This window comes from Nocardia sp. NPDC006044 (assembly GCF_042871115.1).
Classification (GTDB): domain Bacteria; phylum Actinomycetota; class Actinomycetes; order Mycobacteriales; family Mycobacteriaceae; genus Nocardia.
Window position 1 is genome coordinate 1449748 of sequence record NZ_JBIAID010000002.1, and the last position, 56996, is coordinate 1506743.

The 56996-nt window shown below is 67.3% G+C and carries 54 protein-coding genes (2 of these 54 only partly in view); 28 read left to right on the top strand and 26 right to left on the bottom strand.

The genetic code is table 11. The features are described 5' to 3' along the window. Positions 1-396 carry the 3' end of a DNA-3-methyladenine glycosylase family protein gene (locus ACFYO1_RS24235; RefSeq protein ID WP_387234994.1) on the top strand. Its footprint begins 552 nt before the window's first position, so 396 of the gene's 948 nt are visible here — the last part of the coding sequence; the start codon falls outside the window, past its left edge; its stop codon occupies positions 394-396. 4 nt (positions 397-400) lie between these two features. On the opposite strand, the gene ACFYO1_RS24240 is transcribed toward ACFYO1_RS24235, so the two are convergent. From ACFYO1_RS24240 to ACFYO1_RS24250, 3 genes are all read right to left on the bottom strand, one after another. Next, positions 401-1120: a TetR/AcrR family transcriptional regulator C-terminal domain-containing protein gene (locus ACFYO1_RS24240; RefSeq protein ID WP_387234997.1), complete on the bottom strand. Its 720-nt coding sequence runs from the start codon at positions 1118-1120 to the stop codon at positions 401-403. Positions 1121-1261: 141 nt separating this feature from the next. Then, positions 1262-2257: an oxidoreductase gene (locus tag ACFYO1_RS24245; RefSeq protein ID WP_387235000.1), complete on the bottom strand. Its 996-nt coding sequence runs from the start codon at positions 2255-2257 to the stop codon at positions 1262-1264. 50 nt (positions 2258-2307) lie between these two features. Then, positions 2308-3378 (bottom strand): DNA polymerase IV, encoded by a 1071-nt coding sequence (locus tag ACFYO1_RS24250; protein ID WP_387235003.1) that lies wholly within the window; start codon positions 3376-3378, stop codon positions 2308-2310. Positions 3379-3455: 77 nt separating this feature from the next. Here ACFYO1_RS24250 and ACFYO1_RS24255 point away from each other — a divergent pair, with 77 nt between their 5' ends. Both ACFYO1_RS24255 and ACFYO1_RS24260 read left to right on the top strand, forming a co-directional pair. Next, on the top strand, positions 3456-4013 hold the full coding sequence (locus tag ACFYO1_RS24255) for a TetR/AcrR family transcriptional regulator (RefSeq protein ID WP_387235005.1): 558 nt from the start codon (positions 3456-3458) through the stop codon (positions 4011-4013). Then, complete coding sequence (locus ACFYO1_RS24260) at positions 4010-4441, top strand: PaaI family thioesterase (protein WP_387235007.1); 432 nt, start codon at positions 4010-4012, stop codon at positions 4439-4441. Before ACFYO1_RS24255 ends, ACFYO1_RS24260 begins: the two co-directional genes overlap by 4 nt. A gap of 57 nt (positions 4442-4498) precedes the next feature. On the opposite strand, the gene ACFYO1_RS24265 is transcribed toward ACFYO1_RS24260, so the two are convergent. The 3 genes from ACFYO1_RS24265 to ACFYO1_RS24275 all read right to left on the bottom strand — a co-directional run bounded on the left by ACFYO1_RS24265 (position 4499) and on the right by ACFYO1_RS24275 (position 11314). Then, positions 4499-6121 (bottom strand): FAD-dependent oxidoreductase, encoded by a 1623-nt coding sequence (locus ACFYO1_RS24265; protein ID WP_387235010.1) that lies wholly within the window; start codon positions 6119-6121, stop codon positions 4499-4501. Positions 6122-6217: 96 nt separating this feature from the next. After that, positions 6218-8578 carry an endopeptidase La gene (lon, locus tag ACFYO1_RS24270; protein WP_387235356.1) on the bottom strand — a complete coding sequence of 787 codons (2361 nt, stop codon included), beginning with the start codon at positions 8576-8578 and terminating at the stop codon, positions 6218-6220. 192 nt (positions 8579-8770) lie between these two features. Next, complete coding sequence (locus tag ACFYO1_RS24275) at positions 8771-11314, bottom strand: DUF6777 domain-containing protein (RefSeq protein WP_387235013.1); 2544 nt, start codon at positions 11312-11314, stop codon at positions 8771-8773. Positions 11315-11419: 105 nt separating this feature from the next. Between ACFYO1_RS24275 and ACFYO1_RS24280 the strand changes: the two genes are divergently transcribed. The 9 genes from ACFYO1_RS24280 (at position 11420) to ACFYO1_RS24320 (ending at position 19708) form a co-directional block, all read left to right on the top strand. Beyond that, positions 11420-11911, top strand: coding sequence for a hypothetical protein (locus ACFYO1_RS24280; protein WP_387235016.1), 492 nt, complete (start codon positions 11420-11422; stop codon positions 11909-11911). A 248-nt stretch (positions 11912-12159) separates the two neighbouring features. Continuing rightward, complete coding sequence (locus tag ACFYO1_RS24285; protein ID WP_387235019.1) at positions 12160-12699, top strand: hypothetical protein; 540 nt, start codon at positions 12160-12162, stop codon at positions 12697-12699. After that, entirely contained in the window at positions 12696-13742 is a 1047-nt protein-coding gene (locus ACFYO1_RS24290; protein WP_387235022.1) for a PrsW family intramembrane metalloprotease, read from the top strand. Before ACFYO1_RS24285 ends, ACFYO1_RS24290 begins: the two co-directional genes overlap by 4 nt. Positions 13743-13873: 131 nt before the next feature. Beyond that, positions 13874-15229, top strand: a complete 1356-nt coding sequence (locus ACFYO1_RS24295) for a hypothetical protein (RefSeq protein WP_150400417.1) — start codon at positions 13874-13876, stop codon at positions 15227-15229. 123 nt (positions 15230-15352) lie between these two features. After that, complete coding sequence (locus ACFYO1_RS24300; protein WP_387235025.1) at positions 15353-16144, top strand: TIGR03084 family metal-binding protein; 792 nt, start codon at positions 15353-15355, stop codon at positions 16142-16144. A 374-nt stretch (positions 16145-16518) separates the two neighbouring features. Continuing rightward, complete coding sequence (locus ACFYO1_RS24305) at positions 16519-17196, top strand: hypothetical protein (protein WP_387235028.1); 678 nt, start codon at positions 16519-16521, stop codon at positions 17194-17196. A gap of 21 nt (positions 17197-17217) precedes the next feature. Next, entirely contained in the window at positions 17218-18408 is a 1191-nt protein-coding gene (gene lhgO / locus ACFYO1_RS24310) for an L-2-hydroxyglutarate oxidase (protein ID WP_387235031.1), read from the top strand. Positions 18409-18654: 246 nt separating this feature from the next. Continuing rightward, positions 18655-19125 (top strand): SRPBCC family protein, encoded by a 471-nt coding sequence (locus ACFYO1_RS24315; protein WP_387235033.1) that lies wholly within the window; start codon positions 18655-18657, stop codon positions 19123-19125. 10 nt (positions 19126-19135) lie between these two features. Then, a complete protein-coding gene (locus tag ACFYO1_RS24320) occupies positions 19136-19708 on the top strand; it encodes a ribonuclease H (protein ID WP_387235035.1) in 573 nt (190 codons plus the stop codon). A gap of 79 nt (positions 19709-19787) precedes the next feature. Here ACFYO1_RS24320 and ACFYO1_RS24325 read toward each other — a convergent pair whose 3' ends face one another. From ACFYO1_RS24325 to ACFYO1_RS24365, 9 genes are all read right to left on the bottom strand, one after another. After that, positions 19788-20609: a hypothetical protein gene (locus ACFYO1_RS24325; protein WP_387235038.1), complete on the bottom strand. Its 822-nt coding sequence runs from the start codon at positions 20607-20609 to the stop codon at positions 19788-19790. A gap of 132 nt (positions 20610-20741) precedes the next feature. Continuing rightward, the gene (locus tag ACFYO1_RS24330) at positions 20742-21914 is read right to left on the bottom strand and encodes an MlaD family protein (protein ID WP_387235041.1); all 1173 of its coding nucleotides are present in this window, start codon (positions 21912-21914) and stop codon (positions 20742-20744) included. Next, positions 21911-23002, bottom strand: coding sequence for an MCE family protein (locus tag ACFYO1_RS24335; protein WP_387235045.1), 1092 nt, complete (start codon positions 23000-23002; stop codon positions 21911-21913). The genes ACFYO1_RS24330 and ACFYO1_RS24335 overlap by 4 nt, the downstream gene beginning before the upstream one ends. Positions 23003-23010: 8 nt before the next feature. Continuing rightward, on the bottom strand, positions 23011-24120 hold the full coding sequence (locus tag ACFYO1_RS24340) for an MCE family protein (RefSeq protein ID WP_387235048.1): 1110 nt from the start codon (positions 24118-24120) through the stop codon (positions 23011-23013). Further along, entirely contained in the window at positions 24117-25115 is a 999-nt protein-coding gene (locus ACFYO1_RS24345; protein ID WP_387235358.1) for an MCE family protein, read from the bottom strand. The genes ACFYO1_RS24340 and ACFYO1_RS24345 overlap by 4 nt, the downstream gene beginning before the upstream one ends. Continuing rightward, a complete protein-coding gene (locus ACFYO1_RS24350) occupies positions 25115-26158 on the bottom strand; it encodes an MCE family protein (protein ID WP_387235051.1) in 1044 nt (347 codons plus the stop codon). The genes ACFYO1_RS24345 and ACFYO1_RS24350 overlap by 1 nt, the downstream gene beginning before the upstream one ends. After that, complete coding sequence (locus tag ACFYO1_RS24355; RefSeq protein ID WP_387235053.1) at positions 26155-27645, bottom strand: MCE family protein; 1491 nt, start codon at positions 27643-27645, stop codon at positions 26155-26157. Before ACFYO1_RS24355 ends, ACFYO1_RS24350 begins: the two co-directional genes overlap by 4 nt. 6 nt (positions 27646-27651) lie before the next feature. Beyond that, the gene (locus ACFYO1_RS24360) at positions 27652-28515 is read right to left on the bottom strand and encodes an ABC transporter permease (protein WP_387235056.1); all 864 of its coding nucleotides are present in this window, start codon (positions 28513-28515) and stop codon (positions 27652-27654) included. Then, positions 28516-29334 (bottom strand): MlaE family ABC transporter permease, encoded by an 819-nt coding sequence (locus ACFYO1_RS24365; RefSeq protein WP_378722349.1) that lies wholly within the window; start codon positions 29332-29334, stop codon positions 28516-28518. A 562-nt stretch (positions 29335-29896) separates the two neighbouring features. Here ACFYO1_RS24365 and ACFYO1_RS24370 point away from each other — a divergent pair. Next, the gene (locus ACFYO1_RS24370) at positions 29897-30571 is read left to right on the top strand and encodes a S1 family peptidase (protein WP_387235059.1); all 675 of its coding nucleotides are present in this window, start codon (positions 29897-29899) and stop codon (positions 30569-30571) included. Positions 30572-30641: 70 nt separating this feature from the next. Here the strand turns inward: ACFYO1_RS24370 and ACFYO1_RS24375 are convergent, their stop codons facing one another. Next, positions 30642-32102 (bottom strand): MFS transporter, encoded by a 1461-nt coding sequence (locus ACFYO1_RS24375; protein WP_387235062.1) that lies wholly within the window; start codon positions 32100-32102, stop codon positions 30642-30644. A gap of 81 nt (positions 32103-32183) precedes the next feature. After that, positions 32184-32804: a hypothetical protein gene (locus tag ACFYO1_RS24380; protein WP_387235065.1), complete on the bottom strand. Its 621-nt coding sequence runs from the start codon at positions 32802-32804 to the stop codon at positions 32184-32186. 232 nt (positions 32805-33036) lie between these two features. Here ACFYO1_RS24380 and ACFYO1_RS24385 point away from each other — a divergent pair, with 232 nt between their 5' ends. The 8 genes from ACFYO1_RS24385 (at position 33037) to ACFYO1_RS24420 (ending at position 42131) form a co-directional block, all read left to right on the top strand. Further along, positions 33037-33576 (top strand): DUF6764 family protein, encoded by a 540-nt coding sequence (locus tag ACFYO1_RS24385; RefSeq protein ID WP_387235067.1) that lies wholly within the window; start codon positions 33037-33039, stop codon positions 33574-33576. Between the two features lie 48 nt (positions 33577-33624). Continuing rightward, entirely contained in the window at positions 33625-34899 is a 1275-nt protein-coding gene (locus ACFYO1_RS24390) for a serine hydrolase domain-containing protein (protein ID WP_387235360.1), read from the top strand. A 48-nt stretch (positions 34900-34947) separates the two neighbouring features. Next, positions 34948-36333 (top strand): cytochrome P450, encoded by a 1386-nt coding sequence (locus ACFYO1_RS24395; RefSeq protein WP_387235070.1) that lies wholly within the window; start codon positions 34948-34950, stop codon positions 36331-36333. A gap of 303 nt (positions 36334-36636) precedes the next feature. Further along, entirely contained in the window at positions 36637-37536 is a 900-nt protein-coding gene (locus tag ACFYO1_RS24400; protein ID WP_387235073.1) for a L,D-transpeptidase, read from the top strand. A 309-nt stretch (positions 37537-37845) separates the two neighbouring features. After that, positions 37846-38775 (top strand): carbohydrate ABC transporter permease, encoded by a 930-nt coding sequence (locus ACFYO1_RS24405; protein WP_387235075.1) that lies wholly within the window; start codon positions 37846-37848, stop codon positions 38773-38775. Between the two features lie 71 nt (positions 38776-38846). After that, on the top strand, positions 38847-39638 hold the full coding sequence (locus ACFYO1_RS24410) for a carbohydrate ABC transporter permease (RefSeq protein ID WP_387235363.1): 792 nt from the start codon (positions 38847-38849) through the stop codon (positions 39636-39638). A gap of 16 nt (positions 39639-39654) precedes the next feature. Further along, positions 39655-40983 (top strand): ABC transporter substrate-binding protein, encoded by a 1329-nt coding sequence (locus ACFYO1_RS24415; RefSeq protein WP_387235078.1) that lies wholly within the window; start codon positions 39655-39657, stop codon positions 40981-40983. A gap of 68 nt (positions 40984-41051) precedes the next feature. Further along, complete coding sequence (locus tag ACFYO1_RS24420) at positions 41052-42131, top strand: ABC transporter ATP-binding protein (RefSeq protein WP_387235081.1); 1080 nt, start codon at positions 41052-41054, stop codon at positions 42129-42131. Positions 42132-42152: 21 nt separating this feature from the next. On the opposite strand, the gene ACFYO1_RS24425 is transcribed toward ACFYO1_RS24420, so the two are convergent. The 3 genes from ACFYO1_RS24425 to ACFYO1_RS24435 all read right to left on the bottom strand — a co-directional run bounded on the left by ACFYO1_RS24425 (position 42153) and on the right by ACFYO1_RS24435 (position 45500). Next, positions 42153-44171, bottom strand: coding sequence for a M13 family metallopeptidase (locus ACFYO1_RS24425; protein ID WP_387235084.1), 2019 nt, complete (start codon positions 44169-44171; stop codon positions 42153-42155). A gap of 86 nt (positions 44172-44257) precedes the next feature. Further along, positions 44258-44638, bottom strand: coding sequence for a DUF397 domain-containing protein (locus ACFYO1_RS24430; RefSeq protein WP_387235087.1), 381 nt, complete (start codon positions 44636-44638; stop codon positions 44258-44260). A 10-nt stretch (positions 44639-44648) separates the two neighbouring features. Further along, on the bottom strand, positions 44649-45500 hold the full coding sequence (locus tag ACFYO1_RS24435) for a helix-turn-helix domain-containing protein (RefSeq protein ID WP_387235090.1): 852 nt from the start codon (positions 45498-45500) through the stop codon (positions 44649-44651). A 136-nt stretch (positions 45501-45636) separates the two neighbouring features. Between ACFYO1_RS24435 and ACFYO1_RS24440 the strand changes: the two genes are divergently transcribed. Then, on the top strand, positions 45637-46146 hold the full coding sequence (locus tag ACFYO1_RS24440) for a hypothetical protein (protein ID WP_387235094.1): 510 nt from the start codon (positions 45637-45639) through the stop codon (positions 46144-46146). Here the strand turns inward: ACFYO1_RS24440 and ACFYO1_RS24445 are convergent. Beyond that, positions 46133-46618: a DUF4190 domain-containing protein gene (locus ACFYO1_RS24445; RefSeq protein ID WP_387235096.1), complete on the bottom strand. Its 486-nt coding sequence runs from the start codon at positions 46616-46618 to the stop codon at positions 46133-46135. The two genes, ACFYO1_RS24440 and ACFYO1_RS24445, sit on opposite strands and share 14 nt — an antisense overlap. A gap of 186 nt (positions 46619-46804) precedes the next feature. Then, a complete protein-coding gene (locus ACFYO1_RS24450; protein WP_387235098.1) occupies positions 46805-47578 on the bottom strand; it encodes a pirin family protein in 774 nt (257 codons plus the stop codon). 236 nt (positions 47579-47814) lie between these two features. On the opposite strand from ACFYO1_RS24450, the gene ACFYO1_RS24455 reads away from it, so the two are divergent. Continuing rightward, positions 47815-48279 carry an NUDIX hydrolase gene (locus tag ACFYO1_RS24455; protein WP_387235101.1) on the top strand — a complete coding sequence of 155 codons (465 nt, stop codon included), beginning with the start codon at positions 47815-47817 and terminating at the stop codon, positions 48277-48279. A 37-nt stretch (positions 48280-48316) separates the two neighbouring features. Continuing rightward, positions 48317-49666 (top strand): MFS transporter, encoded by a 1350-nt coding sequence (locus ACFYO1_RS24460; RefSeq protein WP_387235104.1) that lies wholly within the window; start codon positions 48317-48319, stop codon positions 49664-49666. 20 nt (positions 49667-49686) lie between these two features. Here ACFYO1_RS24460 and ACFYO1_RS24465 read toward each other — a convergent pair whose 3' ends face one another. Then, the gene (locus ACFYO1_RS24465) at positions 49687-50220 is read right to left on the bottom strand and encodes a hypothetical protein (protein WP_387235107.1); all 534 of its coding nucleotides are present in this window, start codon (positions 50218-50220) and stop codon (positions 49687-49689) included. A 136-nt stretch (positions 50221-50356) separates the two neighbouring features. Here ACFYO1_RS24465 and ACFYO1_RS24470 point away from each other — a divergent pair, with 136 nt between their 5' ends. After that, positions 50357-51928 carry a DUF4185 domain-containing protein gene (locus ACFYO1_RS24470; RefSeq protein ID WP_387235110.1) on the top strand — a complete coding sequence of 524 codons (1572 nt, stop codon included), beginning with the start codon at positions 50357-50359 and terminating at the stop codon, positions 51926-51928. Position 51929: 1 nt separating this feature from the next. Here the strand turns inward: ACFYO1_RS24470 and ACFYO1_RS24475 are convergent, their stop codons facing one another. Both ACFYO1_RS24475 and ACFYO1_RS24480 read right to left on the bottom strand, forming a co-directional pair. Beyond that, positions 51930-52622, bottom strand: coding sequence for an allophanate hydrolase subunit 1 (locus ACFYO1_RS24475; RefSeq protein ID WP_387235112.1), 693 nt, complete (start codon positions 52620-52622; stop codon positions 51930-51932). 2 nt (positions 52623-52624) lie between these two features. Further along, complete coding sequence (locus tag ACFYO1_RS24480) at positions 52625-53380, bottom strand: LamB/YcsF family protein (RefSeq protein ID WP_387235365.1); 756 nt, start codon at positions 53378-53380, stop codon at positions 52625-52627. 166 nt (positions 53381-53546) lie between these two features. Between ACFYO1_RS24480 and ACFYO1_RS24485 the strand changes: the two genes are divergently transcribed. Beyond that, positions 53547-54362, top strand: coding sequence for a hypothetical protein (locus tag ACFYO1_RS24485; protein WP_387235115.1), 816 nt, complete (start codon positions 53547-53549; stop codon positions 54360-54362). Here ACFYO1_RS24485 and ACFYO1_RS24490 read toward each other — a convergent pair. Then, entirely contained in the window at positions 54359-55819 is a 1461-nt protein-coding gene (locus ACFYO1_RS24490; RefSeq protein WP_387235118.1) for a CCA tRNA nucleotidyltransferase, read from the bottom strand. The genes ACFYO1_RS24485 and ACFYO1_RS24490 overlap by 4 nt on opposite strands. A gap of 99 nt (positions 55820-55918) precedes the next feature. Between ACFYO1_RS24490 and ACFYO1_RS24495 the strand changes: the two genes are divergently transcribed. Together ACFYO1_RS24495 and ACFYO1_RS24500 are read left to right on the top strand one after the other, a co-directional pair. Continuing rightward, complete coding sequence (locus tag ACFYO1_RS24495; RefSeq protein ID WP_150400452.1) at positions 55919-56455, top strand: NUDIX hydrolase; 537 nt, start codon at positions 55919-55921, stop codon at positions 56453-56455. Continuing rightward, positions 56452-56996, top strand: the beginning of a protein-coding gene (locus ACFYO1_RS24500; protein ID WP_387235121.1) for a DUF6049 family protein. Its footprint extends 2071 nt past the window's final position; only the first 545 of its 2616 coding nucleotides appear in the window; its start codon is at positions 56452-56454; its stop codon lies off the right edge, out of view. Before ACFYO1_RS24495 ends, ACFYO1_RS24500 begins: the two co-directional genes overlap by 4 nt.

Genomic DNA, 56996 nt, shown 5'->3' on the forward strand with positions numbered 1-56996 from the left:
GCCTTCCATCGAGCCAATGTGACCCCGCAGCGGGCGCAGACGATCGTGCGGGCGGCCAGGGTGGCGAGCTCACTGGAGCGCACGGCCGGCGTCGACCCCGCCGAGGCCGCGCGCAGGCTCCGGTCGATCCCGGGGATCAGCGTGTGGACCGCCGCCGAGACGGCGCAGCGCGCGTTCGGCGACGCGGACGCGCTGTCGATCGGCGACTACAACCTCGCGCCGATGATCGGCTGGACGCTGCTCGGCCATCCGATCGACGACGACACCATGGTCGAATACCTGGAACCCCTTCGGCCGCACCGCTATCGGGCGGTGCGACTGCTGGAGGTCAGCGGGCAGGCGTTCAAGCCGAAGTTCGGGCCGCGCACTCCGATCACCGACCACACCTGGCACTGACGCCTCAGCCCAAGCGAGCGCCGAGCCCGTCCAGCACGCGGTCCAGACCGTAACGGAACTTCCGGTCGCGCCGCTCGGCCGGATCGGCATCCAAGTCCGCGTCCTGTTGGAATCGTGGGTAGTCCTTGGCGGCCTGCTCGACGGCGGGCCACAGCTGCGCGACGAACTCCGGCTCGGTCTGCCCGGAGCGGGCGAGGGTCGCCAGCCAGGCGGCTTCGGAGATGCCCATCCCGACGACGTAACTCATGACGGCACTGATCGCGTCGCCCGTCTCCGCCGCCGGAAAGCCGCCGGCCTCGAACAGTCCCACCAGGCCGTCGTTGAGCCGCATGACGTTCGGGCCCAGGTAGGACAATCCGACCTGGCCGAGGGTCGAGGCCATCCACGGGTGCCGCAGGATCATCGCGCGCAGGCTGTCCGCGGAGTCCGCGGTGGCCGTGCGCCAGGCCGCCGGGTCGGTGATCGCCGGCACCCGGATCTCGCCGTAGACCTCGTCGACCACCAGCTCGATCAGCTCGTCGCGGTTGGCCACGTGCCGGTAGAGGGACGTCGCGCCGGCATTGAGCCGGGCGCCGAGCTGGCGCATGGTGAGCGCCTCCATACCTTCCGCGTCCAGCAGGGCGACCGCTTCGGCGACGATCTGCTCCCTGGTCAGCGCGGGCTGTTCCCTGCCTTTGCGCGGACGCGTCCACACCGATCCGACCTGCTGCTTTTCGACGGCCACGCCGACTCCCTTCAATTGCCACCACAGTAGCGCACGATGTTCGCATGTGCGTACAGACACTAATTATGCGTACGTCGTTCGCGACGAACATCGGGAGAAGAGCGTTATCACCTTCCAGTGTGTGAAATTAGTTCTGCGCGTTCAGAATTCGCCGAGGACACGGAAGACGGTGCGCCCGGTGTGGGTGCCGGCCTGGATGGAATGCAGCACCTGCTCCGCATCGGTGATCGGCGCGAACTGGGTGAGCGCCGAAAGGTGTTGCGGCCGAAGCTCGTTCGCCAGGCGGGTCCACAACTCACGGCGCTTCTCGATCGGCACGAACACCGAATCGATGCCGAGCAGGTCCACGCCGCGCAGGATGAACGGCAACACGGTGGTCGGCAGGCCGGAACCGCCGGTCAGGCCGCTCACCGCGACCGCGCCGCCGTAGCCGATGGCGCTGAGGATGTAGGCGAGCGACTTGCCGCCGACGCTGTCGATCGCGGCGGCCCAGCGAGCCTTGTTCAGCGGCCGCGGCTTGGCGTCGGGGTCTTCCGGCAGCCGGCCGATGATCTCGTTCGCGCCGAGTTCGCCGAGCAGATCGCTCGCGTCGGTCTTGCCGGTGGAGGCGACGATCTCGAAACCGAGGCCGGACAGGATGTCGATGCTCACGCTGCCGACGCCGCCGGTCGCGCCGGTGACCAGCACCGCGCCCGTTTCCGGCGTGATGCCGCGGTCGAGCAGCGACTGCACGCTCAGGCCGGCGGTGAAGCCCGCGGTGCCGAGCGCGGCCGCGTCCCTGGGGCTCAGGCCGTCCAGCTTCACCACCCAGTCGGCGGGCACCCTGGCGTACTCGGCGAACCCGCCGTTGTGCGAGACGCCGATGTCGTAGCCGTGCGCGACCACCAGGTCACCGGGGGTGAAGTCGTCGTCCTCGGAGGCGACCACCTCGCCGGTGATGTCGATGCCGGGCACGATCGGGTACTTCCGCACCACCCCGCCACCGGGGGTGATTGCCAGTCCGTCCTTGTAGTTCGCGCTGGAGAAGTGCACCTTGATGGTCACCTCGCCAGGCCCGAGGAAATCGTCTCCGACCTCCTGCTTGGTCAGAACGATCCCGCTGTCCGATTCATGCGCCACCATCGCCCAGAACTCCATGCGACGAGCATACGAGCGTCTGTCCCAGACCGCGCAGCTCCCGGGCCGGTCTACTCCGGGACCAGCTCGAGGCGGACGCCGAGCAGGCGAATCGGCCGATCGAGGGTGAAGCGGTCGATGATGCGCAGCGCGGCCTCGGTGATCTCGGCCGGATCGATGCTCGGCACCGGCAGTTTTTCCTGTTTGCTGCGGGTGTAGAAGGTGTTGGTCCGGACGGTGACCGACACCCGGGTGCCGACGCGGCCCGCCTCGGCCATTTCCTCGGTCACCTCGGTGGCCAGCCGGGCCACCTGGGCGCGGATCTCGGCGGGGTCGGTGAGGTCGTGCGGGAAGGTCTCGGATTTGCTGCGGCCCAGCGGGACTCGCGGCTCCGTGGTGACGTCGGTGTCGCCCTTGCCGTGGCCGAGGACCCAGAGGTAGGGGCCGGTGTTCGGGCCGAATTCGGCGGCGAGGCGCTGCCGGTCCGCGGCCATCAGGTCGGCGACGGTGCTGATGCCGAGGTCGGCGAGCCGGGTGGCGATCCGGCTGCCGATGCCCCACAGGGCATTTGTCGGACGGTGCGCCATCACCTCGGTCCAGTTCGCGGCGGTGAGGCGGAAGACGCCGGTGGCCGCGCCCGCGTCGTCCGCTGGTCCGGCACCGGACTTGCCGGTCGATTTGGCCAGGCCGGTGGCGAGTTTGGCGGTGAGCTTGTTGTCGCCGATGCCGATCGAGCAGGACAGTTCCAATTGCGCTATCGCGGAGCGGATTTCGCCCGCGAGAGCTTCCGGATCGTCGGTGTCGGCGGCGAGGAACGCCTCATCCCAGCCCCACACCTCGACCCGGCCGGGGAAGGTGCGCAGCAGCGACATGACCTCGTCCGAGGCCTCCTCGTAACTGACCATGTCCAGGGGCAGGAAAACCCCTTCCGGGCATTTGCGCTGAGCACTGCGCAGCGCCATCCCCGCCCGCACACCGAACGCGCGAGCCGGATAGGACGCGCAGGTGACCACCTTGCGCGGCTCGGCCGGGTCGCCGTTGCCGCCGACGATGACCGGCAAGCCGCGCAGCTCCGGGTGACGGCGGAACTCCACCGCCGCCTGGAACTGATCGAGATCGACATGCAACAGCCATCTGGCCATATCACCGTCTTACCCCACCGGTGTGACAGGAGCCGGGAACTATTGCGCCGTCAGCAGAACAGAACTAAATTCTGTTTGTGAAGATTCGAGATCGGTTGCTGTTGGCGGCTGAGCGGCAGTTCGCGGAGCGGGGGGCGTTGGATGCGACGCTGGCGCAGATCCGTGAGGCCGCCGGGGCCAGCGTGGGCGCGCTCTATCACCACTTTCCGGACAAGGCGGATCTGTACCGGCAGGTGTGGGCGAATGCGCTGGTCGACTACCAGCGGCACTTCTGGTCGGCGGTCGGCGACAGTTCCGATGCTCGGGAAGGGGTTGCGGCGGGGGTGCGCGAACACCTGCGCTGGGTTGCCGACAATCAGTACCGGGCAAAGGTTCTGCTGTCCGCGCGGCCGCCGGGGGTGCGGGAGAGCGACAGCAATCGCGAGTTCCTGCGCAATGTCGCCCGCTGGTGGCGTACGCACGCCGGATACGGTGCGGTGCGCGACCTTTCGCTCGATCTGGTCTACGCGCTGTGGCTGGGGCCGGCGCAGGAATACGCGCGGCATTGGCTGAGCGGCGACCTGGTCGCCGCGCCCACCGACATCGCGGACGAACTCGCCGACGCGGCGTGGCTGACCCTGGGGACCAACGGATGATCATCGATATCGACCTCGCCAAGCAGGTCCTCGCCGCGCAACCGTTCGCCGAGTTGGTCGGCACGGAGATCGCCGAATTCGGCGACGGCACAGTCACTCTGGTGATCCCCATCCGCCCCGAACTAGGCCAGCAATTCGGCTTCGTACACGGCGGGGTGCTGTCCTACGCGGCCGATAACGCGCTCACCTTCGCCGCGGGCACCGCGCTGGGCGCGAATGTATTGACCGGTGGCTTCACTATCACCTATCTGCGCCCCGCCAAAGGGATTCGGCTGCGAGCCGTGGCCACCGTCACCGGCGCCACCCGGCGTCAGGCCGTGGTGTACTGCGAGATCTATACCGAGGAGGCCGACGGCCAGACGGTGCTGTGCGCGGTGGCGCAGGGGACGGCGCGCAGTGTCGAGCGGGAGCTGTCGGGCCACGCGTGATCGCCTGTCCGCGTTACCGTCCCGGGTCGGGAATGGAGGGGTGTCTGCCCGGTTCGCCTACCAGACGGCGGCCGTCGATTCTTCGAGAACGTTTGCGCCACAGGACGGGTCGCCGACGAGGTGACGCAACGCTGCGGTGAGCGTGCCCGGCGAGAGGTCCGCGTCGGAGCGGCCCGCGACGATTCCGTCCGGGCGGACCAGCAGTGCGCTGCCCTCGGGCAGGCCGGTGCGCGTTGCCCATTCGGCCATCGGCAGCGCGTGCACGACGATGTCGATCCCGGTCTCCCACTGCGCTTCGGCGACGGCGTCGCGCCACGCTGCCGAGGTGCCCGTGACCAGCAGGGCGAAACCGGGTCCGTTCAAGTCCAGGGTCGAGATCTGCTGTGACCGGTCGATCCACACGTGCGGGACCCGAGTACCGATCTGGCCGGTCAGCTCGTCGACATGCGGCGTACCCGTGCTCTCGCCGAGGAGTGCGGTGGAGGTGTACCGGTAGCGGGTCATGACCGTGTCATTGGTCAGTTGCCGAGCGAGATTCGTTGCGTTGTCCGGTGTTTCGATACGGTAGCGGGTGTTGACATCGGTGCCGAGCCGGGCCTGTTCGGCGGCGACGATCGCCCGGGGCCTGCGTTCGGACTGGTAGCTGTCGAGCAGCGCAGGCCCGGCCGTGCCGGACAGCACCGAGGCCAGTTTCCAGATCAGGTTGTGCGCGTCCGCGATTCCGGTGTTGGCGCCGTAACCACCCGACGGCGCGTGCCGGTGCGCGGCGTCACCGACCAGGAAGATCCGGCCGCGGCGGTACTCGTCGGCGACGAAAACGCCGGTGTCCCAAGAGGACTTCGCCAGCACCTCGACCTCGATGCCGGGCACGCCGACGGCGGCGCGGACCAGCTCGACGCAACGGTCCACGGGGTAATCGGCGAGACCCTCCCGCGCTGCATCGTATTCGAAGTGGAACGACCACTCGTCGGTGTTGTTCTTCGCCAGCACCAGGCCGCGCATCTGGTTGTTGACGATCTCGCACTGACTGAAAGTGCGACCGTCGAGCACCTCGGTGAGGTCGGTGCGCACGAAGACATTGATGTTGTGGTGCGTCGGCGGCAGCTCCCAGCCGGTGATCCCGAGCTCTCGCCGGATCGGGCTGTTCGCGCCGTCGGCCGCGATCAGGTAATCGGCCCGGATGATCGAGACCTCACCCGCCTGATCCCGCACGGTCGCGGTGACCCCGTACCCGTCCGGCACGAACTCGGTCAGCTCTGTCCCGAACCGCAGGTCACCGCCGCGCTCGCGGGCCAGATCGGCCAGCAACGGCTCGAGCTGCGCCTGCGGCAGGAAACAGAAACCCGACGGGCTCGGCTCGCGATCGGCCAGGCTCTGCACCACGTTGCCGGGATCGAGTTGCTCGGCCGTGATCAACGTGGCACCGCGGCGCGCGCCGCCGAACCGGCCCCCTTTCCACTCGGCCGCAGCCACCCGCTGCACCCGCTTGTCGATGCCGATCTGGCGGAACAGCTCGACGGTCCGAATGTGCAGGCCGCGCGACCGTGGCAGCACCGACGCGCCCGTCCGCTTCTCCACGAGCACGAACGGCACCCCGTGATACTCGAGGAACAGGGCAGCGGACAGACCGACCAGACCGCCGCCGACGATAAGCACGGGCACTTGCTGCGTCGAAGTCATGCTCAGATGGTGTGCCCGGCCGCTTGCACCGCCCTTGCATGCCGATTACACGCGAACGGGCCGGGCACCCTGCGGTGCCCGGCCCGTTCACCCGCGTCAGGCGGTGGCCGCGAAGGTCCGACCGTCGAGGGCCGGTTCGGCGACCGGCTCGATGGCGTAGGCCAGGATGTCGGCCACGTCACCGACGGGGCGGACATCCAGTGCGGCAAGCACTTCGGCGGGGACGTCGTCCAGGTCCGGCTCGTTGCGGGCCGGGATGAACACCGTCTTCAGTCCGGCCCGCTGGGCGGCGAGCAGCTTCTGCTTGACGCCGCCGATCGGCAGCACCCGTCCGTTCAGCGTGACCTCACCGGTCATGCCCACGTCCGCGCGCACCTGCCTGCCCAATGCCAGCGACACCAGCGCGGTGACCATGGTGACGCCCGCCGACGGTCCGTCCTTCGGGACCGCGCCCGCCGGGAAGTGCACGTGGATGTTGCGATCCAGCACCGACGGTTCGATGCCGATCTCCTCCAGGTGCGAGCGCACGTAGGTCAGCGCGATCTGCGCGGACTCCTTCATCACGTCGCCGAGCTGACCGGTCAGGGTCAGCGAGCGCTCGCCCTCCGCGACGTTGGCCTCGATGTAGAGAACGTCGCCGCCGAGGCCGGTGACCGCCAGTCCGGTCGCCACACCCGGGACCGCGGTGCGTTCCACCGAGTCGGGGGTGAAGCGCGGACGGCCCAGGTAGTCCTTCAGCTCACCCAGGTCGATGATCAGCGACTGCTGTTCACCGGCTGCGGATTTCGCCAGCGCGTCGTAACCCAGCTCGGCGTCGTAGCCGAGATCGTTGGCCGCCGGACCGATTCCGTTCTCGGACAGTCGAGTCGCGGCCTTGCGCAACGCCTTCGCGATCAGGCGCTCCATCTGCCGCACGCCGGCTTCCCGGGTGTAGTTGGCGGCGATCTCGCGCAGGGCCGCGTCGGTGATGGTCACCTCGTCGGTGGTCAGCGCGTTGCGCTCCAGCTGCCGGGGCACCAGGAAGTCGCGGGCGATGCCAACCTTGTCGTCCTCGGTGTAGCCGTCGACGGTGATCAGCTCCATCCGATCCAGCAGCGGGCCGGGGATGGTGTCCATGACATTGGCGGTCGCGATGAACAGCACGTCGGACAGGTCCAGATCCAGATCCAGGTAGTGATCGCGGAACGTGTGGTTCTGCGCCGGATCCAGCACCTCGAGCAGCGCGGCCGCCGGGTCGCCCCGGAAGTCCGAGCCGACCTTGTCGATCTCGTCGAGCAGGACAACGGGATTCAGCGAACCCGCCTCCTTGATCGCGCGGACGATGCGGCCGGGCAGCGCGCCGACGTAGGTGCGCCGGTGCCCGCGGATCTCCGCCTCGTCGCGCACGCCGCCGAGGGCGACCCGGACGAACTTGCGGCCCATGGCGCGAGCCACGGATTCACCCAGCGAGGTCTTGCCGACACCGGGCGGACCGACCAGCGCGAGCACCGCGCCCGAACCACGTCCGCCGACCACCTCGAGCCCACGCGAGGCCCGCCGGGAACGCACCGCCAGGTATTCGACCATCCGGTCCTTGACCTCGTCCAGGCCGTGGTGGTCGGCGTCCAGCACCGCGCGGGCGGCCGAGACGTCGGTGCTGTCCGTGGTTTTCACCGTCCACGGCAGCTCGAGCACGGTGTCCAGCCAGGTCCGGATCCAGCCCGATTCCGGGCTCTGATCGCTGGCTCGCTCCAGCCTGCCGACCTCGCGCAGCGCCTCGGCGCGCACATTGTCGGGCAGGTCGGCCTGTTCGACCCGGGTGCGGTAGTCGTCCGCACCGTCCGGCTCGTCCTCGCCGAGCTCCTTGCGAATCGCGTTGAGCTGCTGGCGGAGCAGGAACTCGCGCTGGCTCTTTTCCAGGCCCTCGCGGACGTCGTCACTGATCTTCTCGGTGACCTCGGCCTCGGCGATGTGGTCCTTGGTCCACTCGATCAGCCGGTTCAGCCGCTGGACGACGTCGGGGGTCTCCAGCAGTTCGCGCTTCTGCTCGTCGGTCAGGTAGGGCGCGTAGCCCGCGGTGTCGGCGATGGCCGACGGATCGGTCAGCTGGTTGACCGCGTCGATGATCTGCCAGGCCTCGCGGCGCTGCAACACCGAGACGACCAGCTTCTTGTATTCGGCGGCCAGCTCCTTCGTCCGGCCGTCCGGCGTCGGGATCTCGACCGGCTCGGCCTCGACCCACAGCGCGGCCCCGGGCCCGGTCACCCCGTGCCCGATCTTGGCGCGCCGCTCGGCCTTCAGCACCGCCGCCGGCGCGCCGCCGCGCATCCGGCCGACCTGTTCGATGGTGGCGACCACGCCGTAGGAGGCGTAGCCCTCGGTCAGCCGCGGCGCCAGCAGCACCGCGTCAGTCTTGGCCGCGCGCGCGGCGTCGATGGCAGCCTGCGCCGATTCGTCCAGTTCGATGGGCACGACCATGCCCGGCAGCACGATCGGATCGGTCAGGAACAGCACCGGCAGGTTCTGTGGTGTAGTCACGTGTTCGACCCTTCCAAAAGTTGAGCGATACCAACTCAACCCCACCCCTCCCCCCTTTGTTCCGGATACCTCCCCACGTTCGCTGTGGGCGAAGAAGGACACTCTTCGCCCAGGAACGTCGTGCAATCGAGGTCACTCGGGCCCGAAGCTCACCCTCTCCTGAACGCCGGACTCGGGACGGGGAGCGCCTGTGAACCGGAATTTGCCGCCGCGCTCGTCCCAGTGCATCACCCCGTCGAAGGCCAAATCAGCCCGGTAGGACCCGCCCGGCGTGGTGGAACTGCTGACGCAACGCAGAGTGGACGTCTCTCCAGGGACCACGACCAACTGGCACTCGAAGCTGCGTTGGCCGCCGTCGTCACGGAAGTCGTAACTGACGAACTGGAATCCGCCTTCGGCCCGCGTGATTGCGCCAACCCATTCATGGGTCGTCGTTCTCACGATCCAATTTCCCGATAGATCCTGATCACCGCCGGACTGTGCCGATGGCCGACCGGAATCGCGCTCGCCGTTCGTGCCGACCGGACGGTCGATTACCCGGTCGGGATCGTCCAGGTCACGAAGCCGCAGCAACGGCAGCGTCGAACCGGACGGGCGGACGGTGACGGCGGTATGGGCGTCGAAGGATGGCCAACCTGAACCTGAGTAGGTCACTTGGTCCGCGTCGAACTGCTCCGGAATCGTCAGCGGTGTGCCACTGCGCATCCGAAACCGTGGAACCCCACGGATATCTACTAGGACCGCCGTGCCCGCCTGCAAGATGGACAGGTCACTCTCGATACGGCCATCCTTATAGCGGTGATACATGACTTCTGTATCGACCGTCAGGACGACAGGTGTCATTGTGCGGATGAAGTCGTCCAAGTTGGTGGCGGTGAGTTGCACATTCCGCGCCAATTGCACTGTGGCGTCCGAGGAGAACGCCTCGACTGCCGCCGACGCTGCCTGCGCGTCAGACTGGAAGTAAGTAATGACGTCGCTTCCGCCGACAGACTGATGCGGAATTCCGCCATACAACGCAGGCGCGTCCCCGGTAAGCCGAGGACACCACTGCACACCCGTCGGCCGCACAGACGCGAGTCCCACAGAAGCAGCCCGCCCAGGCAGGAAGGGACCTTGCCCTGTCTCTTCAGCGCTTATCGTGAACACGGTGTTGGCATGCAGCATGCCCGTGCGTGCTCCAGTCATACCAGTATCTGCGACACAGGCATGCGCAGCGTCTTGCTGGCGCAGGCCGAGCTTGGCCACTGTCACACCGACAACAATGACGACGAGGAGCAACCCGAAGATCACCAATGGCACGCGGTACTTCTTTCCGAACCGCGCTGTGGGTTGCGCCACATCAATCCGTGACGGGGCGGCGTCTGCGATCGTTGATTCGCGTTGGAATATGAGGGCGTCACCAGGTTTCGGAGGCACCGATCCAGGCACAATAGTTGCGTCGACTTGATTCCGCTTGGGCCGGTAAGGATCGACGGCACGGATAGCATCCAAGTATTTTTCGGTTGCCGTCGCAGCCAACTCTAGACACCAACGCCGATCGGCATCTGGGTCTCTGGTCGGAAGGTCGCGCCCCACGTGCATCAGCGCGGCAGCGATCAGTGCCAGCAGATTCTGTGTCGACCAGAGATCTCCGAGACCGGCCGCAGCAGCGTACTCGCGCGATGCCGAATGGATCGCCGCACTGATTCGACCGAATTCCCTTGCCGCAGAATATTTTACACTCACCTGCGGGTCGACGATGACCTCAACGAGTTCGCATCGCGCGGCGATTGGCAGATCTCTTTCCGACAACAGGTCGATGGCCAGAGCTACCAGCAGATGCATCGGGTCGCGTAACAAGGGCTCCTGAGTATCGAAACGATCTGTATCGATCAACAGATAGTCCGCCGCCCGCACTGGACGCACCGGTACCGCGATATTGCGCCCGTTCAGATCTCCATGCGCGTTGCCGACCAGAACGAATTCCACGGCGGTGGCTCCCAATTGCTCGTCCGTAAGCAGAAGAAGAGGATTGGGGCGGGCTCGCGTTGCGTAACTCGATTGCATCCACCGGTCTTCTTCAGTTACGCCCAGCTCCTGAGCACGGGTATAAATGGGGCCCTGCGGCGCGATTCGAGAACCCATGATCCGCTCGAGAAATGTTTTGACCGTAAGCGATTCTGGCCGCTCGGCTCGGCCTTCATTCCAGTCTCGGAGGATCGATCCAACGACTGTCTCGCAATATTGTGGGAAATCTGCGTCCTTATCCATGAGCTCAGTAAGTGGACGGAATGTCAGCAGGTCACCGCCGGCCACCTGCTGGAGAATAAGCCACCACTCGCCGAGTCGGACTGCGTCGTGAGCCATCTCTACCAAATGCCGCTGGCGAAACACCTTCGGCGACCGGGTGTATGCCTTGCGATAAGCGCGCGCCTTGGTCACCCCGTCTCGGTCACAGAACTTCAGAACCAGCTGTCGAATATCGACATCTTTCTCATAGCACAGGACAAGGCCAACTGGAGCCCCCGTGCGTCCTGCGGTGAACCAACCCCGATGCGTCAGCTCGAACAAGGTGCCGTCGAGCCAGGCATCTAACGCCCTCAACACTTCGGCGGGCAGCCGGTCCCACTCTTCGACCTCGTCCCGATGTCGCATGGGCTCCTCCAGCAACCGGATATGAAGGAAATCAACCACTGCGCCGGTCCACCCGGCGTGATCGCCCTCTAGGGTAGAAGCACCACGCGGCCGGATAGGGGAAACCGGGACCATCTCTGTATCTGGTATCCGACGGGAGAAACCGTGGCTGATGACATGTCAGATAAGGCCAAGGCGCAGAAAGACCTGCTCTGGTCCTTGTATGCGGACATACGCGTGCACGCGCGCCACGCAGAAGCGCTGCGATCGAACGCCGTCAACTATGTGCTGGTCATCGCGTCCGCGCTGACAGCCGTCGTACTCGCGGACCGGAGGGTAGAGCGGGCCGAACTTCCCCTATGCCTTGCGGTTGTCCTCATCGGACTGTTCGGCCTTGCGTTTGTGGCGTCGTATACCGAGCTCTACCAACGCAATCGAAGACGAGCCGAACGAATACGCAAGTTGCTCGACAATCGATACTTCACCGGCGGCGATGTGTCGTTGTCCAAAATCCTGCACGAAGCCGACCAGGTTCATGAGACCACCCGCCTCTATCGGTGGAGTCGGCGAACCACCGGCAGTTCGCATCGATTCTGGTTGTTACTACCGGTCGTGGTAGTCGTCGTCGGCGCCTCGCTCGCGGCGGCAGCCATTTGAACAGGCCGACCACATTACAGACCGACAACGGCGTGCCAGCTCCGGCAGAGTGCCGTCCCTCAAGCTGTCACGGGCAGTGATTGCGCATGTGACGTGGGTTGCGACGATGCTGCGGGCAGCGCGACAGGGCCGGAGAACGGCCGGGTTCTGCAGGAAACGAGGCGCGCGACATATTGTGGGGGCGGCTACACCGCTGGTCGGTGGCAGTTTTCGGTAGCTCGCTGGTGGATCGCCGAGGGGAGCATCGTATGGGTCGGCCGATCCGTGCCGGGCACGACTGGAGACAGGCCGGGCTGGTGCTCGGAGTGATCGCGGCGTTGGTCGTGGTTCCGTCGGTGGTTGCCGCGGTGGTGCCGACCAGGGAGACGGCGGTCGCGCCGGGGAGCGAGATCGAGGTGACCGCGCCGGGGGAGGAGCCGGATACGGTGAGCTTCGGCGGGGTTGATGGCTGGCGGCGCCGGACTACGGGGGATCAGACGACCGCGGTGCTGGTCGCGCCGGATGGGTCGCGACTGGCGGTCAGTGTGATCGGCGGGGTCACGAACTTCGATGATGCGGCGGCGTGGCGGCTGAAAGTGCTTGGTGCGCAGGGGTTCGATGCGGAGTTCGAGGGGGAGATCAGGACGCCGAACGGGTTCAGCGGGCGGACCTGCCGTGGCACGGATCGCGCGGGGGTGTGCGCGATCGTGGGGAACGAGAAACTGGCGGTCACGCTGGCGCTGATCGGTGACGAGGCGACATTGCCCGAGTTGACGCCGGTGCTGGAGACGCTGGCGGTGCGCCGATGAGGTGGTTTCAGCCGAGGTCGGCGCTGTTCTGGACCTACTGCCTGATCGCGTTTCTCGGGCTAGCCGGGCTGATCCTGCAGCTGGCCCCGGTCGCCGCGCTGACCTGGCGTGACATTCTGGCCGGACTGCCGTTCACGCTCGCGACGCTGCTCGTATTCGGCTGGCTGGTCCTGCATCTGGATCGGCTGCGCGCGCGGCGGCGGATTCGGACCCCGCTGATCATGGGATTTCTCTGGGGTGCGCTGGCCGGGCCGGGGATCGCGATGTTCGCCAACGACCACAACATGCGCATCATCCAGAATCTGGCCGGTGACGCCTTCGCGATCGATTGGCAGGCGCCGATTTCCGCGGCCATCGTCGAGGAGGCGGTCAAGGGGGTCGGGGTGTTCGCGGTCGCGTGGCTCGCGCGTCCGATGCTGAACCGGCCGATCCACGGGCTGCTGCTCGGCGGCTGCACCGGGCTGGGCTTCCAAGTCGTCGAGAACATCACCTACTCGGCCAACGCCGGATTGCTGTCCGCGCAGGACGATCCGGCGACCGCGATCGTCGTCGGCATCGTGCGGCTGCTCACCGGCATCACCTCGCACTGGATGCTGACCGCCCTGGCCGGCATCGGCATCGTGCTGGCGGTGGCGCGCTCGGATTGGCCCGCGGGGCAGCGCGCGCGGGTTTTCGCGATGTTCTATTTGCTCGGCGCCGCACTGCATTTCGGCTGGGACGCGCCGAGCCCGGCGGACATCCCGGTCGGGTCGATCATCGCCAGGACGGTGCTGTACGTCCTGATCTTCGCCGTGGTCTACACGTGGGTGGTGCGGACCGAACGGCAGTGGTTCCGCGCGGTCGTCGACTGGGCAGTCGCGCGCGGGATCGCGCCGGCCGGCGAACTGAGCACGCTGATCTCACGGCGCAGCCGGCGCCGGGCCCGGCAGGCCGACCGGATGAGCGGGCGGCACAACCGCCGCGGGCAGATCCGGCGGCAACGAGTCCTGCTCGACTGGGTTCAGGAAACCGGAGCGGGATCGGGCATTCGTATTCCGGCATGAGAACCGGCCTGCGGCGACGTCGGCGGTCCGGCACCGCGCCGCGTTGACACTCGCTCCAACGCAATGACAATGTTGGGGCCTTGATACCTCATACCGGCGGTTCCGCCGGTTCGTCCTAGGGAGATCCATCGATGAGTTCGCTCGCCGGCGGCGTGTTCATCGATTGGGAAGATCTCACCGGTCAGTCCAAGTTCGTGGTGGACCTGATTACGTTTCCGATCTTCAGCGCGCTGGCCGGCTGGCTGACCAACTGGACCGGCGTGCTGATGTTGTTCTGGCCGGAGCGATTTCGCGGATTCCGGATCCCGGGGCTGTATCTGTTGTATCCGTATTTCCCGCGACGGGTGCAGGTGCTGCCGACGTTCTCCGGGGATGGGCAACAGCTGGGTTTCCAGGGATTCATTCCGGCGCGCGCCGAGAAGATGGCCAGCATCTGCGTGGACAAGGCGCTGATGCGGATCGGCAGTCCGCGCGACTTCATCCACGAGCTCGACCTGGACGGGATCGCGGACTATGTCGCGGTGCTGGCGCGCAAACAGGTGCAGCCTCTGGTGGACGAGCTGATGAACCGGGAGAACCCGGACCTGTGGCGCACGGTGCCGCGGGCGGCCAAGCAGATCATCTACCAGCGGGTGGACCGGGAGATGCCGGCGCTGTCGCGGCGGGCGTTCGAGTCGCTCGGCGACAATGTCGACCAGCTCATCGATATCAAGAGCTTCGTCATCCGGTACCTGCAGGACAATCCGGGAATTCTCAAGGATCTGACCACCACGATCGCCGCGCCGGAGCTGCGCTTCATGGTGCGGATCGGCCTGCTGGGCGCGCCGTTCGGGCTGCTGCTCGCGCTGTATATGCATGTGCACCAGCACATTCCGGTGTTCGGTTGGGTGCCGGGCTGGGTGATCGTGCTGCTCGCCTCGGCGGCGATCGGCGTGATCGTCAACGTGATCGCGGTGAAGATGGTGTTCGAGCCCGGCGACCCGCAGCCGAGGTACAAGTACCTGTGGAAGCAGGCGCTGCTGGCCAAACGGCAGCCGCAGGCCGCCACCGATCTCGCGAATATCCTGGCCTACCAGGTGCTCACGCTGCCGAACCTGTCCAGGGAACTGCTGGACGGGCCCAACGGCGACAAGACCAGGCAGCTGCTGGAACGGCTGGTCTCCGACGAGATCCACCGCCAGCTGGGCCCGACCACCTCGTTCGTACGCGCGGCGCTGGGCCGTCGCCAGTTCGACAACCTCAAGGCAGGCGCGGCCGGGGCCGCGGTCGGGCTCGCACCAAGCCTGGCCGAGGACGAGGAATTCATCCTGGAGCAGGCCAAGACCATCGATGTGTTCGCCGCGCGCAAGCTGCGGCAGCTGACACCGGGGGAGTTCATGGAGATGTTCTATGCCTCGGTCGAGCAGGACGCGTGGCTGCTGTACCTGCACGGCGCGGTACTCGGGCTGGCGGTCGGCGCCTCGCACCTGATCATTTTCGGCTGGTAACCGCCGGGGCCGGCCGGCTGGCGCAAATACAAGCACGCGTGCTTGCATTTTTCTCCGGCCGCTGCGATGCTGAACCGCGACGGCACACGCGGTGGTGTGCGTTCGACCGATCGGCAGGTAACGATGGCTGACCTCGAAGCGCTGCTCGACGACTTCGCCGAGGAGTGCGCGGATCTGGAACGCATCGTCGCCCCGCTCGCCGCGGCGGACTGGGCGCTGCCGACCCCCGCGACCGGCTGGACCATCGCCCATCAGATCGGCCACCTGGCCTGGACAGACGAGATCGCGACGGTGGCCGCCGCCGACGCCGCGGGTTTCCAGCAGCTGGTGACCGAGGCCGGACCCAAGGCCTTCACCTTCGTGGACGACGCCGCCGAGGAGGCCGCGACCGCGCCGCCCGCCGAGCTGCTCGACCGGTGGCACCGCGGCCGCAAGTCTCTCACCGACGCGTTGCGCGCGGTACCCGCGGGCGCCAAGCTGCCCTGGTTCGGGCCGCCGATGAGCGCGGCCTCGATGATCACCGCCCGGATCATGGAAACCTGGGCGCACGGCCAGGACGTGGCCGACACCCTCGGCATCACCCGCACCCCCACCGCGCGGCTGCGCACCGTGGCCCACATCGGCGTGCGGACCAGGAACTTCGCCTACACCGTGCACGGATCGACCCCGCCGGCAGACGAATTCCGAGTCGAACTCACCGCGCCCGACGGCACGATCTGGTCCTGGGGACCCGAGGACGCAAAGCAACGGGTGACCGGGCCCGCCGTGGATTTCTGCCTGCTGGTGACCCAGCGTCGTCATCCGGACGATCTCGCGATCGAGGCGACCGGCCCGGACGCGGCGCAATGGCTCACCCTGGCACAGGCTTTCGCGGGACCGACGGGATCCGGCCGCACAGCAGGTCAGTTCGCCTGAAACAGCAGCGACGGCCGGATGCGTATATCCGGCCGTCGCCCACCCGACCCGATCCAAAGATTCGGGAGCGGGCGAGCGCCACACTTGGGTGCGCCGTTCGTGTCGGCCGGACGCCGTTGGCCGGGTGTCTCGATGTGGCAGTCGAGGATGACGCTCGCCAGCTAGAGGAATGTTTACCCGCCCATGAGGTGCTGGAAACATCAACGACCCCACGGATTCGGCCTGCGTTCGTCGGCCGGACCCGCGCGGACTGTGATTCTGCTCTCCCCGACGCAATGCCCACTTCGGCCACGCCGTAACCTGGGCAACTGTACGGCTTTCGACGATGCGGGCCGCGGCTGCCAGGGGAGCAGGGGCACAGGAAGGAACGCGTCGTGAGCAGAAGCAAGCATGTCCAGGTGGCCAAGCACGCCGCGATCGTCCTCGCGGCGGCCACCAGTCTCAGCCTCACCGTGGTCGCGGGCGCCTATATCGTGCATCAGATGGCCGATCTCGACCGGCCGGTCGAGGCTGCGGCGCCGCCCGCGCAGCCGGTCGGGGAATCGACCAGCGAGCACGGCTGGACGGACACGGTACTGACCGTCGGCAGCATCGAACTGCCCGTGGTATTCAACCGTAATCCGCCAGAGTCGCTTGCTCCGACCTCGAAAGCGATTGTTCCGCAAGCTGATTCGCCGGTCGTGTCGCACCCGAGCAGCGTCGGGGGCAAACTGCACCTCGGCGACGCCTACGTCGACGCGCAGGTGGGCACGGTACGCACCGACACGATCGCGATCACCGTCGGCACCAACGCCTTGACCGTGCTGACCGGTCATCAGCCGTCCGGCTCGCCGGACGAGCGCGCGAACGCGACCCAGTTGCGCACCGAATTCGACACGCGCACCGGAGAAGTGGTGCTGATGCTGACCGACCCGGCACTCGGCGAGCACGACCTGCGACTCAACCGGCATCCGGCGCCGAACCCCAAATCCGCACCGGATACCAACGTCACCGTGACCGCCCCGGCGGCCCCGAGTCCGCACCGCGGCACGGAACCCGCCGTGGTGGTGTAACTCTCGGCTTACTGTGCTCCTATGCCGAACAGTACGTACGACTTCTGCGTGATCGGCGGTGGCATCGTCGGCGTGGCGACGGCCCATCGAATCCTGCACCGCCACCCCGGCGCGACCCTCGTGCTGCTGGAAAAGGCGAACGCGCTGGCCACCCATCAGACCGGGCACAACAGTGGCGTCATCCACTCGGGCATCTACTATCCGCCGGACAGCCTGAAGGCGCGGCTGTGCCGCCGGGGCGCGAGCTGGACCAAGAAATTCGCTGCGGCGCAGGGGATTCCTTATCAGGTGTGCGGCAAGCTGCTGGTCGCCACCGATGCCGCCGAGCAGCGCAGGATGCTGGCGTTGCACGAGCGTTCGGTGCGCAACGGCGTCGCGGTCGAACTGCTCGACGCCGCCGAGCTGCGCCGCCGCGAACCGAGGGTCACCGGCGTCGGCGCGTTGTTCGTGCCGGACACCGGCATCGTCGACTACACCGCGATCACCGCCGCGCTGGCCGCCGAGGTGCGTTCGGCGGGTGGGCAATTGGTCTTCGGCGCCGAGATCACCGCGCTCGCCGAGACCGACGCCACGGTCACCGCGACCGGACCGGCCGGGTCGTGGACGGCCCGCACGCTGGTGGTGTGCGCGGGCCTGCAGGCCGATCGACTGGCCCGAATGGCCGGGCTGCGCAACGATTTCCGGATCGTCCCGTTCCGCGGCGAGTACTACCAGCTGCCGCCCGAACGGGCCGGGCTGGTGCGCACGCTGATCTACCCGATCCCCGATCCCACGCTGCCGTTCCTCGGCGTGCACCTGAGCCCGACCATCGACGGCACGCTCACCGTCGGGCCGAACGCGGTACTCGGACTGGCCAGGGAGGGTTATCGCAAGGGCAGTTTCGACGCCAGGGACGCGCGGGCGATCCTCGGATTTCCCGGCGTGCACCGGGTGGCCGCGGCCAATGTGCGAACCGGGCTGCGGGAGCTCCGGAACTCGTTGTTCAAGCGCGGATATCTGGCCGAGTGCCGGCGGTACTGTCCCGAGCTGACCCTGGCGGACCTGCGGCCACGGGAGGCGGGCATCCGCGCCCAGGCGGTGCTGCGCGACGGCACGCTGGTGCACGATTTCATGATCGAACGGACGCCGCGCTCGGTGCACGTGCTCAACGCGCCGTCGCCGGCGGCCACCTCCGCGATGCCGATCGCGGAGTACATCGTCGACCAACTCTGAGCCAGCGGTACGGACCGATCGGTCTTAATAAGCCACTGACCGGCCCGGAGCAACCAAGCAACCGCCCGGTAGCCATGCGAAAACCCGGCACACCAAATACCGCGCAACCCCTCCAATAAAGAGGAGAGCTGTAGTACTTTTAACGCCAGTCGTGGAACCCAGCGACGCGAGCCACCGGCCCGGAGGAGGCAGCTCGCGTAACCACGGAGGGACGGCGAAGGCCGCCAATCGAGCAGGGAGAACCTGATGGGCCACATCAAGTACGCGAGTGACGTCGGGGCACCGGTCGAGGTGGCCTTCACCTACACGGACAACCATCTGTTCGTCCCGGACTGGATGTTCGCGGTCGCCGACTTCGAGCCGACCGGCGAACTGGACTCCGGCCTCGGCGCGACCTTCACGACCACCGCCCGGCTGGTGGTCTGGCGGCCGACGGTGACATGCGAGGTCACCGAATATCGTCGCAATGTGGTGATCGGGTATACGCTGCGTGGGCGTTTGTCCGGGACCCTGACGCTGCGCTTCGATCCGCTCGGCTACGGGCGGTCGGTGCTGACGTCCGAGGCGGAGTACAGCCCCCCGCGTGGCTTGGCCGGGCGGCTCTGCGCCGGTTTGGTGGATTCCGCCGTGAAATCGGCGCTCCGCCGCACCGAGTCCCAATTGCGAAGGGAGATAGAAGAATTCCACGGTACCGATCTTGTCGGTCGGATTGCGTAGGGTGCCAGCCATGATCATCGTGAGCACCGACGGATCCTGCCTCCGCAACCCCGGCGGCGCCATCGGCTGGGCTTGGGTCAACCATCAGGGCTCCTCGTCGAGCGGCGGAGCGGCGTCCGGCACCAATCAGGTGGCGGAGCTACGCGCGGTACTGGAGGCGATCAACGGTCATCCCGGCTCCGAACCCCTGCTGATCGAAAGCGATTCGCTCTACGCGATCAAGTGCGCGTCGGAGTGGATCTCCAGCTGGCGGCTCAACGGCTGGCGCACCTCCGCCGGTGGCGCCGTGAAGAACGTGGAACTCATCCGGCAGATCGACAAGTCGATCGCCAGCAGGCCCGGCCCCGTCCGGTTCCGTTGGGTCCGTGGACATGTCGGCAACTACTTCAACGAGCAGGCCGATGCGCTTGCCGGTGAGGCGGCTCGGAAGGCTGCCGCGACAGCGGCCGTCGCCGAGGCGAACACCGCGGAAATCCCCGCGGTGACTGTGGAAGAAACGCCGGCGGCGCCGGAAGCGCCGATCGACCAGGCCGCGGGGAAGGCGGCCGCGCCGTCGGCGCCGCAGACTCTAACGCTGTTCTGATCCATCCGGAGCAAGACCGACTGCCTGAATGACCTCCGGCGGTGGTGGCTCGGCCCACCGCCGGAGGCACTTCGTGCGGCTAGTTACCCGGCTGCGGGGCAGGCGCGGGCGTAGCGGGCGCGCCCGGCGTGGGGGCACCCGCACCGGGAGCACCCGGCGCACCGGGCAATCCGGTGCCCGCACCCTTGAGCATCGGCGAATCGAGCTTCTCGACCAGCCACTTGTCACCGGACTTGGTCAGCTGCGCGATCACCACGACGAACTGCCGCTCGGGCGTCGTCTGGGTGAAGTTGGTCCGGTACTGGGTGAGCGTGACCAGCACCTTGGCCTCGGTCTTGTCCCCGGACTGGTAACCGCACTGCACGTCGTCGACCCAGGACTTCACCTGCGCCTGCACCATGGCGTCCTTGAGCGCCTTGGTCGCGTCGTCGAACTCCTTGAGGAATTCGCCGCTCGCGCCGGACTTCACCTTCGTGAAGTAGTCGTCGAGGTTCTTGGTGTAGTCGTAGATCGAGACGTCCTTGCCGAAGCTGCAGCCGGCCGCCGTCGAATCCCGGATCGCGTCGAGCTTCTCGCCGCGGTCCTTGCCCTGCAGGAAGAACACCACCACCGCGGTGATCGCGGCCACCGCGAGCACGCCCGCCACGAACGCGGCGATGATCGGCACCGAGGTGGATCGGCCCGAGGCGGCGGAACTGCCCGCGGCCTCGCCCGGATCGGTCTTCGGCGCCGGCTTGCCGACCTTGGCGGTCGCTGCCTTGTCGGCCTTCGACGGTTCGGGATCTGCCTTCGACAGTTCGGTTTTCGCCGTCGTGGCGTCCTCGGCCGTACCGCCCTCGGTCACCTTGGTGTCCTCAGCGGTCTCGGCGTCTTTGCTGGTCTCGGCGTCGTCGGTGGACATCGATACAAACCTGCACTTTCCCGGCGCGCGGGCGCACCGATCGACTGACGGGCCCGCATCTCGGGCGAACCGTACGCGTTCTCTCGGCGAGTATGCCCGGAGCCACGGTTTCGCCGCGGGACCGGGTACAACTCACCGCACCGGGGGCAGGGTCCGCTCGTTCGGATCCACACCCGGCGGCATGTGCGCGCCGTTGTTCGGCACATCGGGTCGCGGCGCGTTGGCCGCACCCCGGATTTCCGAGCCCGGAGGCGGATTCTCGCAGTAGTTCCACTTGCGAATCGTGCCGTCCTGGACGACTTCGTTGCGTAGCTGCGTGACGTTATACGTGCAGTACGGCCGGGGCCAGATGTCGATGATCGCGTGGAACTCACCGTCGTGCGCGGGCACACCCAGCGCGTCCGCGCCGAGCGCGAGCGAAGGGAACAGCGCGCGCAGCGCGGGCAGGCGCAGCTGCGCGGCCTTGGTCATCGCCGCGAAGTTGGTGGCCAGGCTGGTGATCGGATCGCTGGTCTTGTCCAGCACCGCGCCGAGGCTGCTCAGCTGGCCGGGCGCCTTTTCCAGGATGCCCTGCAATTCGGCGTTGGCGTTGTTGAACTGGTTGAACAACGCGCCGGAGTTGCGGGTCAGGGTGCCGAGATCGGGCTGGGCATTGGACGTGGTGTCGGCAATGGTGCGCAGGTTGGCGATCAGGTTCGTGGTCTGCGGCAGCAGATTGTCGAAGCCGGCCATGGCCAGGCTGATGCCGTTCACCATGCCGCGCAACTGATCCGGGCCACCACTGAGGGCGGTGTCCAGCTCGCGCAGGATGACGCCGAACTTCTCCGGATCGACCTGCGCGATGAGCGCGCTTGAGTTGTCCAGCACCGACCAGATCGGGGTCGGGGTCTTGATCTTCGCCGCGTCGTACTTGATCACCGCGCCGTCGCCGAGGAACGGGGCCTGCTCGCTGGCCGGGCGGAAGTCGATGTACTGCTCGCCCGCGCCGGACAGCGCCTGCACCGAGATCGCGGTGTCGACCGGGATCTTGTACTTGCTCTCGATCTCCGCCGCCGCGGCGATGGCCTGCCCGCGATCGGTCAGCTTGATCGAGGTGACCTTGCCGACCCGGTAGCCGCGCAGCGTCACATCGTTGCCGGGCTGTAGTCCGCCCGAGCGGTCCAGGTTCACCGTGACGGTGTAGCTGGACTTCAGCGGATTGACCCGCATGATGCTGATCATCAGGTAGGTCGCGCCGATCAGGAACACCAGCACCAGGCCGACGCTCGACAGCACCAGCTTGTGCTGCCGCAGTTTCGCCATCATCGGTGACCCCCCTGCACTCGACCCTGCACGATCTGCAGGACCTGGATCAGGCTGCCCGCGAGGTCTTGGATGTCGCGCAGATCCTGCAACCCGCCGTGTTGCGGATCGGTCAGCGCGCTGAGGTCGAGGTTGGTCGCGGTGGCGTAGACCGCGAAGCTCTTGCCGCGGAAGGTGGCGTCGACCTTGGGCCGGATCACCTTCAGCCGATCGAGCAGGATGCCGAGGTTGTCGCCGGTGTTGGCCAGCGCGTCCATCAGCTGGTGGGTGTTGTCGAGCAGGCTGCCCAGTTGCTGGCCGGAGGTGTCGGCGTAGTCGCCGAGCGCGGCGCTGGTGGTGGACACCTTGGTCAGCAGATCGCCGATGGCCCGGTTGTTCTCGGCGATCGCGCCGATCATCTGCGGCAGCGTGTCGGCCACCTGGCCGAGCTCGCCGCGGCGGGCCTCGATGGTGTTGGCCAGCGTGCTGAACTCGTTCAGCACGCCGTCGACCTTCGCGCTGTTGGCGTTCAAACTGCCGACCACGCCGGTCATTTCGGTGATCAGGTGGGACAGCTGGCCGCCGCGGCCGCCGACGATGGAGTCCAGTTCCGAGGTCAGCTTGCTGAGCGCGGCCACGCCACCGCCGTTGAACAGCATGGAGATCGAGATCAGCAGCTGCTCGACGGTCGCGCCGGCCGAGGTCTTGTCCAGGCCGAGGGTGTCGCCGTTGTGCAGCATGGCCGCGCCCGGCTCGGTCTTCGGCTTGGACACCGCGACGAACACGTCGCCGAGCGGGGTGGCCTGGCGCAGCTCGGCGGTGCTGGCCGCGGGCAGCTCGATGTCCTTGCTGATGGTCAGGTCGACCACCGCCTGGAAGTTCTTGGTCTTGATGTTGGAGACCACCCCGACATCCGAGCCGCCGATCTTCACCTTGGCCTGATCCGGCAGGTTCAGCGCGTTCTCGAAAACCGCGTGGATCGTATAGGTTTCGCCGGAAACGCCGGGCTTGGGCAGCGGCAGTTTCTCCACCGTGAGACCGCAGCCCGAGGTGATGCCGACACCGGCCACCGCCGCGACGGCGATCAGCGCGCGGCGTGCCTTGATCGTCATTCGGTACGTCATTTCGTCAGTCCGAGCAGCGCCGCGGTCAGACCGTAGTCGGGCCCGAAGTCCTGCATGTTTCCGGTTCGGCAGCCGTCTGCCTTCATCTGGATCCGCTCGCAGAACAGGCTCACCAGCTCACCGCTGAGCGTGGTGCCGATGAGCGCGCTCAGTCGGACGTAGCCGTGCTCGCGGTTCATGATCCGGTCGACGTTCTGGAAGACCATCGGTGCGACGTCGACGATTTCGGTGATGCCGTAGGCGTTGTCGCGCAGCTGCTGGGTGACGTTGGTCAGCCCGGCCAGGCTGGCCGCCAGCTGGTCCTGATGCTGGGCGAGGGTGGTGCTGGTGTTGTTCAGGAAGTCGTTGATCTGATTCAGCGTCGCCTCCAGGCCGGGCGACTGATCGGCGAGCAGGCCGGTCATCTGGGTCATCCGGTTGCTGAAGTCGCGCACCGACTGGTCGTTGTCGGCCAGCATCGTGGTCAGCTCGTTGAGCTTGACGATGATGTTGGAGACCGCGTCCTTGTTGTCCACACCGACCTTCAGCGCGCCGGAGAGCGCGTTGAGCGTGTCGCGCATCTTCTCGCCGTTGCCGTTGACCATCGGGTACAGCACCCGGCCGGACAGCGGGCCGATGCCCTCGCTGCCCGGTTCCGGCTTGAGCGCGGCGGCGAACTGATCGATGGTCTTGATCATCGTGTCGAGTTCGACCGGCGTCTTGGTCTTGGCCAGCGGCAGGTGCGCGCCGTCGGCCAGGGTGTCGCCCCTGGTGTAGACGGGGGTGAGTTCGACGTGCCGGTCGGTCACGATGGACGGCGAAATAATCGCGGCCATCGCGTCTTTCGGGATCTTCACGTCGTTGTTGATCGACATGTGCACCTCGATGTAGGTGCTCTTCGGCACGATCTTGTCGACCTTGCCCACGTCGAGCCCGAGCACGGTGATCGGGTTGCCCTCGTAGATACCGGCGATGTTCTCGAAGTCGGCGGTGATCTGAATCGTCTGGCCGAGTGCGTTGTTCACCGAACTCGGCACCAGCGAGCAGCTGCCGACGGTCAGTGCCGCGGCGCTGACCACGAGCATCTTGGCGATGGTCCGTACCTTGACGGCCTTCGGGAAGGTCATCCCTGGCACCCCTCTATGACTTGGGCGAAGCACAGCCAGTTGTCCGGGAAGATCCACGGCAGTCCGACGCTGCCGTACGGTCCGTTGCCACCCCAGGAGTTGGCCAGATAGCGCACGGTCGGCGGCATCAGCGACAGCAGCCGATCGAGGTTGTCCTTGTTCTTCTGCAAGCCCTCGGACATGATGTTGAGCTGCTCGATGGTCGGGCCGAGCTGATTGTCGTTCTGCGCGCCGATCTCCTGGAGCTGCTTGGTCAGCGACGCGACATTGTCGAGCAGCTGGCGCAGCAGGCCCTGGCGTTCCATCACCCGGTTGGCGATGGCCTCGCCCTGGGTGATCACCAGCAGCACGCTGTTGCGGTTGTCGCCGAGGATCTGGGTGACCCGGTTCAGATCCTTGAGCAGGCTGTCCACCTCGGCCTTGCGGGTGTCCATCACCTTGGCCAGCGCGCCGACACTGTCCAGCGCCTGCGCCATCAGCTGCGGGGAGTCGCCCATCTGCTGGTTGATCAGGTTCAGCGACTCGGACAGCTTCTTGGTGTCGAGCGCCTCGAACTTCGGCGTGCCCTCCTGCACCACGTCGGCCAGGTTGTACGGAACCGCGGTGTTGGACACCCGGATCCGGTCGCCCTTGAGGCCGGAGCCGTCACCGGGGTCCAGGTCGACATAGCGGGCGCCGAGCAGCGTGGCCATCTTGATCGAGGCGCGCGCGTCCGGGCCGAGCTTGACGCCGTTGTCGATGCTCAGCGTCAGCAGCACGTGGTCGCCCTCGAGCTTCGCGCCGTCCACCCGGCCGCTGGTCACGCCGGCCACGTTGACCCGGTCGCCGACCTTGATCCCGGCCGCCTGCACGAACTCGGCTTTGACGCTTTGCTCACCGACGCCGATGAGCTTGACCAGTCCGGACGCGAGCAGCAGCACCACGATGAGCGCACCGCCGAGGATGCCCAGCCAGAAGTAGCGGTTGGCGGCGAATCTCGCCTTCATCTTCGTCATCATGGGCGGCACACCGCCGAGTGCGAAGTGCCACCGATCTGGGAGAACAGGCCGCGGGGGAACAGCACGCCGTAGAGCGAGACGTCCAAACCGCAGAGGTAGGCGTTGGCGTAACCGCCCTCCTCGGTGTGCCTGCCCGCCGCCGAGATGATGTTCGGCAGGTCGATCGCGGCCTGATCCAGCTTGGCGCCGTTGGCGAGCAGCAGGGTCAGCGCGGCGCTGGTGGAGTTCTGGGCGGCCTGCAGCTTCGGCTGGATCTGACCGACCATGTCCACCAGCGAGCTGGTGGCGTTGGCGATCTGCACCGTCGAGGTCTGCAGCGACTGCCCCTGTTCGTACAACCCGCCGATCAAGGCCCGGGTCTGGGTCACCAGGGTCTCCAATTCATCACCTCGTCTGGCCAACCCCGCCATCACACCGGAGAGGTGGGAGATCACATCGGACAGGATCGCATCCCGGCGCTGGAAGTCGGTCGCCAGTTGCGCGGCCTGAACGATGAACGCGCTCAACGAGACTCCGTCACCCTGCAACGCCTGGATGAAGGTCTCGGACAGCCGGTTCACCTGTTCGGGCTGCAACGCCTGGAACAGCGGCTGAAAACCGTTGAGCAGGCCCGAAACGTCGAACGACGGCTCGGTCCGGTCCAGCGGGATCGACGCGTTGTTCTTCAGCTGCGCCGGGCTGGAGGACTTGCCCGGAGCCAGCGCGACATAGCGCTGGCCGATCAGGTTCTGGTAGCGGACAAGGGCTTTGGTGTCGTCGAACAGGGTTTGATCCCGCTGGACGACGAAGGTCACCTTGGCCACTTGTTTCTTGGACTTGGCGTCGCGGTCCAGCTCGATCTTCTCGATCTTGCCGACCCGCACGCCCGCCATCCGCACGTCGTCGCCCTCGTGCAGGCCGAGCACGTCGGAGAAGGTCGCCGAGTAGGTGTTGGTATCGCCGTTCACGATGCGCGCCAACGTGTTCCACACGACGACGGTCACCAGGATCGAAACGATCGCGAAGATACCGAACCCGATCAGCGGTTTGCGAATACTCATCGGCTGACCCGGTTTTCCGCCACGTGCATGGTCCCGCCCTTCAAAATCGAGCTCAGCAGCAGATATTCGGCTGTGGTCGGCTGGCGGCCGAGCAGCTTCGCGATCGCCGCGTCACCCTTGTAGGAGATCTCACCCGCGGCGGGGGTGCCCGCCGGGGCGGCGGCCGGAGCCGCCGGAGCCGGAGCGGGCGCCGGAGCCGGGGGTTGACCGAGGCCGGGCAGCATCGGGAACAGGCCCTCGAGCGGAGTGCCCGCGAACGGCCGGGGCGCGCTGGGTACCAGGGCGTCGGCGGGCCGCGAGTCCGGCGTGGTGACGCCGGGGATCAGCGGCAGGCCGGGCATCGGCACCACCGGCGGCAGACCGGCCGCCGAGTCGAGCGCGCGCGGCTTCAGGTTGTCCGGCAGCGGCGGCAGCTCGTTCACCGCGGGGGCGGTGGCACAGCTGGGTCCGGCCAGGTCGTCGTAGCGCGGGCAGTCGGCCACCGTGTACGGCTTGTACGGGGTGAGGGTGATGCCGGCGTCCCAGCGCTGCTGTTGCTGCGGGCCCCAGGTGAAGGTGGAGTCCATCTTCCTGGTCATCTCGCTGAGGTTCAGGATCGTCCGGGTGATCGCGCTCGGGTCCGCGGCTACCGCGCCGAACATGTCGCTGGTGCCGGCGGTCACCTGCTTGCCCACGTCGCCATTGCGGGCGAACAGATCGTTCACCGTGTCGACCGTGCTGCCCGCGCCGGTGATCAGCGCGACCAGCTCGCTGCGCCGGTCGGCGATGGTGCGCGCGGTCTGCACGGAGGTGCCGAGCACGTCGAGCAGTTCCGGCGAGGATTCGTTCAGCGCGTGGAACGAGGTGGAGAAATCACCCAGCATCACACCGAGATTCGGGATCGCGTCGTCGACCGACTGCAACCAGCGGTCGAGCCGCTCGACCGTCGAGCCGGGCATCCGGCCGCTGCCGTCGAGCGCCTGGGACAACGTGCCGAGCACCCGGCCGAACTGCATCGGATCGATCCGGTCGAGGATGTTGCGCACCGTGGTGAGCGTGTCCTGCAGCGCGAGCGTGCCCTTGCTGCGGTCTTCCTCGATGATCGAGCCCTCGTGCAGGTACTGGTCCGCGGGGCCGTTGAAGACCAGCTCGACCGAGGTGACGGCGAACAGGTTGCTCGGCACCACCCTGGCGGTGACGTTGGCCGGCACGCCCTTGGCGAACTCCGGCTTCACCTCGATCTGCACCTTCTGCAGCTCGCCCTTGGCCGCGACCTCGACCTCCTTGACCGCGCCGACCAGCACGCCGCGGAACTTGACGTCGGCCTGCGCGGGCAGTCCGTCACCGGTGGTGGTCAGGTTCGCGGTGACGTTCACCTTGTCGACGAAGTAGCCCTTGTACCGCAGGGTCAGGAAGCCGAGCACGAGCGCGAGCACGATCAGGCCGGCCAGACCGGCCACGATCAACTGCCGCATCGTGGGCCCGCGCCCACTGGGATCGATGATCATCTGGTGCTACCCCGAGATCCTGATGCCGGGGTTGATGCCCCAGATCGCCAATGTCATGAACAGGTTCGCGAAAACAACCGCGATGATGCACACCTTGATCGCGCGGCCGGCCGCGACGCCGACGCCCTCCGGGCCACCGGAGGCGAAGAAGCCGTAGTAGCACTGGATGAACGTGGTGATGGCGACGAACAGGATCGCCTTGAGCAGCGAGTAGATCACGTCCGTCGGCACCAGGAATTGGTAGAAGTAGTGCTGGTAGGTGCCGCTCGCGGTGCCGCCGATCAGCTGCACGGTCAGCGAGCAGGAGATGTAGGCCATGGCCAGGCCGAGGCAGTACAGCGGGATGATGGCGACCATGGCCGCGAACATCCGGGTGCTGATCAGGTAGGGCAGCGGCCGGATCGCGATGGACTCCAGCGCGTCGATCTCCTCGGAGATGCGCATGGCGCCCAGCTGCGCGGTGAACCGGCAGCCGGCCTGGGCGGCGAACGCGATCGTGGCGAGCAGCGGCCCGAGTTCACGCGTGGTGGCGAAGGCGGAGATGGCGCCGGTGATCGGGCTGAGCCCGAGCAGGTTCAGCGAGTTGTAGCCCTGGATGCCGACGGTCATGCCGCCGAACGCGCTGAGGATGACCACGACGCCGATGGTGCCGCCGCCGACGACCAGGTTCCCGTTGCCCCAGCTCACGTCGGAGAGCAGCCGCCACACTTCCTTGGGATAGTGCTTGAGCGCCAACGGAATCGAGCCGATCGAGCGCAGCAGGAAGAAGACCTGATGGCCGAGCCGGGCGAGCAGATCGATCGGCGCGCTCGCCGTTTTGCGAAGCTGCTGGAACGGCCGCAGCAGCGGGGGAACATATGTCGACGACACTCAGACCACCTGTGACGGGAACAGTGCGTTGTACACCTGGGTGATGACGAGATTCACGCCGAACAACATGATGGCGGAACTCACCACCGCGGAATTCACCGCGTTGGCCACGCCGCCCGGACCACCGCGCGCGTTCAATCCGTTGTCGCAGGCGATGATTGCGGCGAGCAACCCGAAAATCAGCGATTTGACCAGTGCGACAAAGAGATCGGTAGTTACCGCGAACGACGAGAACGTGCCGATGTAGGAACCCGGCGTACCGTTCTGCGCGAAAATGTTGAAGATGTAACCGGTCAGGAATCCGACGAAAACGACGAAACCGCACAGCAGCACACTGACCAGCATCGCCGCGCCGAGCCGGGGGGCGACCAGCCGGCGCATCGGGTCGACGCCCATCACCTTCATGGCGTCGATCTCTTCCCGGATGGTGCGCGAGCCGAGGTCGGCGCACACCGCGGAGCCGACCGCGCCGGCGATCATCAGCGAGGTGACGAGGGGAGCGCCCTGCTGGATGATGCCGAGGCCGTTGGCCGCGCCGATGAACGAGGTGGCGCCGACCTGGCCTGCGATCGAGCCGACCTGGATGGAGACGATGACGCCGATCGGGACGGCGACCAGCAGCGTGGGCGCGGCGGAGACGCTGGCCATGAACGCGCACTGGCGGATGAACTCGTTGAACGGGAAGCGGCGCCGGAAGATCGCGATGAACAACTCGGCGACCGCGGCGATCCCCATGGTGATCTGGCGGCCGAAGGTCTCCAGCGAAGCCTTCGGATGGTCGGCCCAGTAACCCTTGGTCCAATCGACCGCATCACTCATCCGTGATCCTGTTGGAGGACTCTTGGTCGACTGCACTGGCTAACCCCTCTCGACGCCGGTTGGCTGCCCCGACGACTTGTTTGCTTGACGCACCTTACTACGTAGTAAGCCAGAACACACCACCCTCCTGTGATTGCAGTCATAGACGACGGTCACTGTGGTCTAAACGCTATGACGACGGCCTCCCGCATTGGGTCAGGACCCAAAACGGAGGGTGGTTTCTCTGGAACAAGTTACAGGTCAACACGTCGAATCGGCCGCCCAGACATGATCATCACACTAATTTGTTCGGAAGGATTTCATTCAAAATCGCATTTGTTTCGGGAACCCAACAGAACGGACTGCACTACTGTTCGAGTACAAACTCGAAACGGACAGCTGCTATTTTCATAGCCTGTCGCTATGATCACAAATAAGAGACGAATTCGTCCTTATGTATAAAACGGGGGTTGCGGCTCGCCCGCCGTGGACACCCCGAAGTAGATGACGCGCCCGGGCTCGATTCCTGACACGATGGGTGCGACAGATTGATATCGTGCGGGCTTCCGACGTCTGGAGGGACATGTTCAGCAAACTCGCCAAGGTGGCCAACGCCGCCTTCGCCGTAGCCCTCGGTGCGGCGCTACTCGGGACGGGCGCGGGGGCCGCTCAGGCCGACCCCGGCCCGCCGGTTCTGGGCGGCGGTTCCGGCATCATCATCGACAACCAATTCGAATGCACGGTCACCACGGTCGGCCACGACAACGCGGGCCGGCTCGTCGGCCTGACCGCCGGCCACTGCGGCGACCCCGGTGCCGAGGTTTTCGCTGAGGCCAACCGCGGCGCCGGCGTGATCGGCCGGTTCGTCTACTCCAATCACGACCTGGACTACGCCGTCATCCAGTTCGAGCCGGGCCGGATCATCCCGGTGAACCGGATCGGCAATGTCACGATCACCGGGCTCGGCGCTCCGGCGGCGTTCCCGAACATCGTGTGCAAGGAGGGCCGGACCACCGGCAACACCTGCGGCATCAGCTGGGGCGACGTCTTCGGGTCGAACATGGAGACCTGGAGCCAGATGTGCGTCGTCGAGGGCGATTCCGGCGCGCCGGTCGTCATCGGCACCACGCTGGTCGGCATGGTGAACGCCTACCTCGCCATGGCCTGCTTCGGCCCCGAGGTCGGCACCAACATGAGCACGATCATCGACGACATCAACGCGCGCGGCGGCGTTGGTGCGGGTTACCTGCCCATTTAGCCGCCTCACCAGACACGCGAAGTGAGCGGGCGCCCGGTCGATCGAACCGGTTGCGCCCGCTCATTTCTCGTTATGGCGTCAGTTTCTCGTGCTGCGACGGCGTGAGCGCCGGACCGGCCACGCCGCACTGCGGGAGGCAGTCGACGCTGTCCAGGGTGGCGGGTCGGCGCGGCGGGCGCAGCAGTGCGGCCGCGAGCAGCGAACCGGTGATCAGCAGGCCGACGCAGATCCATACGGCCTTGCCGAAGCCGCTGTTGAAGGCGACGGGATCGCCGAGGGCGCCGGAGATTCCGGCCAGGCCGGGCAGCGCCGCGACGGCGAGCAGCTGCGCGGTCCGCGCGACGGCGTTGTTCACCCCGGACGCGATGCCCGCCTCGCTGGACGGCACCGCGCCGAGCACGGCCCCGGTCAGCGGGGCGACCAGCGCGGCGAGCCCGAAACCGAAGACGAGCACGCCGGGCAGCACGTCGGTGAAATAGACGGTGTCCGGCCCGATGCGCAGCAGCAGGACCAGGCCGGCCGCGGCGAGCAGCGGGCCGATCGTCATCGGGATGCGCGGGCCGTGCATTTGCGCCCAGCGCCCGGCCGGCGCGGAGAGCACCAGCATGATCAGGGTGATCGGCACCGTCGCCACTCCCGACATCAGCGGTGAATAGCCGGCCACCAACTGCAATTCCAGCACCAGCAGGAAGAAGACCCCGCCGAGCGCCGCGTAGACCGCGAGGGTGACCAGGTTGGCCGCGGTGAACACGCGGGAGGCGAACAGGACCGGCGGCACCAGCGGATGGTCGCTGCGCAGTTCGATCACCACGAACGCGGCGAGCAGCAGCACCCCCGCCACCAGCAACAACGGCATGGTCTCGATCAAGCCGAAGGTCAGCGCGCCGAGCGCAAGCGCGACCACCACCGCACCCGGCACGTCCAGCCGCGCCTTGGCATCCGGATCATGGCTCTCCGGCACATGTTTCAGCGCGACCAGCACCACGACCAGGGTGAGCGGCACATTGATGAAGAAGATGGAGCGCCAGCCGGCCAGCTCGATCAGCCAGCCGCCGAGGAACGGACCGAACGCGCCGGCCACCCCGCCGAAGCCGGACCACAGGCCGATCGCCGCGCCCTGGTCGCGGCGATCGATGGACGAGGAGATCAGCGCGAGACTGCCCGGCGTCAGCATGGCGCCGGCCACACCCTGCAGGATTCGGGCGAAGACCAGCATCTCGATGTTCAGCGCGGCGCCGCAGAGGACGGAGGCCAGGGCGAAACCGATGGTGCCCCAGACGAACACCTTGCGCCGGCCGAGGCGGTCACCGAGCGAGCCGCCGAGCAGGATGAACGAGGCCAGGGTCAGCGTGTACCCGTTCAGCGTCCATTGCAGGCCGGCCACGTCGGTGTCCAGGGACTCGCCGATCCGCGGCAGCGCGATGTTCACCACGGTCGCGTCGAGCGAGGCCACCGACGAACCGAGGATGGTGGCCAGCAGAATCCAGCGGCCGGTGGCCGATTTCAGCCGGGGAAGATCAGTCGTGCTCACCGGCTCAACTTAGCCGTCCGAGGTCCGGTTTCCCGGCAGTTCACGCTGGGCGGAAGGTGTCAGCTCACCGCCGGGCCGCGGTCAGAGCTCCTGGACGCAGACGACGAAGTGGCGCTGCTCGTAGACGTATCCGGTGCCGCTGCCGCAGACGTTCACGTCATCGGCGCCGTCCACCCGCTTGACCACCTTGACGCCCTTGACCGGCGAGGCGCCGGTGCAGTCGATCCGCTTGGGGTCGTCCCCGCCGACGTCCATGCAACCGCCGACGACCCAGTCGATGTCCAGGCAGTACGCGCCCTGCTCGATGCCGTTGAGTGTCTCGGCGTAGTAGTTGTCGGCGTCGCCCACGCACTGGGTGCTCTTCGGCGCCTTGCCGATCACCTTGTAGTTGGCCGCGCGGCTGCCGCAGGACGCCTTGGTGATGGTGGCGTTGGACGTGGTGCCGCCGAGCGTGACGCAATCGCCCTCGTTGGCCTGGAAGTCGGTGTTGCCGCCCTTGCTGGTCGGGGTCGGCTTGCCGGTGGTCGTCCGGCCCGGCGACGCCTTCGGCGTGCTGGTGATCGAGACGGCGTTGATGGTGCCGTTGTCCACCGCGGGCTGCGCGTGACCGCTGACCGTCGAACTACAGCCGACCAGCGCGAGCGCGGCCGCCGCGACAAACGACGCAAACGCGACACGACCCCAGGTCAGTTGACCAGACACGAAACAGTCCTCCCGAGCTGTCACGCTCCGAACTCACGCCCCCGTAAGAATCCGAAGTAAACAAGATAAAGCTGCGCTTGCAAATACACGCCATGCATACACCATCGAACGCGCACACGTCGACTCGACCGTGCGGCCTCGCCCATCCGCGACTCGCACGCGCGCTGCGGAATCGAGGTTCCAGCAACCCATCTGAGTACAGTGGGGTTTCAGAGTTCGAGAGGAGTTGCCCGTGAAGCTGATCAGCGTGATCGTCTGCTCGGCCGCCGCGGTACTTGCCTCTCTCGTACTGCCCGGCGTCGCCTCAGCTACCGATGTGCACTGCACCTCGGAAAACGGCGCCGACATCACCGTCATCGACGGCCGCACCGCCTGCCGGGCCGCAACCGACCTGCTCGGCCAGGCAAAATCGTTCGGCATCGACGGTGTCGGCTACGCGAACGCCACCGCGGGAGCCACCGCGATCGGCGTCGGCGTGCGCGGCGGAATCGGTGCCAGCAACGGTGCGGGCGGGATGCCCATCGCGCTCGGCGTGGGGCAGGATGCGATCGCCCTGAGTTCCATTGACAGCGAGGAGGTTTCGCAGAGTCCAGGGGTGCCGATCGTCGCGATCTCGGTCGCGCTCGACGGCTCGCGGGCGAGCGCGCAGACCGCCGAACGCTCGGTGGTCTGCCTGGGTGGCGGCGCCTTCGCCTGGAACTCACGGACCGGCGACACCTGCCTGAGCACGCCTTTCGGCCGCTGGCAGACCCCGGCGCACCAGCTACCCTGAGGAACGCACCGCGATCGGTGGGCAGGAGGTGACCCCATGGTTTCGGCAATGGCAACGGGCGGCTTCGATGCCGCCGACCCGGCCGACGGCAAGCTGGCCGCGCCCAAGGAGATGCTGGTCGACCCGCGGTTCATCCGCCTGGCCGATCAATTCTTCGGCATGTTCAGTCAGCCGAATCGCGGCGGCGGGGCCCTGGCCGTCTATCTCGACGGCAAACCCGTGGTGGACATCTGGGGCGGCTGGGCAGGCAAGGATCGGCGCTGGAACGGCGACACCGTCGCGCTGACCTTCTCCACCGGCAAGGGCGTCGCCTCGACCGTGGTGCACCGGCTCGCCGAGCGTGGCCTGATCGATTACGACGCACCGGTCGCGCGGTACTGGCCCGAATTCGCCGCACACGGCAAGGACGACATCACCGTGCGCGACGTGCTCGCCCATCGTGCGGGCCTGCACCGGGTACGCGGCCTGGTCCCCGGACGCGAAGGCATCCTGGACTACGACGCGGTGATCGAGGCGCTGGCCGACAGCCCACCGGACCCGCGCCGCATCCGCACCTCCGGGTATCACGCGATCACCTTCGGCTGGCTGGTCGCGGAGATCGTGCAGCGGGTCACCGGTGATCCGTTCGTGGACGTGGTGCGCCGGGAGATCGCCGAACCGCTCGGCCTGGACGAATTCTGGTTCCGGGTGCCGGAATCCGAGCGCTATCGGATCGCCAAGATCTTCCCGCACCTGAGCCCGCCGGGCATCCGCTGGAATACCGCCTCGTCGGTGCTGTCCTGGGTGCGCCCGATGCGCGGGCTGGCCGAGGCGGGCATGCCGGAGAGCTTCGACGAGCTGGTCCGCGACCCGCGGGTGCACGACGCGGTGATGCCCGGCTGGAACGGCGTCTTCTCGGCGCGCGCGCTGGCCAGGATGTACGGCGCGCTGGCCAACGCGGGACGGGTTGTCGTGCCGCGCCCCGGCGGCGCCGAGACGGTGCGGTTCCTGCGGCCGGAGACGATCGAGACGATCAACCAGGGGCAGCCCGCCGAGAGCCGCGATTACGTGCTCGGCCTGCCGCTGCGGTTCACCCTGGGGTATCACCGCCCGGTGCTGATGTCCAAGCAGCAGCCGCGAAAGGCGTTCGGCCACTACGGCGTCGGCGGATCGGGCGCCTACGCCGATCCGGAACTGGGCATGTCGATCGCCTTCGTCACCAACCGGCTCGGCAACGCGGTGACCGCGCTGGGCGACGCCCGGCTGGCCCGGTTGGCGGCGACCGCGCGGAATACCGTGCGCCGGGCCAAGCCCGCGGTGGTCGTCGACGAGACGGATTCCTGACGCGCGTCGAACCTACTGCCCGGTGAGTTCGTACCTAAAGACATGGACGTGGGCACAGCCGAGCCGCGCGTGGGCACCGCACCGCGCGCACCGCGGCTGATCGTGCTGCACGCGCTGGCCGCGGGCATCGATTTCGACCGGTACTTCCGCTGGCGCCGGGCGCGCGAGGGCGATCCGTTCGTCGTCCGCTTCCCCGGCTTCGGCTCGGCGCTGTTCACCGGCACGGCGGCGGGCGCGCGCGAGGTGTTCCGCGCGCCGGTCGACGCGCTCGAACCGCCGCGGCCCAATCCGATCGAGCCGCTGGTCGGCCCGGCCTCGCTGATCCTGGCCGCGGGCGAGCGGCATCGCCGGGATCGCGCGCTGCTCGCGCCGGCCTTCCACGGTGCGCGGATCCGGGTGTACGGGGAGATCATCCGGGACTCGGTGCTGCAGGAGCTGGCCGGCGGGAACGGGCAGGCGTGGCGGCCGGGCGCCCGGATCGATTCGCGCGCGGCGGCCAGGGCGATCACGCTGCGGGTGATCCTGGAGGCGGTGTTCGGCGTGGACAGCCATGAGCGCCGGGCCGAGTACACCACGGCCGTCGCCGAATTCCTCACCGCGTTCTCCGGGCCGCTGATGCTGGTGCCGTTGCTGCGGCACGGACTGTTCGGGCAGGCGCCGTGGGACCGGTTCGTCGCGGCCCGCGCGCGGCTGGACCGGCTGATCCTGGACGACATCGCGCACCGGCGCACCGGCGGCGGGGAACTGACCACCGACATCCTCGGCATGTTGCTGAGCACGAGCTACGACGACGGCACCGCGATCACCGACGCCGAGCTGTGCGAGCAGCTGCGCACCCTGCTGGTGGCCGGGCACGAGACCACCGCGACCACCCTGGTCTGGGCGCTGTTCCACCTGCACCGGGAACCGTCCACGCTGGACCGCCTGCGCGCGGAGTTGCGCGCGGCCGGACCCGAGGTCAGCCCGGTCGAGCTGGCCCGGCTGCCCTACCTGGACGCGGTGTGCCAGGAGACGCTGCGCCTGCATCCCGCGGTGCCCATCGTGGTGCGCAGGCTGACCGCGCCGTGCACGCTACGCGGCGTGCCGCTCGCCGCGGGGGACACAATGGGGGTCGCGGTGCCGTTGCTGCACTCCGATCCGCGGGTGTGGCCCGACCCGGGGCGGTTCCGGCCGGAGCGGTTCCACGAGCGCAAGTACGGGCCGCTCGAGTTCGCGCCGTTCGGCGGCGGGCACCGGCGCTGTGTCGGCGCCGCGCTGGCCGACTACGAACTTCGAATCGCGTTGGCTACCATCGTGAACCGGGTGCGGTTGCGGCTGCCCGCGCGGTACGCCCGCGGCCGTGCGCCAATGTCGGTGCCGCACAACATAGCAACCGGTCCGCATCGCTCGATTCCGTTCGTCGTCGAGGGTGATTTACATCACGAAGGTGTTTGACGACGGCGGTATACGGACCGACCAGCGGCATCGATCGGCGCACCGGACTCGCCGACGTGACCGGTACCTTTCCGGAAGGCGGCCAACCGCCGACCGGTTATGTGACGGCTACCACACCGCGCGGTCTGAACGAATCACTATGAAACGCAACTGGCTTCGGGCCGCACCGGGACGGTAGGAAGGATGAGGGTCGGGCCGTCAATACCCGTGGGGTGAGCTCTGCCTGCTCCACGCCGATGAGAGATCTCGGGTCACCCGTGCGTCCGTGCGGGTGTGCTGAGAGATGGAATGGACGAGAAACCTATGCATGTCGCTTCGCACACCGGGTCGCTACCTGCCCATCGCCGGGGAGCTCAGCTAACCCGCAGGCTGCGGGCTGGCGCCCTGTTGTCCGCGACGATCGCGGCGGGCGTCCTGCTGGTCGCCCCCGCCGACGCCGAGCCGTTCCCGTTCGGCTCCGGGTCGGCCGGTTCCGCACAGGACCCGGCGCCGCAGCAGCCGAATTTCGCGCCGCCGTCGATCAACATCGCCGACGGCGAGGAGGTCGGCGTCGCCCAGCCGATCATCATCAACTTCAAGGAGCCGGTGCCCGATCACGGCGCCGCGGAGAAGTTCATCAAGGTCACCTCGTCGAAGGCCGCGCCGGGCCACTTCTACTGGCGCGGCGACAAGCAGGTGCGCTGGCGGCCGAACGAATTCTGGCCGGCCAACACCGACGTGACGGTCGAGGCGGGCGGCACCCGCAGCGCCTTCCGGATCGGCGACGCGTTCGTCAGCACCGCCGACGACAACACGCACACGATCACCATCACCCGCAACGGTGAAGAGGTGAAGACGATGCCGACCTCGATGGGTAAGACCAAGCACGAGACGCCGAACGGCACCTACGTGGTCGGTGAGCAGCTGCGCAAGATGATCATGGATTCGTCCACCTACGGTGTGCCGACCACCGACCCCGAGGGCTACAAGCTCGAGGTCGAGTACGCGACCCGCATCTCCAACAGCGGCATCTTCGTGCACGCCGCGCCGTGGTCGGTCGGCCAGCAGGGCGTCTCCAACTCCAGCCACGGCTGCCTCAACGTGAGCACCGAGAACGCCAAGTGGTTCATGGAGAACTCGCGCAAGGGCGACCCGGTGGTCATCGTGAACACCAAGGGCGGCTCGATCGGCACCAGCGACGGCCTAGCCGGCGACTGGAACTAGCCCGCCTCTCCGCGTATTCAGGCCAGACCCAGGTGCGCCGACAGTCGCGTTGGCGACCGGCGGTTGGTCAGGGGACGAGTTGGCCGGTACCCGACGAGTTACCCATGTGCGCACGAGATCAGCAGTCACGTTGTGTGCGTGGGTAACTCGCTCGGCGTTTGAGCAACCGCCGAGCACTTTATGATCAATTGCGGCAAAATGCCGATCGGAGCCGAGTGCTTTTGATTCACTTGGCCCGTGCTCGAGAAGTTCAGCGTTCGTCCGGACAGCGTTAACCGACTGTTTGCTCCTGTCCGTAGAGTGCGCGACGTGCGAGCGAAGCCGGAACGAGTATTACCCCAACCGCGCGGACGCGGTTTGCGGAACCGGCCCTGGCAGGACTACGTCCTGTTCTTGATCTTGGTGGTCCCCAACCTCGCGCTGCTGACGCTGTTCGTCTACCGGCCGTTGATCGACAACATCCGGCTCTCCTTCTTCGACTGGAACATCTCCGATCCGGTGGCCACCTTCATCGGGGTGGACAACTACACCGAGTGGTGGGGCCGGTCGGACTCCTGGGACATCGTCACCAACACCGTCGTGTTCACCCTGGCCGCGGTGGTCGGCAGTATGGTGCTCGGCCTCGCGCTGGCCCTGCTGCTGGACCGGAAGCTGTTCGGCCGCAACGTGGTCCGCTCGGCGATCTTCGCGCCGTTCGTGATCTCCGGCGCCGCCATCGGCGTGGCCTTCCAGTTCATCTTCGATCCGAGCTTCGGCCTGGTCCAGGACGTGCTGGGGCGGCTGGGCGTGGACAACGTGCCGGACTTCTACCAGAACCCGCACTGGGCGCTGTTCATGGTGACGGTGACCTACATCTGGAAGAACCTCGGCTACAGCTTCGTCATCTATCTGGCCGCGCTGCAAGGGGTTCGGGCCGAGCTGATGGAGGCGGCCGAGATGGACGGCGCGAGCCGCTGGACCACCTTCACCAAAGTGTTGCTGCCGCAACTGCGCCCGACCACGTTCTTCCTGTCCATCACGGTGCTGCTGAACTCGTTGCAGGTCTTCGACATTATCAACGTGATGACCCGCGGCGGGCCGCTGGGCACCGGCACCACCACGATGGTCTACCAGGTGTACGAGGAGACCTTCCGTAACTTCCGCGCCGGGTACGGCGCGACCGTGGCCACCATCATGTTCGTGGTGCTGTTGGTGGTCACGCTGGTGCAGGTTCGCGTCATGGATCGGAATGAGCAGTGAAAAGCGCAGGCGCTGAAACGAATTCCTACCAGCGGCGCCAGCTCGGGGTGAAGCTGCTCGGCTACGCCGCGATGGTGTGCGTGCTGATCATCGTCGGTGTTCCGCTGTTCTGGATCATCATCACCTCGGTCAAGGACCGCCCGGACATCTACGTGCAGCCCGCGGTGTACTGGCCGCACAGCTTCCACCCGGAGAACTATCAGGACGCCACCACCAAGCTGCCGTTCTGGACCTTCTTCCGCAATTCGGTGATCGTCACCGCGGCCGTCTCCGCGGTGAAGTTCGTGCTCGGCGTGCTCAGCGCGTACGGGCTGGTGTTCCTGCGGTTCCCCGGCAAGTCGGTGGTGTTCCTGGTGATCATCGCGGCGCTGATGGTGCCCAACCAGATCACCGTGATCTCCAACTACGCGCTGGTCGCCCAGCTCGGCTGGCGAAACACGCTGGTGGGCATCATCGTTCCGCTCTGCGGCGTCGCCTTCGGCACCTTCCTGATGCGCAACCACTTCCTGTCGCTGCCGTCGGAGGTGATCGAGGCCGCCAGGATGGACGGCGCGAACTGGTGGCGGTTGCTGGTCAAGGTGGTGCTGCCGATGTCGGGACCGACCATGGTCGCCTTCGCGGTGGTCACGCTGGTCAACGAGTGGAACGAATACCTCTGGCCGTTCCTGATGGCCGACGGTCCCGAGGTGGCCACGCTGCCGGTGGGCCTGACCCTCCTGCAGAACACCGAGAATCCGAGCGTCACCAACTGGGGTCCGGTGATGGCGGGCACGCTGCTGACCATGCTGCCGATTCTCGTGGTGTTCCTGCTGCTGCAACGCCACATGATCAAAGGCCTCACCTCTGGTGCGGTCAAGGGTTAGATACAGGAGAAACCACGTGTCCACTAATCGATTCCCCGCGCTGTCCCGGCGCGGATTCATCGGGCTGGCCGGCGCCGTCGCCGCGGGCGCGGCGCTGACCGCGTGCGCGGGCAGCGGCGGTGGCGCCAAGCAGTCCGGCGACGCCAACACCATCAACTTCTGGTCCAACCACCCCGGCAGCTCGAAGGATCAGGAAACCGAGCTGATCAAGCGCTTCCAGGAGAAGTTCCCCGAGCTCAAGGTCAACCTGATCGACGCGGGCCGCAACTACGAAGAGGTGGCGCAGAAGTTCAACGCGGCCCTCACCGGCGGCGAACTGCCGGATGTGGTTGTGCTGTCGGATGTCTGGTGGTTCAACTACGCGCTCAACGGCACCATCGAACCGCTGGACGGGCACTTCGGCGACGCCGGGGTGAAGCTGGACGACTACGTCGACTCGCTGGCCGCCGACTACCTGTTCAACGGCAAGCACTACGCGCTGCCGTACTCCCGCTCGACGCCGCTGTTCTACTACAACAAGGACGTCTGGGCGAAGGCAGGCCTGCCGGACCGCGGCCCGAACAGCTGGCCCGAGTTCGACGAGTGGGGCCCGAAGATCCAGGCCGTGGTCGGCGACGGCAAGCTCGCGCACGGCTGGGGCGACGCGAAGAACTACCTGGCCTGGACCTTCCAGGGCCCGAACTGGACCTTCGGCGGCGCGTACTCCGACCAGTGGAAGCTGAAGTTCACCGAGCCGGGCTCGATCGCGGCGGGGCAGTTCTTCCGGGACATGATCCACACCAAGAAGTACGCGGGCATCAAGCCGCAGATCGCGGTCGATTTCGGCACCGGCGTGATCGCCTCGACCATCGCCTCCACCGGCGACCTCAAGGGCATCAAACAGAACGCGGAAGGCAAGCTGCAGTTCGGCACCGCGAACCTGCCCCACCCGAACGGTCCCGGCGTCACCACCGGCGGCGCCGGTCTCGCGATCCCGGCAAGGATCTCCGACCAGCGGAAGGTGAACGCGCTCAAGTTCATCGAGTTCATCACCAACGCCACCAACACGGCCTACTTCTCCCAGGCCACCGGGTATATGCCGGTGCGCAAGTCGGCGGTCGCCGATCCGAGCGAGCAGGACTTCCTGGCGAAGAACCCGAACGCGAAGGTGGCCATCGACCAGCTGCCGCTGACCAAGTCGCAGGACTACGCCCGGGTGTTCGTGCCGGGCGGCGACCAGATCATCGGCACCGGGCTGGAGCAGATCGGGCTGCAGAACGCCGACCCGGCAACGGTGTACGCCAATGTCACCAGTCAGTTGCAGGCGATCATCGACCGGCAGATCACCCCGAAGCTGCCCAAGTAATACCCGCATCGGTGGCGGCCGCCGCGCGTGGCCGCCACCGTGAGTTCCACACGAGGAGATCGACGCCCATGGCCACAGTGCAGTTCGACGGTGTGACGCACCTGTATCCCGGTGCGCCGGCACCCGCCGTCGACAGCCTGGACATCGACATCGCCGATGGGGAGTTCATCGTGCTCGTCGGCCCGTCCGGCTGCGGCAAGTCGACCAGCCTGCGCATGCTGGCCGGGCTGGAATCGGTGGAACAGGGCCGAATCCTGATCGGCGGCAAGGACGTTACCGCCCTGCCGCCGCGGGCCCGCGACGTGGCGATGGTGTTCCAGAGCTACGCGCTGTACCCGAACATGACCGTCGCGGAGAACATGGGCTTCGCGCTGCGCAACGCCGGCATGAGCAAGGCCGACACCCTGGTCCGGGTGCAGGAGGCGGCGAAGATGCTGGAGCTCGAGCAGCTGCTCGACCGCAAACCGGCGAAACTGTCCGGCGGACAACGGCAACGGGTCGCGATGGGCCGGGCGATCGTGCGCAGGCCGCAGGTGTTCTGCATGGACGAGCCGCTGTCCAACCTGGACGCGAAGCTGCGGGTGAGCACGCGGTCGCAGATCGCGGCGCTGCAGAAGCGGCTCGGCACCACCACGGTGTACGTCACCCACGACCAGGTGGAGGCGATGACCATGGGCGACCGGGTCGCCGTGCTACTCGACGGCAAGTTGCAGCAGATCGCCGCGCCCCGTGAGCTTTACGACAATCCGGTGAACACCTTCGTCGCCGCGTTCATCGGCTCGCCGGGGATGAACCTGCTGGAGGCGCCGGTGCGCGACGGGGCAGCGGTGCTCGACGATCTGCGTATCCCGTTGCCGCGCACGGCGAATCCCGGCGAGCGGGTGATCGTCGGGATCCGCCCGGAATCGTGGGAGGTGACCACCGAGGAGGGTGGGCTCACCGTCGCCGCCGAACTGCTCGAGGAGCTGGGCTCGGAGTCGTTCGTCTACAGCCATGGCGTTGCCGCCGAGTGGAACAGTCGCTCTGGCAAAGTCGTTGCCCGGGTGGATCGACGATTCCAGGTCACCCTGGGCGATCAGCTGCGCCTGCGGCCCAAGCTCGACGACGTGTTCTTCTTCGACGCCACGACCGAGGAACGCCTGCGCTGAGCCGTTCCTCGGTCCACGCGTCTACCAGATTTTGACCCGCTCGGCCGGGTCCAGATACAGCGCGTCGCCCGGCTTCACCTCGAAGGCCTCGTGGAAGCTGTCGATGTTGCGCACCACCGCGTTGCACCGGAATTCGGGCGGCGAGTGCGGGTCGACGGTGAGCCGGCGGATGGCCTCCTCGGTGCGCGCCTTGGTCCGCCAGACCTGCGCCCAGCCGTAGAAGACGCGTTGCAGGCCGGTGAGGCCGTCGATCACCGGGGGCTCCTTGCCGGCCAAGGAGATCTTGTAGGCCTGCAGTGCGATGGACAGCCCGCCCAGGTCGCCGATGTTCTCGCCGATGGTGAACTCGCCGTTGACCGTGTGCTCGTCCGGGAGTTCCTTCGGCGAGAGCACGTTGTACTGGTCGATCAATGCCTTTGTGCGCTTGCCGAATTCGGTGCGGTCGGCATCGGTCCACCAGTCGACCATGTTGCCGTCGCCGTCGTACTTGGCGCCCTGGTCGTCGAAGCCGTGGCCGATCTCGTGGCCGATCACCGCGCCGATGCCGCCGTAGTTGGCGGCGTCGTCGGCGTTCATGTCGAAGAACGGCGGCTGCAGAATCGCGGCGGGGAAGACGATTTCGTTCATGCCGGGGTTGTAGTACGCGTTCACCGTCTGCGGCGTCATGAACCATTCGTCCCGGTCCACCGGGCCGCCGAGCTTGTTCAGGTCACGGTCGTGGTCGGCGGCGTAACCGTTGCGGTAGTTGCCGACCAGGTCGGCCGGGTCGATCCGGACGTCGGAGTAGTCCCGCCACTTGTCCGGGTAACCGATCTTCGGGGTGAACTTCTCCAGCTTGGCCAGCGCGGCCGCCCTGGTGTCCGGGCCCATCCAGTCCAGCTCGGCGATATTGCGGCGGTAGGCCTCCTGGAGGTTTTCCACCAGCTCCACCATCCGGGCCTTGGCATCCGGCGGAAAGTGTTCGGCCACATACAGTTTGCCGACCGCCTCGCCGAGCAGGTCCTGCACCAGCGAGACGCCGCGCTTCCAGCGCTCGCGGATCTCCTCGGCGCCGGTCAGCGTGTGCCCGTAGAAGGCGAAGTTCTCCGCGATCAGATCGTCGGTGAGATACGGTGCGCGCGCCCGCAATACCCGCCAGGCGGCCCAGGCCTGCCAGTCGTCGAGGGACACCTCGGTCCACACCCGGGCGAAGGTGCCCAGGTAATCCGGCTGCCGGACAACGACTTCGGCGAGCACCTCGGGGCCGGACGCGGACACGTTCTCGGCCAGGGCGCCGGCCCATGCGGCCCAGTCGAACTCGGGATGCGCGGCGACCAGCTCGGCGAAAGTGGTCAGGTTGTAACTGAGTTCGGCGTCGCGGCGGCGCACCACGTCCCAGTGGCCGGCGGCCAGCTTGCGCTCCAGCTCGAACACCCGCTGCCCGACGGTGTCCAGGTCCTGCGGCAGCAGCGCGGCGATCCGCGGATCGGCCGCGGCGAGGGCGAACATGCGGCCGATGTGCGCGATGTACTCGGCCCGGATCTCGGCGGATTCGTCCTGCCGGTAGTACGACTCGTCGGGCAGGCCGAGGCCGGACTGGGTGGCGTGCACCAGGTAGCGGGTGGAGTCCTTGTCGTCGGTGTCCACGTAGAAGTTGACCGCGCCGCCGACGCCGGTGCGCTGCAGCGTGCCGAGCAGGGCGGCGAACGCGCTGCGATCGGCGACCTCGTGGATCGCGGCGAGCTCCGCCGAGATCGGGGCCAGGCCGGCCGCCGCGACGGTCTCGGTGTCCATGAAGCTGGTGAACAGATCGCCGATCTTGCGGGCATCGCTGCCCGGCTCGGCGGCCTGCGCCGAGGCCTGCTCGATGATCACCTGGACGTCGCGTTCGGCCTGGTCATAGAGCGTGCGGAAGGCGCCGTCCACCGCGCGGTCGGCCGGTATCTCGTAGTCGTCCAGCCATTTGCCGTTGACATGCGCGAACAGGTCGTCCTGCACCCGTACGGCCTGGTCAAGGTAGGACAGATCAATACCGGAGGGACTGTTCAGCTCGGAAGTCACGCTGTCCAGTATGCCGATCTGCGCAGAATTCGGCCCCCGGCCGCGGGCAGCCGGGGGCAACGGTCATGAATGTGGCAGTGCGTCGGTCAGTTGGTGCGGGCGAGGCGATCGAACTCGCCGTCGCGGGCGCCGAGCAGGAAGGCGTCCCACTCCTGCGGGGTATAGCCGAGAGCGGTGCTGCCGTGCCGGAGCGTGGTGTGCCCGTCGGCGGTGGTGTGCGCGGTCAGCGCGCCGGGCGCCGGCCCGGACGCGCACACACTGCCGAGGAACGTGGTCCACTCTCCGGCGGTGACGGTGATGATGGGTTCGTCGGCGGGATGGTTGGCTGGATTGCGGCGGTACTTGCTGTCGCGTATGAGCACCGCGTCACCATCGAAGCGGACCTCGACACATTGGTTGCCGTTGTTCGATCGAGTCGACCGGAACCAGTCGGTGCGAACCGACCGGGAAGTAGCGGTGGTGGCCATGCGCCGGATTTTACACTCGGGCATAGGTCCTGATCAGGGTCGATGATGCGACACGGTCCAGCGACTGCTCCTGCGCGCGCACGTAGGCGAAGCTCAGATCGCGGACCAGTTCCGGGTCGTCCACCGCCTCGCCGAACACCGCGCTCTCCGCCCAGCCGAACGTCGGGAGCTGCTGGCCGGCGAAATCGATCAGGTGAAAACTCGACCCGCCGAGCACCGCGCCCGCGGTGGCGGCGAACGGGATGACCCGGATCTCGACGGTGTCCAGCTCCTCGATCAGCTCGGCCAAATGAGTCAACTGCGCGCGCAGCACCTCCGGGCCGCCGGTCTGCTGCAGCAGCGTGGCCTCGCCGATCACCGCGGTCAGCTCGACCGGTTCCGGGCCGCGCAACCGTTCCTGCCTGCGCATGCGGATCGCGACCAGCTGGTCGACCTGGACCGGGCGGATCATCACGTCGGAGCTGATCAGCGCGCGGGCATAGTCCTCGGTCTGCAACAGGCCGGGCACCACTAGGCTGTCGTAGCTGCGGATGCTCTGCGCGCCGTATTCCATGCCGTAGAGGCGCTGCAATTCCGGGCCGATCAGCGCGGACGACTTGGTCCACCAGCCGCGCTGCTTGCTGGCCCCGAGCAGGGCGAGCAGCTCCGCGCGCTCCTCGGCTTCCACCTCGAGCAGCTCGAGCACCGGGCCGATGGTGTTGCTGGTGAGCACGCGCCTGCCCTTCTCCACGTGCGACCAGTTGGCCGGGGTGAAGCCGACTAGCCTGGCGAAGCCCGCCGAGTCGAAGCCGCGCTGTTCGCGCAGCTCACGCAGCCGCAACACCAGTTCCCAGCGGGCAACGGTAGGCGAGACGGGTGCCATGACAGGCGATCGTACGCGGGCTCGACTTACCGGCGTGTGACTATTGTCAACCCAGTTGTGCGGCATTAGGGTCGGGTTTCAGCGGTCGATTCTCTCCCCCTTCACGCGATCCACCCGCATCGAGGCGAGGAACGTCATGAGTTTGTCCCGCACTGATTCAGGCAGTTTTCCGGTGTCCTCCGATTACACGACGATGCAGGACGCCATCGCCCGCTGCCGCAGATATCGCAAGGACCACGGACTGTATGGCGTCGTGGATCCGGCGCTCGGCCGGATCATGCTGGAGGTGGGCGCGGTCGGGGCGGTCGTGATGCCCGCCGCGCTGGGCCGCCGGGTGCGCGTGTGGTTGACCGAGGCGGCGCCCGATGACCGGGCGGGCCCGATCATCGCGCATCCGCGCTCGGACCGGTGGACGTTCCTCACCGGGCCCACCGACAACTCGTACCTGGACACCGAGCTGTTCGCCGATCTCTTCCGGGTCTGCGCGTCGGTCGCGCTGCCCGGCAGCCACATCGTGCTGCCCTCGCCGGCCGACGAGGGCACCGGCTATCGCAAGTGGATTGCCGCGCCCGAGAGCGACTTCCGCCCGCACATGGGCGACGTGCTGGCCGCTACCCGGGCCTGCGCGGCGATCAGCGGGGAGTAGGCGCGGGCGGCGGCGTGAGCGTCACGCTGAACTTGTCCTCCAGCCGCTGATTCCAGTCGCGCTCGCACTGGTCGACCTTGGACTGATCGCCGCCCGCCTTGTTCACGCAGTCGACGAAGTCCTTGCCGCCGCTGTTGACGAAGAAGCTGTAGCCCACGACGGTGACCACGATGGCGCCGATCAGGCCCAGCGCGCCGAGGATCAGGCCGGTGATCGCCATCCCCGCGCCGCCCGCGCGGCCGGACCGGGTCTTCACCAGCGCGACGATGCCGAAGATGAGGGCGAACGCGCCGAACAGGTAGCCGCCGACCAGCGTCCAGAAGCTCAGCAGCGCGATGATGCCCAGCACCAGCGCGGTGATCGCCAGGCCCTTGCCCTTCGGCGACTCCTGCCAGTACGCGGGCTGACCGCCGGGTGGCTGGCCGTACCCGGGAGGCGGCGGATATTGGCCGGGAGGCGGGTATTGCGACATGGACTTCCTCTCCGTCGGTGCCTCGCGCCGCTCGATCCGGACCGGGTGGGCCGGCGGGTGCGCGGGGATCGCCTAGTGATCGCATGCGCTACGGGCGGATGTTAATGCGAGGTATGCCCATTTTGTCGCAAGCCAGCGGCCTGCGGTGCCTGGACGCGCGCGGTGGGAGCGAATCAGGCCGATCGGCTACTGCGCGCCGAGCCGCGCGTGCATTTCCCAGACCAGGATTTCCGCCGGCCCGCGAGCGATGACCCGCTGGCCGCCGCTGCGGGTGAGCCGGACCGCGTCGCCCTCGTCTAGGGTGCCGACGCCTTCCATCTCCACCTCGCCGCTCGCGACGAAAACGTGCAGATAAGGGGCGTCGGGCAGGTCGATGACGTGCTCCGGGTCGCCGCTCATCCTGGCCACGTGGAATGCCGCGTGGCTGCTGTTGATGGCGATGGCGGTGCGATCACGGTAGCGCGGCAGACCCGCGGCCACAGTCACTAAACCGCCCGAGGCCAGCTCGTCGTCGATCTCGAGCTGTTGATAGCCGGGTGTGAGGCCCGGCTCATCGGGGACCACCCACATCTGCACGAAATGCACCGGCTCGTCGTGCTGGGCGCCGTCGATGCGCCACGCGTCGTTCTTCTCCGAATGCAGGATGCCGGTGCCCGCGCTCATCCGCTGGGCCAGGCCGGGATAGATGATGCCGCTGTGGCCGAGCGAGTCCTGATGGACCAGGCTGCCGCCGAGCACCCAGGTGACGATCTCCATGTCCCGGTGCGGATGCGTGTCGAAGCCCTGGCCGGGGGAGACCACATCGTCGTTGTTGACCAGCAGCAGGCCGTGGTGGGTGTTGTCCGGGTCGTAGTGTTCCCCGAAGGAGAACGAGTGCTTGGAATCCAGCCAGGAGACCCGGGTCTTCATGCGGTCGCCTGCTCGATGGACGTCGATGTGGGGTGTCGTGAGAATGGACATCAGGTCCTCCTCTCGGGACCGTGCACCGATCACCTTTCAGGGTAGGAGCACAGACGTCGCGGTACTCCACATTCCTAGTAAATTGTCCTGCACTCGGCATTTTACGCGAGCGACCAGCGGGTGAACGTCAGGCGAGCAGAACCGGCCGGTCCGGCGACCCGGTGGGGGATCGCCGCCCGCGCCCGGGCCGTATTCGTAAAATGATGCGCCGCAATGCAACCGGAGGTGACGAACAGATGCGACCCGAGGCCCTCGCGCGCATCGAGCGGCAACTCCGCAGCGAGGCGCGCCGCGACGGCATCGCCCACTTCGTGGTCGGCGTCGCGGTGTTCCGCGAGGGCAAACTCCTGGTGGTGCGCCGGGTGCCGGACGACTTCCACGGCGGCATGTACGAACTCCCCGGCGGTGGAGTCGAATCCGGCGAGACCTTCGCCGAATGCGTGGAACGCGAGCTGTTCGAGGAAACCGGCCTGCGTGCGCGCCGGATCACCGACTTCCTCGGCGGCATCGACTACGCCACCAGAACCAAGGCCCGAGTGCGCAAATACAGCTTCCTGGTGGACGTCGAACCGGGCGAGGTAGCCCTGGAACCCGGCGAGCACGACGCCTTCGCCTGGATCGACGCCGGCGCCCTCGACCACCTGCCGATGGCCCCGGACACCCGTGCGGCAATCAGCGCCCTGGTCACCGACGCGCACTGATTCGGCGCTATAAGGGCGCAGCCAGTAACCTCGCGACGTGTCCACTGGTCGCTCGGAGAGCTCCATTCCGTCGGAGGAGCGGCCGGAGCCGCTGTGGACTGCGTTGCGCGAGAGTCCGGGTGTGCTGCGACTGGCGTTGGTGCGGTTCATCGGTCAGTTCGGCGACGGGATGTTCCAGGCGGCGCTGTCCGGGGCGATTCTGTTCAATCCCGAGCGGCAGACCGATCCGCTGGCGATCGCCGCCGGATTCGCGGTGCTGCTGTTGCCGTATTCGCTGATCGGACCGTACGCGGGGGCGCTGCTGGATCGATGGGATCGGCGCACGGTGCTGCTGGTGGCGAATCTGGCGCGGGCGGTGCTGATCGCGCTGGTCTGCGCGGGTCTGCTGGCCGGGGTCGGGGAGACGCCGCTGCTGTTGCTCGCGCTGGCGGTGGTGGGGATCAGCCGGTTCGTGTTGTCGGGCGTGTCGGCGGCCCTGCCGAAGGTGCTGGCCAAGCACTGGCTGGTGCCGATGAACTCGGTGCTGGCCACGGTGGCCTCGGGCTGCGCTGGGCTCGGTGCGGCCGCCTCGGTGGCGGTGATCGGGGCGATCGGCGCCGGCGATTTCGCCTCGGCGGTGGCGGTGGCGATCAGCGGTCTCGGGCCGGTGGTCAGCGCACTGCTCGCCGCGGGGTTCGCGCCGCGGGTGCTCGGTCCGGACGCGGGTACCACGGCCGGCGAGAGCACGGTGCGCGCGATCGCCACCGGGCTGCGCACGGGTGCGACGGCGGTGTGGGAGTCGGTGCAGGTGACCACCGCGATGCTCGGCATCGGTACGCACCGAATCGTGTTCGGCATCAATACCTTGATCATGGTGCTCGTGCTGCGGCAGGGGCCGCCCCATGGTTCCGCGTTGAGCAGCGGACTGCTCGGCTTCGGCGTCGCCATTGCCGCGATCGCCGCGGGCATGCTGGTGGCGGCCGTGGTCGCGCCACTGCTGATCCCGCGACTCGGCCGATCGAAGACGGTGGTGGCCGGACTATTGACCGCCACGGTGGTGCAGCTGACGCTGGTCACCCCGATCGCCATCGTGGACGGGGGCGCGGCCGTGCCGCACGCGCACAAGCTCTTGCTGGTGGGCGCGTTCCTGCTCGGGCTAGCCGGGCAGACGATCAAGCTGACCGGTGACGCGACAATGCAAATGGATATCGATGACGCGCGGCGCGGACAGGTATTCGCGTTGCAGGACACGGTGTTCAATATCGCGTTCATCCTGGCGATCGCCGCGACGGCTCTGGTTATCCCGGACGACGGGCGGTCCTTGCCGGTGATTGTGGTGGGTGCCGGAATCTATTGCGCGGGAATCGCCGCCATCGCGATCAATATGCGGCGGCGGAAGATCGGCTGATATTTCGGCGCGGGTCGAATTCAGGTGATGACCGGATCGTCGTCGAGGTGACGTCCGGTCGGATTCATCCGCTGCGCCAGATAGTCGGGTAGGTCGTCCGGCGGCCGGTGCGACGGTGGCGCGTCTTTGAGCACCGGATGCGGCGGCGGATCATCGGCATTCGACAACCCCGGGATCGAATCCTGCGGTGCCACATCGGCCGCGGTGTGCTGGTGGGCCTCCAGGTGATCGGTGCGCACGATCCAGTCCAGCGGTTCGCTGAGGGCGTCGGACGCCGCGCCGGTGATGTGATGATTCCAGGTGCCGAACCCGGTCGGGTCGGTATAGAAGTGGTCCAGGACACCGTCGTTGTCCACGTCCAGTGCGGCCACGTCGGCGATGCCGGAACCACAGGTGTCCCACATCGCGTCGTCGGCCAGACCGTCACCGTCGAAGTCGAGCTGGACCGCGTCGGCCGTGGCCGAGGCCGGGCCCGCCAATTCCAGATCGGCTTGGCTGTGCCAGACGTGCACCGTGCCGTCGCCCGTGCCGAACACGTACTCGATCTCGTTCATATGTGTTTGGACGCGCGCGACCGACATTCGGTTCCCTATTTCACCCGACCCATTCCGGTAGGTTCCGTTTCACTTCGCCCCGATTCGACAGGAGTCAGCGACACATGGGTTTTCCGGCGCGGAATCGTGATACCTGATGCGCCGCTTCGGAAGCCGATCCGCCGGTGTACCGGCATTGTTCGGTGCGGTGCTCGGCGGCCTGTGCATCCTGCCCGTCCCGGCCGCGCAGGCCGCGCCGTTGCCGTGGGCGCCCGCGCCGGTGAACAGTTGCGGCGAGGCCGGTTTCGATCCGCGCACTCGCGAGCGCGATCCCGCGTTGCCGCCGCCCGCGGTGGTGCTGCCGGAGCGAATCGACATCCCGGTGCCGATCCCGCAGCTCACGCCGATCACAGTGCCCGGCCCGGAGCCGGACAAAACCAGGATCGACCCCGGTCCGCCGGCCGCCGACCCCTGCCACACGCCCTGCCCCGAGGTCCGCGATATCGCGAAACCGCCTGCGCCGAACCCCGACCCGAGCCCGTTCCCGGACACCGGAACTCCGCCGGAGCCGAGTTCGGCCGCACCGATCACGCTGCCGCGCATCGAATTCAAGCCCGAGATCGAACCGATCCCGGTGCCGGTGCCCGGCGGACCCGGCATCGCGCCACAGCCAGCACCGCCCCTGGCGATCCACCCCGCGGAACCAGGACCACTCGCCGCGCCGGTGGCCGAACCGCGCGTCACGTCGGTCGAACTGGCGGGCCAGGTCACCGGGCACGGCTCGCAGAATCGCACCGACCTGCGCTGGCAGGTGGACGGCACCGACCTCGGCGTGATGTGGGAGACCAAGCCGGGCGAGGTCGCGGTGGTGTTCGGCGACACCTTCGGCAAGGGCTGGCAGGTCGGCGGCGCCGGGCACGACGACCAGGACTGGCGCAGCAACGTGCTGGGCTACAGCACCGATCACGAACTGTCCGACGGCATGTCGCTGGACGCCATGGTGCAGGACAGCCGCTGCCACGCCGCCGAGATCCTGGCCAGCCGCAAGCTCAAGAACTGGGAGACGACCACCATTCCGACCTCCGGCTTCGCGCTGGGCGATCGGCAGTATCTGAGCTACATGTCGGTGAATCGGTGGAGCCGGATCCCGGGCCTGTGGTCGAACAACTACGGCGGGCTCGCCTACTCCGACGACAACGGGCGCACCTGGACCAAGGATCAGCATGCCAAGTGGGACAACCTGTTCGGCGTCGGCCGGTTCCAGGTCGCGGCGATGGTGCCGCAGGGCGACTACGTCTACATGTTCGGCACGCCCAACGGACGTGTCGGCGTAATCGGTCTGGCGCGGGTGACGAAGGACGAGGTGCTGAACACCTCGGCCTACCAGTACTGGGTCAACGGAACCTGGGCGCCTGCCGCCGAAAATCAGGCCACCCCACTGTTTCCCGGACTGGCCAGCGAGGTGTCCGTGCGTTACGACCGGGACAACGCGCAGTGGCAGATGGTGTATCTGGACTCCGGGCGCGGTGCGATCGTGGTGCGCAATGCCGCGCAACCGCAGGGCAGCTGGACCGAGGCGGCACAGTTGCTGTCCACCGCCGACTATCCGAGGGCCTACGGCGGCTTCATCCATCCGTGGTCGACCGGGAAGGATCTGTACTTCACCATTTCGTCCTGGGACAGCTACAACGTGTATCTCATGCACGCTCAACTGGATTCGGCGAACTGAGTCAGCCTTCGACGAACCGAACGCGACCACCCGCGCGGATCAAGGCGGGCGGATCGCGATCGACGTCCCACATCCGCAGGTCGGTGGTGCCGATGAGATGCCAGCCGCCGGGGGTGCTGCGCGGATAGATGGCCGAGTAGCCGCCGGCCAGCGCGACCGCGCCCGCCGGGATGGTGGTACGGGACTGCGCGCGGCGCGGAACGATCAGCCGGGCGTCGGGGGACTCCAGATAGCCGAAGCCGGGGGCGAATCCGACGAACACGCATCGCCAGATCGTTCCGGTGTGTTCGGCGATCACCTCGGCTTCGGTCAGTCCGAGCAGTCGCGCGACCTCGGCGAGATCGGCGCCGTCGTAGCGCACCGGGACGACCAGCAGGTCGTCCGGAGAATCGTTGTCCGGCAGTGTTCCACGGGAAACAATGCCCGAATCCTGTTCTGCGGTGGGCTGTTGCAGCGCATACAGCAGGCGGACCAGTTGGCGCCGGACGGATTCCGCGTGCTCCGGCGAAAGCAGCGTGACGAGAACGGTTTCCGCGGCAGGCAGGATGTCTTGCGCACCGTCCGGCGGGCGATGGCGGAGCGCCGCAACCAGTTTCGCGACGTCGCCGTGGTGCGGCGGCAGCACGAGCAGCGCGCAATCGCCGGCCGCCCGGATCCGCCGATCCGGATCCGCCGCCGGTTCGCTGTCCGTCATGTTCAGCCGAACGACTCGACCGGCACCCTGACCTCGTCCAAGGCGGTGCGAATGAGCCGCGCCATCTCGACCGCGGCGGGGGTATCGCCGTGCACGCAAATGCTGGCCGCACGCACCGCGACCTCGCCGGACCCGTCCACCGTGCGCGCGGTGCCGGACATGGCGATCGAAACCGCCTGCGTGACCGCCTCATTGGTACCCAGAACGGCTCCGGGCAGTCCGCGCGCGGCGAGCGTGCCGGCCGGCGTGTACGCGCGATCGGCGAATCCCTCGCCGACGAAACGCACCTTCGCCGCCTCCGCCGCGTGCTCCAACTGCGAGCCCGCCGGGCCGAGCAAGGCCAGCTCCGGGTCGTAATCGGCCAGCGCGCCCAGCACCGCGTCCGCGAGCTGCCGGTCCCGCGACGCCGAATGGTAGAGCGCGCCATGCGGTTTCACGTAGCGCACCCGATCACCGGCCGCCTTGGCGAACGCGTCGAGACTGCCGATCTGATACAGCACCTCGTCGCGCAGCTCGGCCGGAACCATGGTGACCTCACGCCGGCCGAATCCGGCCAGATCGCGATAGCCGACGTGCGCGCCGATCCGGACGCCCTTCTCCACGGCGAGCCCGCAGGTCCGGCGCATGATCGAGGGGTCACCCGCGTGGAACCCGCAGGCGATGTTGGCGCTGGTCACGATGTCGAGCATGGCCGCGTCGTCGCCCATCTTCCACGGACCGAAGCCCTCGCCGAGATCACTGTTCAGATCCAGCGGCATATGCACCCTTTCCGTGGCGGTGTGTCGGAGACAGCACCCGATTGTGGTGGTGACGGTGGTCTGCAGGCAAGAATGCCCGGTCAGTGCGGCGCACTCGCCGCCGAACGCGACCTGGGTCACAGGACGATGGTCCAGTTCAGCACCGGCAAGTACGCTCGGACCAATCATGGCCACGTATTTCGATCCGAAGTCCTGGTCGCCGTTACGAGCCGTCGATCTCGGCAAGCGCCTGTTCGAGCAGTCCTGGCTGGAACAGTGGATCAACGTCACCACCTCCTGGGTGGACGCGGGCGCCGACCTCGGTGCGGGCACCGTCACGGCGCTGATGCCGGACGCCCTGATGACCGTGCTCAGCGAAGGCATCCTCAGCCGCTTCGGCGGGCAGGAGGTCAGCGCCACGCTGCTCGGCCACGACCTGCACGCCACCTTGCAGGTGCTGAAGGTCCGCCGCCGGGGCGCGCATTTCCAGACCAAGACGGTGCTGTCCCGGTTGCGCTGGGACGACTATCCGATCGAAGCCGTGACGGTGATCGCGCACGGCGTCCGCCTGATTCCGGGCGTGCCGACGAAGGTACGGGCGGCGCAGCTCGATCTCGAGGGCACCGTCACCACCGCGGCGCTGGTCGGCTGGATCAACAGCCAGCCCCTGGATTGGGTGCTGGATGTCGCGGACAACGGGCTGATCCGGGCCAAGCACCGGCGCCGGCGGCTGACCGCGCTGGTGGATGCCTCCGTGACGGACAACCGGGTGACCGTGGACCTGCGCCGCGCCTCCTGGCTGGGCCTGCGGATGCCGCGCCGGATGATCGGCACCCCCACGCTGCTGCTGGAACAGCTGCCGAATCAGGCGCGCATCGTGCACGCCACCCGCGACGGCGACCTGGTCCGCTTCCGGATCGAGCTGCCGGAGATCACCGGGTCGTTCGATCTGGCCCAGATCCGCTCCGCCATCGTCACCGGGACGACACTGATCGTCTTCTAGGCCTGGGCTTTCCACCACTCCCGCAGGGCCGATTCCGCCTCGTCGCGGGTCATCGGGCCGCGATCCAGGCGCAGTTCCTTGAGGAACCGCCAGGCCTTGCCCACCTCGGGACCCGGTGGCAGGCCGAGCAATTCCATGATCGCGTTGCCGTCCAGGTCCGGGCGGACCTTGGCCAGATCCTCCTGCTCCTGGAGCTTCGCGATGCGCGTCTCCAGGTCGTCGTAGGTGCTGCGCAACGCGGCGGCCCGGCGCTTGTTGCGGGTGGTGCAGTCGGCACGGACCAGTTTGTGCAGGCGGGGGAGCAGCTCGTCGGCGTCGGTGACGTAACGGCGCACCGCGGAATCCGTCCACTGCCCCTTGCCGTAACCGTGAAACCGCAAGTGCAGGAACACCAGCCGGGCCACGTCCTCGGTGAACTGCTTCGGGTACTTCAGCGCCCGCATCCGCTTGCGCACCATCTTCGCGCCCACCACCTCGTGGTGGTGAAAGCTGACGCCGCCGCCCGGCTCGTTGCGCTTGGTGTCCGGCTTGCCGATGTCGTGCAGCAGCGCGGCCCAGCGCAACACCAGGTCCGGGTCGCCCTCCTCCAGGTCGATGGCCTGCTGGAGGACGGTGAGCGAGTGCCAGTAGACGTCCTTGTGCTGGTGGTGCTCGTCGATCTCCAGCTTCATCGCGGGTACCTCGGGCAGCACCCGCTGGGCCAGCCCGGTCTCGCACATGATGTTGATGCCGTCGATCGGGTGCGCGCCGCCGATCAGCTTGTCCAGCTCCACCCGGACCCGCTCGGCGGTGATTCGCTCGATCTGCCCGGCCATCGCGGTGATCGCCGTGCGCACCCGCGGATGCAGCTCGAAGCCGAGCTGAGAGACGAACCGGGCGGCGCGCAGCATGCGCAACGGGTCGTCGTTGAACGAATCCTCCGGCGCCGCAGGCGTATCCAGCAGGCCGGCCAGCAACGCGTCCATCCCGCCGAGCGGGTCGACGAACTCCAGCGAGCCGTCCGCGCCGATCCGCACCGCCATCGCGTTCACCGTGAAGTCGCGGCGGACCAGGTCGTCCTCGAGGTTGTCGCCGAAGGTGACCTCGGGATTGCGCGAGACCCGGTCGTAGTTATCGCTGCGGAAGGTGGTGATCTCCAGCTGCTGGCCGCTCTTGGACCCGCTGACCGTGCCGAACGCCAAACCGCCGGTGTCCCAGAGATGATCGGCCCAACCGCGCAGCAACTGCTGCACCTGCTCCGGGCGCGCGTCGGTGGTGAAGTCCAGATCGGTGCCGAGCCGGCCGAGCACCGCGTCGCGCACGCTACCGCCGACCAGATACAGCTCATGACCGCTCGCCGCGAACATCTCGCCGAGCGGTTCCAGTACCTCCGACAGCCTGCCCAGCGTCACCGCCGCGGCAGCCAGCAATCGGGTACGTCTATCCAGCTCTGCGTCCTCGGACTCGGTCGAAACCACGAAATAGCAGCTTACCGAGCCCTACCGAGCGAGATTCCGGCGCAGTGCCGGTTGCGCGGGGCGTGCGTCAGCGCAAATCCAACACAGTAGGATTGCTTGGTGTCTCCGGCCGATCGCGCGAACAGTCGACGCCGCCAGCCCCGGCGCCGCGGTTCGGCCGCCAACGCGGCGAAACCGCGCATGCGCACGGTCCGCGAAACCTCCGCCGGTGGCCTGGTCGTGGACGGTTTGGACGGCCCGCGGGACAAGCGCAGCGCGGCCCTGATCGGGCGCACGGACCGGCGCGGACGGCTGCTGTGGTCGCTGCCGAAGGGGCATATCGAGGAGGGCGAGACCTCCGAGCAGACCGCGATCCGTGAGGTGGCCGAGGAGACCGGCATCAACGGGGTGGTGGTCGCCGAACTCGGCAGCATCGATTACTGGTTCGTCACCGATGGGCGGCGGGTACACAAGACCGTGCATCATTATCTTCTGCGTTCCACCGGCGGCGAACTGTCCGATGCCGACGTGGAGGTCACTCAAGTGGCGTGGGTGCCGTTGAGCGAGTTGAATTCCCGACTGGCGTACGCGGACGAACGGCGCCTGGCCGAAGTGGCGAACAAGCTGATCGACCGGATGGAGACCGGCAAGCGATGAGGCGAGCGATGGCCCCGTTCCGGATCATCGTGGCGGTCCTGATCATCCTGGGTTCGGCGACGACCCTGCCGATGCTGGTAGCCCCCGCGCACGCACAGCCCACCGGTACCGGGTCGGAATCGGGGCCGAAATTCCTGAAGCTGTCCCTGGATTCGGTGACGCCGACCGCGGTGACCACGACCAGCGATTCGACGCTGACGGTGTCCGGCTCGATCATGAATATCGGGGACCGCAAGGTCAAAGACCTCACCATCCGGGTGCAGCGGGCGGCCGCGGTCGCGGTGCCGCGCGATCTGCGCGCGACCTTGCAGCAGGACCAGGTCAACTACGAGGTCAACGGTGATTTCGAAGACGTGGTGGCGCAGCTCGACAAGGGCGAGCGCACCAAGTTCACGGTCACCATTCCGTTGCGCCCGGGTGGAAGCACCGGCAAGAGCACGCTGAATATCACCGAACCGGGCGTGTATCCGCTGCTGTTGAACGTGAACGGCAAACCGGACTACGGCAGCCAGGCCCGGCTCGACGACGCCAGGTTCCTGCT

Excerpts from the sequence above, each read along its gene's own strand:
- ACFYO1_RS24245 (WP_387235000.1), bottom strand. The coding sequence starts at position 2,257 with ATGGAGTTCTGGGCGATGGTGGCGCATGAATCGGACAGCGGGATCGTT.
- ACFYO1_RS24250 (WP_387235003.1), bottom strand. The coding sequence starts at position 3,378 with ATGGCCAGATGGCTGTTGCATGTCGATCTCGATCAGTTCCAGGCGGCG.
- ACFYO1_RS24260 (WP_387235007.1), top strand. The coding sequence starts at position 4,010 with ATGATCATCGATATCGACCTCGCCAAGCAGGTCCTCGCCGCGCAACCG.
- ACFYO1_RS24265 (WP_387235010.1), bottom strand. The coding sequence starts at position 6,121 with ATGACTTCGACGCAGCAAGTGCCCGTGCTTATCGTCGGCGGCGGTCTG.
- lon (WP_387235356.1), bottom strand. The coding sequence starts at position 8,578 with ATGGTCGTGCCCATCGAACTGGACGAATCGGCGCAGGCTGCCATCGAC.
- ACFYO1_RS24285 (WP_387235019.1), top strand. The coding sequence starts at position 12,160 with ATGGGTCGGCCGATCCGTGCCGGGCACGACTGGAGACAGGCCGGGCTG.
- ACFYO1_RS24290 (WP_387235022.1), top strand. The coding sequence starts at position 12,696 with ATGAGGTGGTTTCAGCCGAGGTCGGCGCTGTTCTGGACCTACTGCCTG.
- ACFYO1_RS24295 (WP_150400417.1), top strand. The coding sequence starts at position 13,874 with ATGAGTTCGCTCGCCGGCGGCGTGTTCATCGATTGGGAAGATCTCACC.
- ACFYO1_RS24300 (WP_387235025.1), top strand. The coding sequence starts at position 15,353 with ATGGCTGACCTCGAAGCGCTGCTCGACGACTTCGCCGAGGAGTGCGCG.
- lhgO (WP_387235031.1), top strand. The coding sequence starts at position 17,218 with ATGCCGAACAGTACGTACGACTTCTGCGTGATCGGCGGTGGCATCGTC.
- ACFYO1_RS24315 (WP_387235033.1), top strand. The coding sequence starts at position 18,655 with ATGGGCCACATCAAGTACGCGAGTGACGTCGGGGCACCGGTCGAGGTG.
- ACFYO1_RS24320 (WP_387235035.1), top strand. The coding sequence starts at position 19,136 with ATGATCATCGTGAGCACCGACGGATCCTGCCTCCGCAACCCCGGCGGC.
- ACFYO1_RS24325 (WP_387235038.1), bottom strand. The coding sequence starts at position 20,609 with ATGTCCACCGACGACGCCGAGACCAGCAAAGACGCCGAGACCGCTGAG.
- ACFYO1_RS24330 (WP_387235041.1), bottom strand. The coding sequence starts at position 21,914 with ATGATGGCGAAACTGCGGCAGCACAAGCTGGTGCTGTCGAGCGTCGGC.
- ACFYO1_RS24335 (WP_387235045.1), bottom strand. The coding sequence starts at position 23,002 with ATGACGATCAAGGCACGCCGCGCGCTGATCGCCGTCGCGGCGGTGGCC.
- ACFYO1_RS24340 (WP_387235048.1), bottom strand. The coding sequence starts at position 24,120 with ATGACCTTCCCGAAGGCCGTCAAGGTACGGACCATCGCCAAGATGCTC.
- ACFYO1_RS24345 (WP_387235358.1), bottom strand. The coding sequence starts at position 25,115 with ATGACGAAGATGAAGGCGAGATTCGCCGCCAACCGCTACTTCTGGCTG.
- ACFYO1_RS24350 (WP_387235051.1), bottom strand. The coding sequence starts at position 26,158 with ATGAGTATTCGCAAACCGCTGATCGGGTTCGGTATCTTCGCGATCGTT.
- ACFYO1_RS24355 (WP_387235053.1), bottom strand. The coding sequence starts at position 27,645 with ATGATCATCGATCCCAGTGGGCGCGGGCCCACGATGCGGCAGTTGATC.
- ACFYO1_RS24365 (WP_378722349.1), bottom strand. The coding sequence starts at position 29,334 with ATGAGTGATGCGGTCGATTGGACCAAGGGTTACTGGGCCGACCATCCG.
- ACFYO1_RS24370 (WP_387235059.1), top strand. The coding sequence starts at position 29,897 with ATGTTCAGCAAACTCGCCAAGGTGGCCAACGCCGCCTTCGCCGTAGCC.
- ACFYO1_RS24390 (WP_387235360.1), top strand. The coding sequence starts at position 33,625 with ATGGCAACGGGCGGCTTCGATGCCGCCGACCCGGCCGACGGCAAGCTG.
- ACFYO1_RS24400 (WP_387235073.1), top strand. The coding sequence starts at position 36,637 with ATGCATGTCGCTTCGCACACCGGGTCGCTACCTGCCCATCGCCGGGGA.
- ACFYO1_RS24410 (WP_387235363.1), top strand. The coding sequence starts at position 38,847 with ATGGTGTGCGTGCTGATCATCGTCGGTGTTCCGCTGTTCTGGATCATC.
- ACFYO1_RS24420 (WP_387235081.1), top strand. The coding sequence starts at position 41,052 with ATGGCCACAGTGCAGTTCGACGGTGTGACGCACCTGTATCCCGGTGCG.
- ACFYO1_RS24430 (WP_387235087.1), bottom strand. The coding sequence starts at position 44,638 with ATGGCCACCACCGCTACTTCCCGGTCGGTTCGCACCGACTGGTTCCGG.
- ACFYO1_RS24435 (WP_387235090.1), bottom strand. The coding sequence starts at position 45,500 with ATGGCACCCGTCTCGCCTACCGTTGCCCGCTGGGAACTGGTGTTGCGG.
- ACFYO1_RS24440 (WP_387235094.1), top strand. The coding sequence starts at position 45,637 with ATGAGTTTGTCCCGCACTGATTCAGGCAGTTTTCCGGTGTCCTCCGAT.
- ACFYO1_RS24445 (WP_387235096.1), bottom strand. The coding sequence starts at position 46,618 with ATGTCGCAATACCCGCCTCCCGGCCAATATCCGCCGCCTCCCGGGTAC.
- ACFYO1_RS24450 (WP_387235098.1), bottom strand. The coding sequence starts at position 47,578 with ATGTCCATTCTCACGACACCCCACATCGACGTCCATCGAGCAGGCGAC.
- ACFYO1_RS24455 (WP_387235101.1), top strand. The coding sequence starts at position 47,815 with ATGCGACCCGAGGCCCTCGCGCGCATCGAGCGGCAACTCCGCAGCGAG.
- ACFYO1_RS24465 (WP_387235107.1), bottom strand. The coding sequence starts at position 50,220 with ATGAACGAGATCGAGTACGTGTTCGGCACGGGCGACGGCACGGTGCAC.
- ACFYO1_RS24470 (WP_387235110.1), top strand. The coding sequence starts at position 50,357 with ATGCGCCGCTTCGGAAGCCGATCCGCCGGTGTACCGGCATTGTTCGGT.
- ACFYO1_RS24475 (WP_387235112.1), bottom strand. The coding sequence starts at position 52,622 with ATGACGGACAGCGAACCGGCGGCGGATCCGGATCGGCGGATCCGGGCG.
- ACFYO1_RS24480 (WP_387235365.1), bottom strand. The coding sequence starts at position 53,380 with ATGCCGCTGGATCTGAACAGTGATCTCGGCGAGGGCTTCGGTCCGTGG.
- ACFYO1_RS24485 (WP_387235115.1), top strand. The coding sequence starts at position 53,547 with ATGGCCACGTATTTCGATCCGAAGTCCTGGTCGCCGTTACGAGCCGTC.